Raw genomic sequence first — 56661 nt, 5'->3', positions numbered from 1 at the left:
CGGCGAGGTTGCCCGCCGACGCAACGATGCGCGCGTGATGCTGGAGGTCGGCAAGACGGCGCTGGCGCGCGGGCTCGCGCTCGACCACTACGCCTTCCCCACCATCGGCATCCCCGAGCACAAGCAGGTCGCGCCACCGATCGAGACCAGCGTGATCTATTCGGTGGCGCGCACCGAAAGCTCGTTCGACCAGCGCGATAAGTCCCATGCCAACGCGGTCGGGCTGATGCAGGTGACGCCGGAAGCGGGCCGCGATACCGCCAAGCGCTTCGGCCTGACCTATGACTGGAGCAAGATGGTCTCCGATCCCGTCTACAACACGCAAATGGGAGCGGCCGAGCTCAGTGCGCTCTTTTCGGAATACCGCGGCAACCAGATCATGACCTTCGCCGGCTACAATGCCGGGCGTGGCCGCGTGCGCGAATGGGTGCAGACGCGCGGCGATCCCAGGGACCCCAATGTCGATCCGGTCGACTGGGTCGAGCGTATCCCGCTGTCGGAGACCCGCAACTACGTCCAGCGCGTGATGGAGAACGTTCTGGTCTACCGCACAAGATTCGAAGACAGCGGCATGGTCGCCGGCAAGAGCGACCAGCGCGTCGTCACGCAGGAGGCCGGCGCAACGGCACCAGTGGCGGCCGCAGCGCCCGCTCCCTAGGCGACGTCGCCGGGGCTGGACACGGCGCCTGCCAGGTTGCGTCGCTGCGGCTTCCACGCGAGCGCCGTCGCGTAGCTAGGTGTCACCTCCTTCCATCGTGATCGGATCGCGACCGTCCGAATATGCGCTGGTCAGGATTCTTGCGAAGGCGAAGGCGTGGATCGTGCAGTTCCAGCAGAAGACGGCACCCAGGACCGTAAACATCTCGACCGCGTTGCGAGCGGCGACCTCGACGTTCCCGGAGGCCAGCTCGTTGCGCCCAGGCACCGACCATTGCGTCAGCAGCGTCACCAGTTCGCCGCGCCGGTAGCAATCGTAGTCACAGTAGAGGCGCTGCGTCCGCACATGCCGGACATAGCCGGACCGGATCGATCGCGAGCAGGTGCTGCACGTGTCCGCGCACAACGGGGGCTCGTGATTGACCACCATGAATTTCACGAAGCTGCCCTCATGCGATCTTTCGCAAGCGTCTCGCAGAACAGCGCGTAGCACTGATGATCGCAGTAAGGCAGACGGGTCGCGATCTCGCGGAGATAGCTGTCGCTGATCGGCTCGCAGCACTGCATGCACCAGGCCTGCCGGAACGGGGTCCGGTCGTTCACCAGCACGAACGCGAATCTCATGTGGCACCTCCCAACGCGAAGCAGTAAACGCTATCCAGCGGCGACAGTGCGGGCGGCGGAGCGCAAAGATGGTTTCGGCCGTCCGGGTTATCCCTGTTTCGCTCCACCTTTTGCGGTGGAATCAGAATGTATCTCCCGTCCTCCCGGCGCCGGGCATAGATCTGGTCGTCGATGTATTTGATATCGGTCGGATAGCAGTCAGCACTGTTGCAACAGCTGACGCCCGGATTATCCGGCATGTGCCAGGTCGAATAGAATTTCTCATGCAGCGCCTGGTCCTGGGGTGGGTGCCGGCGATGTACGGCATCGTGTCCCGCCTCCTGTGCCCGGACCGTCGCAGTGAAGCCAAGGAGAACCATCGAGCACAACAGCTTGCATGAACGGTTCAACGAACGTGCTCCCGGATCAGCCCCTCGGACGATATCAGCTCTCTAATTCGGCCTCACGCGGCCTGAACCCGGAACAACCATCGGTGATCGCGCTCGCGGCGCGTGCGGAAGCGATCGACACACTTCTTGGAGCAGAGCGCGGTGCGCCAGGAATAGTAGCGGATCAGACCAAACTTGCCGCCGCACACCGCACAGCCATTGTCTGAAGAGCAACATTCGGACTCGGATCGGCCACGCTCAGGAAGCACCGATGTCACGCACATTGTCGTCTTCCTCCCTTGCTCGCGCTTTGCCAGTTCGTTTCCTTCGGTTCTCGTGCGCTCGCTGCAATACGCCCGATGGTCATGAAGCTATTCCCCAGGGCACGAGACGCTCAATTGTACGGAGGTAAATGACCGATATGACTAGGAATGGAGGAGCTATACCTAGGTTTGTCCGTACTCGCCCGGGGCTCCCCCGCGGGCTGATGTGCAACGAGACGGCGCACGATGCTCCGGCCGCACGGTCACCGTGAAAATCTTGCCGGCATGGCGTACGCGATGCGTCGCCCTGGACAGGGTGGCAGCGGTCAAGTCACAGGCGAACGTGATAACTGCCCATCCGACTTTGGCGGGAATTGCTCGTCCCACTGCAACGTGCTCTACTCGTATTTACGCAGAGAACGCCGGGAGCGTCTGCGATGAAGCCTGGCCGAGCAGCGACATTCGGGAAGTCAGCCGCGCAATTCCTCGCCGGCTGCGTAAGGCCAACCGCACCCCCTAAGCCGCGCAGCGAGCCCGATGGTGACGACCTGCTCGAGACGGTCAAGCAGTGGCAGCAAGTCTTCGAGCATACTCCGGTCATGTACTTCATGGTCGATCCAGCCGGAACCGTGATCAACGTGAACACGTTCGGCGCCGCGCAACTGGGCTATGCCGCCGCGGAGCTGATCGGCCGATCGGTGCTGGATGTCTTCTTCGAGGAGGATCGCGACCTCGTCCGCGCGTGTGTCACGCTGTGCCTTGAGACCGTCGATCAATCCCACACCTGGGAGATCCGGAAGATACGCAAGGACGGCTCGGTGCTATGGGTGCGCGAGAATGCCAAGACCATGCTGCGGGCGGATGGCGGACCAATCGTCCTGATCGCCTGCGAGAACATCACCGAGCGCAAGGAAGCCGAGAATGCGCTGCGACAGAGCGAGGCCTATCTCGCCCAAGCGCAGGAATTGAGCCACACCGGCAGTTTCGGATGGAAGGCCGCAACCCGCGAGATCACCTGGTCCAAGGAGACCTACCGCATCTTCCAGTGTGACGAGGGAACCAAGCCGAAGATCCCGTTCATGCTCCAGCGGATCCATCCGGACGACCGGCTCGCGGTGCAACAGACAACGGCTCGGGCCGCGCGAGAGGGAAAGGATTACGACCACGAATACCGGCTCGTGATGCCCGAGGGTTCCATCAAGTACGTCCGGGCGGTCGCCCGCGCGATGCGGGATTCGAACGGGTGCGTGGAGTTCGTGGGATCGGTAACCGACATCACGGCGACCAAAGAGGCAGAGCGCAGACTGCGCGCGAGCGAGCAACGCTTCCGCGACTATGCCGAGACCGCCTCCGACTGGTTCTGGGAAACAGGGCCAGACCATCGAGTCACCCAGATATCGGAACACTCCGATACCATGACCGCTCCCGCCGGCCTGATCGGACTCACGCGTTGGGATATCGCTCCTGACGCCGATCTCGAACCGGAGAAATGGCAACAACACCGGGCGGCGCTCGACGCCCACGTCCCCTTCCGTGACCTGGTGTATCGCAGCAAGGATCGCAGCGGGCAGACGATCTACGTCCGGACCAGTGGCAAGCCGTTCTTCGACGCCGAAGGCGCTTTTCTGGGCTATCGTGGCGTCTGCACTGACGTAACCGCGGCCATCCGGGCCAATCAGGCCGAAGATGCACTGCGCAAGGCCCAGGCCGAGCTCGCCCATGTGACGCGTGTCACGACCCTGGGTGAGCTGACCGCTTCCATTGCCCACGAAATCAATCAGCCGCTCGCCGCTGTAATCGCAAACGCCGACGCCTGCCTCGCCTGGCTGCAGCGCAGTCCGCCCGACCTCCAAGCGGCCGGCCGCTCCGTCGAGTGGATCATCGAGGATGGCACGCGTGCCAGCGACGTGATCCGTCGCGTTCGAGCGCTCGCCAAGCGATCCGACATCGACATGGCTCCGCTCGACGCCAATGTCGTCGTACGGGAGTCGGTGGCGCTGGTTCAGCGTGAGATGGCCAGCCACGCCGTGTCGGTGCGAATGGAGCTGTCGTCGGCACTGCCGAAAATATTCGGCGATCGAATCCAATTGCAACAGGTCCTGATCAACCTGATCATGAACGGGATCGAGGCCATGGAAGACGTCCATGATCGCCCGCGCGCGCTGGCGATCCGTTCAGCGGCGAACGGCGATGACGCGGTGCTGGTGAGCGTTTCCGACAGCGGAGTCGGCATCAGTGAACAGGCGATAGACCGCCTGTTCACCCCGTTCTTCACCACGAAGTCCACCGGCATGGGCATGGGGCTGTCGATCTGTCGATCCATCATCGAGGCGCATGGTGGACGGCTTTTCGTCGCACCCAACCAGGAGCACGGCGCGACTTTTCAGATCACCTTGCCTCTCCATCGCGAGGAAACGTCGTGACCGAGCGCGGGGAACCTCCGCCACCGCAGGAGGAGGACGGCGATCAGCCAATTGTCTTCATCGTCGACGACGACGCGTCCATGCGCCGTGCGCTCACCAATTTATTCGAGTCGGTTGGCCTTAAGGTCGAAGCATTCGGCTCGGCACCGCAACTCCTCCACGCCAAGCCGCCGGAAGCCCCCAGTTGCCTCGTGCTCGACATCCGCCTTCCCGGCGCCAGCGGCCTCGACCTTCAATCCGATCTTGCCAAGGCGAATATCCACACGCCTATCATCTTCATCACCGGTTACGGTGATATTCCCATGACGGTTCGGGCCATGAAGAGCGGCGCGATCGACTTCTTGACCAAGCCGGTCCGCGACCAGGACATCCTGGATGCAGTCCAGGCCGCGATCGAGAGAGACCGCAAGCGCCGTGACCTCAACAGGACGGTCTCGACCGTGAGATCCCGCTTCGAGTCACTCTCTCCGCGGGAGCGAGACGTATTGTCACTGGTGACGGCCGGCCTGATGAACAAGCAAGTGGCCGCCCAGCTCGGATTGGCGGAAATTACCGTCAAGATCTATCGCGGCCAGATCATGCGGAAAATGGGCGCGAAGTCGCTGGCCGATCTGGTGAGAATGAGCGAGGCCCTCGGGATAGGGTCCAACAAGCCCGACGCACAAACCTAAGTATGAGTTTCCAATCGCAACCGGCAGGTCCACCTTATCGGATTATGTGTAGCCGTGGCGACGGCGAGCGTGATGCCGGGTGAGGAGCGGACGTCTTGTCAGCGGCTTCGGTCATTTCGGTGCTTGACGACGACCCTTACGTGCGGGTCGCTATCAACAATCTCCTGGAATCGCGCGGGTACGTCGTCCACACATTCGCCTCAGCCGAGGAGTTTTTGAGGTCGTCCGATTCGAATGGCACCTCGTGTGTGATCGCCGACGTGCAGATGCCGCTGATGACCGGAATCGATCTGTTGATGCAGATGCGTGCGCATGGTTCGGCGGCGCCGTTCATCTTCATCACAGCCTTCCCGGACGAGAGCGTACGGGTGCGTGCCCTCAAAGCCGGGGCAATCTGTTTTCTCGGCAAGCCGTTCGCCGCCTCGGATCTGATGCAGTGCCTGGACCGTGCCCTGGCGGCAGGTCACGAAACCTCGCAGTGAGCGCCGGCGTCAATCCACCTTGATGTTCGCCGCCTTGATCATCGGCCACCATTTGGCGATCTCGGCCTTCTGGCGGGTGCCGAGCGCTTCGGGCGTGAGCTGATCCTTGGGAGGCATCTCCAGGCCCTGGCTTTCGAGCTGCTTCCTCACTCCGGGATCGTTCAGCGCTTCAACGGCGGCCGCATTGAGCTTGGTCACGATCTCCTTCGGCGTGCCCTTCGGAACCCACATGCCAGACCACAGCGTCATGTTGAAGCCTTTCAGGCCCGCCTCCTCCGCGGTCGGAATGTCGGGCGCCGAGCGCAGGCGCTTGTCGTCGGTGATGGCATAGGCGCGGATGGTGCCGGCGCGGACCTGGTTGATGGAGTTGGAGGTCTGATCGACGATGAGGTCGATCTGGCCGGCGATGAGATCGTTCAGTGCGGGCGCGGTGCCGCGATACGGCACGTATTGCAGCTTGATGCCGGAGACGTTCTCGAGATAGACGCCCGCGATATGGCTGCCGGAGCCCGCGCCGGCGGTGCCTGCGGTCGGCGGCGACGGCCGCGACTTCAGCCAGTCCAACAGCTCCTTCAGCGAGGTCGCAGGTACCGCGTTCTTGCTGACGACGATCATCGGATTGCTCGGCAACAGCACCACAGGCTCGAGGTCGGCGACGAGATCGTATTTGAGCTTGTAGACGGCACCGTTGGCGACGTGGGTGCCGAGGTGGCCGAACGAGATGGTGTAGCCGTCCGGCGGCGATTGCACGGCGCGAGCGACGCCGATCGAACCGCCCGCGCCGGTGACGTTCTCGATCACCACGGGCTGCCCCAACGTCACCCGCATCCGATCAGCGAGGACTCGCGCCATCGCATCCGACGGTCCGCCGGCGGCGAAAGGCACGATGACGGTGATGGGACGTGAGGGATAGTCGTCGGCGCGCGCGGCGCCGGTCACAGCGAGAATAGCAATCAGCGCAGCCCAAGCGGCCTTCTTCATTGTCTTCTCCCCAGCGATGTCGTTGTTTTTTTGGCCTCTGCCCGCGTACGGGAAGAGGGATCGTTTGTAGCGCAGTGCCGCGCTAAAGCGCGATGCGATCAGGATGAAACGTCATCGCGCTTTAGATTGTTGTTTAGCATGATCTTTTCGGAAAACCGCTGCGCACTTTTCCGGATCATGCTTTAGAACTGCGCGTAGTCAATCGGCTTGTGGCGGTCGAGGGTGCGGGTGACCGGCGGCAGCGGGTACTTCAGGCCGGTCGCGCAGTTGAACAGCATCACGCGGTCGGTCTTGCTGACGCGGCCGTCGGCGAGGCTCTGCTTGTAGGCGGCGTAGGTGGCGGCGCCCTCGGGGCACAACAGCAGCCCCTCCTCGCGCGCAACCTCGTTCAGCGCCGACGAGATCTTGTCGTCGTCGACGGCGATCGCAAAACCCTTGCTCTCCCGCACCGCGCGCAGGATCAGGAAATCGCCGATCGCCTGCGGCACACGGATGCCCGAGGCAATGGTGTGGGCGTCCTCCCAGCGCGTGGCGTGCTCGGTCCCGGCTTCGTAGGCGCGCACCATCGGCGCGCAGCCCGATGCCTGCACCGCAACCATGCGCGGGCGCTTGCTTCCGATAAACCCGATCTTCTCCAGCTCGTCGAAAGCCTTCCACATGCCGATCAGGCCGGTGCCGCCACCGGTCGGATAGAAGATCACGTCGGGCACGTCCCAGCCGAGCTGCTCGGCGAGCTCGAGGCCCATCGTCTTCTTGCCTTCGATGCGGTACGGCTCCTTCAGCGTCGAGGTGTCGAACCAGCCGACCTTCGCCTTTCCCTCGCCGACGATCTTGCCGCAATCATCGATATAGCCGTTGACGCGGTAGACGGTCGCGCCCTGCAGCTCGATCTCGCTGACATTCACCTCGGGCGTGTCGGCGGGACAGAAGATCGTGGTCTTGATGCCGCAGGACGTGGCATAAGCCGCCAGCGCCGCGCCGGCATTGCCGTTGGTCGGCATCGCCATATGCTTGATGCCGAGCGCCTTGCCCATCGACACCGCCATCACGAGCCCGCGTGCCTTGAACGAGCCGGTCGGCAGCCGCCCCTCGTCCTTGACGATGATCTCGCCGCCGCCGAGCTTCTTGCCGAGCTTAGGGAGCCTGATCAGGGGCGTCGTCACCTCGCCAAGCGAGACGATGTCCTTGCATTTGCGCACCGGCAGCAGCTCGCGATAGCGCCACATGTCGCCGGGGCGCTGGGCCAACGCATCCTTCGTCAGCGCCTTCTTCACGCCGGCGAGGTCGTAGCGGACAAGAAGCGGCTTGCCGGCCTTGGAGAGGTTGTGGACCTGGTCGGCGGCGTAATGATCGCCCTCCATCGCGCATTCGAGATGCGTGACGAAGGTCGGACGTTCGATGGTGAGATTGTCGTTGTCGTGCATGGCTCGCTTCTTTCTTCTTCCTTGTTGCCAGTTTCTTGGCCTCCGTCATTGCCGGGCTTGACCCGGCAATCCATCCCTTGAAGAGCGCTTCGCTGGATGGATGCGCGGGTCAAGCCCGCGCATGACGAGCGGTCAAATATTCAACACCCGTCCATACGCATCCAGCACGGCTTCCTTCATCATCTCCGACAGCGTCGGATGCGGGAAGACCGTGTGCATGAGCTCTTCTTCCGTGGTCTCCAGGTTCATGGCGACGACGTAGCCCTGGATCAGCTCGGTGACCTCCGCGCCGACCATGTGGGCGCCGAGAAGCTGACCGGTCTTTTTGTCGAAGATCACCTTGACCAGGCCCTGGTCCTCGCCGAGCGCGATGGCCTTGCCGTTGCCGACGAAGGGGAAACGGCCGACGCGGATCTCGCGGCCGTTCTCTTTCGCCTTGGCTTCGGTGAGGCCCACGGACGCCACCTGCGGATGACAATAGGTGCAGCCCGGGATCATGTTCTTGTCCATGGGGTGCGGGTTGAGGCCCTTGATGGCCTCGACGCAGATCACGCCTTCATGCTCGGCCTTGTGCGCGAGCATCGGAGGGCCGGCGACGTCGCCGATGGCATAGATGCCGGGGATATTGGTCTTGCCGTAGCCGTCGACGACGACGATGCCGCGGTCGGTCTTCACACCGAGCTTTTCGAGGCCGAGATTCTCGATGTTGCCGACGACGCCGACGGCCGAGATCACGCGCTCGAACTCGGTAGTCACGGGCTTGCCCTTGCCGTCGTCGATGGTGGCGACGACACTGTCGGCCTTCTTCTCCAGCTTGGTCACCTTGGTCGAGGTCATGATCTTGATGCCCTGCTTCTCAAGCCGCTTGCGCGCAAGGCCGGCAATCTCGGCGTCCTCGACGGGGAGGATCTGCGGCAGCACCTCGACCACGGTAACGTCGGAGCCCATGGTGTGGAAGAAGGAGGCGAACTCGATGCCGATCGCCCCGGAGCCGACCACCAGCAGCGACTTTGGCATCCGCTCGGGCACCATCGCTTCGAAATAGGTCCAGACCAGCTTCTTGTCGGGTTCGAGCCCGGGCAGCACGCGCGGCCGCGCACCGGTCGCGACGATGATGTGCTTGGCCTGGTAGGTGCCCTCGCCCAGCGCCCCCTTGGGGGCCTCCACGTCGGACTTCTTCACGGTGACCTTGCCGGGCGCGTCGATCGAGGCCGCGCCCCAGATCACGCTGACCTTGTTCTTCTTCATCAGGAAGCCGACGCCAGTATTCAATTGCTTCGCGACGCCGCGCGAGCGCTGCACCACGGCCTGCGGATCGAACGAGACCTTCTCGGCCGACAGGCCGTAATCCTTGGCATTCTGCATGTAGTGATAGATCTCGGCCGAACGCAGCAGCGCCTTGGTCGGGATGCAGCCCCAGTTCAGGCAGATGCCGCCGAGATAGGATTTTTCGACGATTGCCGTCTTGAATCCGAGCTGCGCGGCGCGGATCGCAGTGACATAGCCGCCGGGGCCGGAGCCGATGATGATGACGTCGAAAGATGTGTCGGCCATAGCGGCTCCCGTTCAACTCAAGAGGCGCCGCGGGCGCGGCGCTTGACCAAAAGAGACCTCACCAGCCATTCGAGCACCACCACCACGACCATCACGGCCAGTGCGATGAGCACGATCGGCTGGGCGATGTTCCGCGCCAGTTGCTCGCCGGCAAAGAACGCAGAACGAAGAAAATCGAGCCCGATCGGGTTGAGCGCGACGACGGCGCCGAGCAGCAGCGATATCCATGGCCAGCGGGTCCGGACATGCAAGGTTGCCCCCTCTGCCGCCGCGTCAGACCATCATCATCACGGGGTTTTCGATCAGCTGCTTGAAGGCGCCGATCAGCTCGGCGCCGAGCGCGCCGTCGATGGCGCGGTGATCGCAGGACAGGGTCACGCTCATCATGTGCGCGATCTCGATCTTGCCGTCGCGCACGACGGGGCGCTCCTCGCTGGTGCCGACCGCGAGAATCGTCGCATGCGGCGGGTTGATCACGGCGGTGAAGTGGCTGATGCCGTACATGCCGAGGTTGGAGACGGCCGTGGTACCGCCCTGGTACTCCTCAGGCTTGAGCTTGCGCGAGCGGGCGCGCGCGGCAAAATCCTTCATCTCGTTGGAGATGGTGGAGAGCGTCTTGGTCTCCGCCTTGCGGATGATCGGCGTGATCAGGCCGCCGGGCATCGCGACGGCAACGCCGACGTCGGAATGGTGATGCTTGACCATGCCGCTTTCGGTCCAGCTGACGTTGCAGTTCGGGATCCTCTGCAGCGCCACCGCCATCGCCTTGATGACGAAGTCGTTGACCGAGATCTTGTAGAGCGGCTTCTTCTCCTTGTCCTTGGGAGCCGCCGCATTGATCTCCTCGCGCGCGGCGAGCAGCTTGCCGATATCGCAGTCGATTGTCAGGTAGAAGTGCGGAACGTTCTGGATCGATGCGGTCAGGCGCTGCGCAATGGTGCGGCGCATGCCGTCATGCGGGACGATGTCGTAGGAGCCGGGCTCGAACAGCGACAGGATCTGCTTGTCCGACATCGTCGGCGCGATCGCAGGCGCGCCTGACGGTGCCGCGGCGGGCGCTTTCATACCCTTGCCGGACTTGGCCTGCTCGACGTCGCGCGCGACCACGCGGCCATGCGGTCCGGTGCCGGTGACCATGCCGACATCGATGCCTGCTTCCTTGGCGAGACGCCGCGCCAGCGGCGATGAGAACACACGGCCCCCATGACCATTGGCCTGCGCGGCCGGAGTAGCGGGCTGCGGCGCGGGTGCAGCCGCGGGCGGCGGCGCGGCCTTGGGCGCGGCGGGCGTGGGCGCGGGCGCCGGGGCAGCAGCGGGAGCCTCGGCAGCCTTCGGCGGCGCGGCCGAAGCGCTGGGCTTGGCGCTGCCTGCGGCCTTCACGTCCTCGCCTTCGCCGGCCAGCACCGCAATGACGTCGTTGACCGGGACATCCTGCGTGCCCTCGGGCACCAGGATCTTGGCGATCGTGCCCTCGTCGATCGCCTCGACCTCCATGGTCGCCTTGTCGGTTTCGATCTCGGCGATGACGTCGCCGGAATTGACCTTGTCACCTTCCTTCTTCAGCCACTTGGCGAGGTTGCCCTTCTCCATCGTCGGCGAGAGAGCGGGCATCAGGATGTTGATGGGCATGCTGACCTCAAGAAGAACTTTGCAAAACGTCGTCTTTCGACAGCGAAGACGAACGGACCAGGTTTAGTTGCCGATGTCGCCCTGCCACAGGCGCTCATTGGCAGGAATGGAACGCCAATTCTTCATCATCGTGATGGAGCGGTCGTCGGCAAGGTCGATCCAGGGAATGCCGAACTTGTCGAGGATGTCCTTGGAGCCGGGGAAGGTGACGGATTCCCCGATCACCACCAGCTTGACCTTGAACAGCGCGAGCGCGCCCGCGCACATCGAGCATGGCGACAGCGTCGTGTACATGACCGTGTCGTGGAACGAGATCGCGCCGGCTTCGCGCAGGCAGGTCATTTCGCCGTGCAGGATCGGATTGTTCTCCTGCACGCGGTTGTTGTGGCCGCGGGCGATGATCTTGTTGTCACGCGTCAGCACGGCGCCGATCGGCAGACCGCCCTGCGCGATGGAGGTTTCCGCCTCGCGGATCGCTTCCAGCATGAAATCGTAATGATGGGATTCGATCGCCATGGTCAGTGCCCCTTCTTCGATCGAATCTCGGTGGTCCCAAGATCGGTAGGCCGCGCCAACTCTGCCTCGAACATGTCCACCACGCGCGCGAGAGCTTCCTCTTCGGTATAGCCAGCTTCTCGTGCATAGGTCCGAGAGATGTGACGTGCGAGGTCGACCAAGAGCAGCCCCCAGGTATCCGGTTCATCAAAGGCGCGCTGGAACGACATCGATAGCCCGCCCTCCAAGACGAAGACACGCAGAATCTCCGTCGCGTCTTCGCGGTCGATCACATCGGGCGGCAGTGGCTGCTCCTTGGGGCCCGCCATGGTCTACCTGTAGCAGACGGCTTTGGCGGCCTCGACGACTTCTGCCGCCGAGGGCAGCGCGAGCTTCTCCAGGTTCGCTGCATAGGGCATCGGGACGTCCTTGCCGGAGACGCGCGCGACCGGCGCATCCAGATAGTCGAAGGCGTTCTCCATGATCCGCGCGGCGATCTCGGCGCCGACGCCGCTCTGGGCCCAGCCCTCTTCCACCGTCACGGCGCGGCCGGTCTTCTTGACTGAGTTGATGATGGTCTCGGTGTCCATCGGGCGCAGCGTGCGCAGGTCGATCACCTCGGCCTCGATGCCGTCCTTGGCGAGCTCGTCGGCGGCCTTGAGCGCATAGGTCATGCCGTTCGACCAGGAGATGATGGTGACGTGGCTGCCGGAGCGCACGATGCGCGCCTTGCCGATCGGGATGATGAAATCATCCAGCTTGGGCACTTCGCCGGTGTGACCGTAGAGTACCTCGTTCTCGAGGAAGATCACCGGATTTGGATCGCGGATCGCGGCCTTGAGCAGGCCCTTGGCGTCGGCTGCCGAATACGGCGCGACCACCTTCAGGCCCGGAATGTGCGAGTACCAGGACGAGTAATCCTGGCTGTGCTGGGCGGCGACGCGCGCAGCGGCGCCGTTGGGCCCGCGGAACACGATCGAGCAGCCCATCTGGCCGCCGGACATGTAGAGCGTCTTGGCCGCGGAGTTGATGATCTGGTCGATCGCCTGCATGGCGAAGTTGAAGGTCATGAACTCGACGATCGGCTTCAGGCCGGTCATCGCGGCGCCGACGCCGACGCCGGCAAAGCCGTGCTCTGTGATCGGGGTATCGATGACGCGCTTGGCGCCGAACTCCTGCAGCAGGCCCTGGGTCACCTTGTAGGCGCCCTGATATTCGGCGACCTCTTCACCCATTACGAACACATCGGCGTCGCGGCGCATCTCTTCGGCCATGGCATCGCGCAGCGCTTCGCGGATGGTCTGCGTCACCATCTCGGTACCGGCGGGCACTTCCGGATCCGGCTCGGCAACGGCCTGCGGGGCGGCAGGCGCGGCCTTCGGCTGCGGCGCCTCGGCCTTGGCGGCGGCAGGCGGCGCCGACTCGGCAGCTTTCTCCTGCTTGGCCGGCGCGGACGCCTTGCCGAGATCAGCGGCGCTCTCGCCATCCGCGAGAATGGTGGCGATCGGCGTGTTCACCGCAACGTCGGCGGTGCCCTCGGGGATCAGGATCTTGCCGAGCGTGCCTTCGTCGGTCGCCTCGACCTCCATGGTCGCCTTGTCGGTCTCGATCTCGGCGATGACGTCGCCGGACTTGATCGTCTCGCCCTCTTTCTTCAGCCATTTGGCGAGGTTGCCCTTCTCCATCGTGGGCGACAGCGCGGGCATCAGCACTTGAATTGGCATATTGGCTCCAAAAGAAAGCTTGCGCGCGTTCAGCGGTAAACGTCGGTCCAGAGCTCGGCGGCATCCGGCTCGGGATCGTGCTGGGCGAAATCGGCGGCGGCGTTGACGATGTCGCGCACTTCGGCATCGATCGCCTTCAGATCCTGCTCGCTGACCTTCGCCGCCAGGAGGCGGTTGCGCACCTGCTCGATCGGATCCTGGTCGTGGCGGACCTTCTCGACCTCCTCGCGCGTGCGATATTTTGCAGGGTCGGACATCGAATGACCGCGATAGCGATAGGTCTGCATCTCCAGAATGAAAGGCCCCTTGCCGGCGCGGCACCAGGCCGCCGCCTCCTCGCCCGCCGCCTTCACGGCGCGGACGTCCATGCCGTCGACCTGCTTGCCGGGGATGTTGAAGGAGACGCCGCGCCTGGAAAAATCCTGCTGTGCCGAGGCGCGCGAGACCGATGTGCCCATGGCGTAGCGGTTGTTCTCGATAACGTAGATCACCGGCAGCTTCCAGAGCTCCGCCATGTTGAAGCTCTCATAGACCTGGCCCTGGTTGGCCGCGCCGTCGCCGAAATAGGTGACGCTGACATTGTCGTTGCTGCGATAGTGATTGGCAAAGGCAAGACCGGTGCCGAGCGAGACCTGGGCGCCGACGATGCCGTGGCCGCCATAGAAGTGCTTCTCCTTGCTGAACATGTGCATGGAGCCGCCCTTGCCCTTGGAGTAGCCGCCGCGGCGGCCCGTGAGCTCGGCCATGACGCCGTTGGCATCCATGCCGGTGGCAAGCATGTGGCCGTGATCGCGATAGCCGGTAATGACCTGGTCGCCCTGCTTCAGCGCCATCTGCATGCCGACCACCACGGCCTCCTGGCCGATATAGAGGTGGCAGAAGCCGCCGATCGCGCCCATGCCGTAGAGTTGGCCTGCCTTTTCCTCGAACCTGCGGATCAGGAGCATGTCGCGGAGCGCCTTGAGCTCCTGCTCCCTGGTGAATTCCGGAGGCGAACCGCCGTCGGTCTTATCCTGTGGAGGGCTTGCGGCGGCTTTCTTGGGGGCGGCCATGGGAATTCCGGGTCAGAGAAAACTTTCGCCCTCTCTAACCCAAGTCAATCGCGTGCGAAAGCACCGCGGCGGCATGGCACGACTTTCATTATGCCGCACTGCAACGTGATCGAAATATTGCAAAATCTTTGGCGCCGATCGGGCAACAAATCTATGTGCGCATGGGCGCGCGCGAATTCGTGAGCGGGCCAAGCACGGTTGGGCCACGCGGCTGCCGGCCTTCAGAGCGGACGACGCCGAAATGGCGCCGTCCGCTCCGCCTGTTCAATCAGAAGAAGCCCAGCTTCTTCGGGCTATAGCTGACCAGGAGGTTCTTGGTCTGCTGATAGTGATCGAGCATCATCTTGTGGGTCTCGCGCCCGACGCCGGACTGCTTGTAGCCGCCGAAGGCCGCATGCGCGGGATAGGCATGGTAGCAGTTGGTCCAGACCCGGCCGGCCTGGATCTCCCGGCCGAAGCGGTAGCAGCGGTTGGCGTCGCGACTCCAGACGCCGGCACCCAACCCGTAGAGCGTGTCGTTGGCGATCGCGAGCGCTTCCTCGTCGGTCCTGAAGGTCGTGACCGAGACGACGGGGCCGAAAATCTCCTCCTGGAAGATTCGCATCTTGTTGTGGCCCTCGAACACGGTCGGCTGGACGTAGAAGCCGCCGGCGAGATCGCCCGCGAGTTCGGCGCGGCCGCCGCCGGCCAGCACCTTGGCGCCCTCCTCCTTGCCGATGTCGATGTAGGAGAGGATCTTGGACAGCTGCTCGCTGGATGCCTGCGCGCCGATCATGGTCGTGGGATCGCGCGGATCGCCCTGCTTGATCGCGGCGACGCGCTTCAGCGCCCGCTCCATGAAGCGGTCATAGATATCCGCGTGGACCAGCGCCCGGCTCGGACAGGTGCACACCTCGCCCTGGTTCAGCGCGAACATGACGAAACCTTCGATCGCCTTGTCGAAGAAGTCGTCGTCCTCGGCGATGACGTCCTTGAAGAAGATGTTCGGCGACTTGCCGCCGAGCTCAAGCGTGACCGGAATGAGGTTCTGGCTGGCGTACTGCATGATCAGCCGGCCCGTCGACGTCTCGCCGGTGAAGGCGATCTTGGCGATGCGCGGGCTGGATGCCAGCGGCTTGCCGGCCTCGAGGCCAAAGCCGTTGACGATGTTGAGGACACCGGGCGGCAGGACATCCGCGATGATCTCGGCCCAGACCATGATCGAGGCTGGCGTCTGCTCGGCGGGCTTGAGCACGACGCAATTGCCGGCGGCAAGCGCCGGGGCGAGCTTCCAGCAGGCCATCAGCAGCGGGAAGTTCCAGGGGATGATCTGGCCAACCACGCCGAGCGGCTCGTGGAAATGATAGGCGATGGTGTCGTGGTCGATCTCGCCGATCGAGCCTTCCTGGGCGCGCACCACGCCGGCGAAATAGCGGAAGTGATCGATCGCGAGCGGCAGGTCGGCGGCGCGGGTCTCGCGGATCGGCTTGCCGTTGTCCCAGGTCTCGGCAATCGCAAGGCGCTCGAGATTCTCCTCCATGCGGTCGGCAATCCGGTTCAGGATCGCGGCACGCTCGGCGACGCTGGTGCGGCCCCAGGCGGCCTTGGCGGCATGCGCCGCGTCGAGCGCCGCCTCGACGTCCTGCGCGTCGGATCGCGCGATCTTGCAGACGATCTGGCCGGTCACCGGCGAGGCATTGTCGAAATATTTGCCGGAGATCGGCGCCACGAACTTGCCGCCGATGAAATTGTCGTAGCGTTCGGCAAAGGGAACTTTGGTGACGCTGAGGAATTCCACCTTGTTCATTGATCACTCCCGATGTTTGCTGCTTGCTTGTCGTCGTGTGTTCACGACTTGCGCCGACGATGATGCGGGAGGCGTTTTCTGTCAGCCCGGGCGGAAGCGATGGTCGGGCGGATCTGTCGCAGTTCTGCGACAGTCATATGGCTGCACCGGCACACTCAACCTCATCCGGAAGGAGCGCGCTCCTGCGCGGTCTCGAAGGATGGCTGCAGATGCGGCGGGGCCTGCATGGTTCGAGACGAACCGCTTCGCGGTCTCCTCACCATGAGGAGATAGAGCTCAGTGGTTCAGCTCGAACCGCTTCAGCTTCCGGTGCAGCGTGGCGCGGCTGACGCCGAGGGCCTTGGCGGCGGCGGAGACATTGCCGCCGGCGCGGAGCAGCGCGCGCTGCAATACCGCGCGCTGGCCGCCAGCAAGATGATCTCGTGCGGTATCTCCGCCGAGAAGGTCGCCGGCAGGCACCGGCTGCAAGGCCCGGCCGGGCGCGATTCCGAGCGCCACCCGGGCGGAGCGGGTCGCGCCGATCACGAGATCGTCCGCATCCACTGCAACGAGGCCGCTGCAACTTCCGTCCGCAGCTTGCGTCAGCACGATGCGGGCGTCGGCAAAAGCCTTTCGAAACAGGTCGGCCTCGATACGCTTGGCCGCCTCGCCCGTCGCGAGTGCGATCAGGCTGGCGAAGGCGTCGGTGCGGTCGGCGCGGCAGGAGGAGACGTCGAGCACGCCTGCGAGCGCCGCCTCATGATCGTAGATCGGAACGGCGGTGCAGCTCAGAAGCGTATTGCGGGCAAAGAAATGCTGGTCGCGATCGATCGTCAGCGGACGCTGCTCGACCAGGCAGGTACCGATGCCATTGGTGCCCTCGTGCTCCTCGCTCCAGAGCGCACCGGTCCAAAGGCCCCAGGACTGAAACGTCGCGTCGTCCGCCACCGTGCCACGGCGATCGACCGGCACGCCGTCGCCGTCGGCGAGCAGCACGCAGCAACCCGCGGCGCCGACGGCCTGATACAGCCGGTCCATCGCGCCTTGCGCCGCGGCCAGAAGCGGCGCGACACGCTCGCGCGCCTGGTGCAGCTCTGCTTCGGTCAGCCGCATCGGCGCGGTATGGCCGCCGGGATCGAGATGATGCAATCGGGAAGAGCGACGCCACGAGGCCACGAGCGCGGACCGAGCCGCCTGGCCTGACGCGATGGCGGCCTCGACGCGGGCCGCGTGATGCCGGGGCATTGACCCATTCATCACTGTTTCCTCCGGATGGCAGTCTATATGCTGCCGGTGCTGCCCGGTTGATCTGCGTCAACCAGGGACGACACAAGCGCCCGTTGCGGCGCGGCCGTCAAGGCGGCCGTCCGGCTCCACGCCTACGACTTTCGCTGGAATTGAGGCACGCATGCCGGTCTCGGCAGCGACTTTCGGTACCGCTTTCGAAAGCTGCGGATGCGCTACTTCGCCGGGATCATCCGAACGAGGTCGCGCGGATTGACATAGTCGAGCTGGAAGCGCGCCCGCTCGTCCAGCATGTCGGGGTCGATCTTCTCGGACCGCAGCAGCGACACCCGCTGTTCGCTCCGGGCACGCTCACGCTTGAGCTGGGCCAGCTCGCTGGTCAGCGCGATGATCTCCTGGTCGAGCTCCTGGCGCGCGGTGAGGCCGTATTTGCCGGTATAGGCGTTGACGCCGAAATAGCCGACGATGGCCGCCGCCATCGCATAGAGGGCAAGACCGGTCAGGATCGATTTCAGGCGCGCGCGCGAGACCATCTTGGGAAGATGGGACAGGTTGGTTAAGGGAGTGCTAATTTCAAGCCATCGCATATCAAACCTTCATGATCGGGAGCGGGTCCGATTGTGACGCAGTAAGAACTAGCTCAGGCAGCTCTTGCGATATTCTGCGGGCGTGATGTTCAGGTGTCTGCGGAAGATCCGGTTGAGATGGCTCTGATCGGAAAATCCGCTCAAGAGCGCAATCTCCTTCAGAGCGAGCCGATCCTTGCGCAGGTGTTGGCACGCGCGCTGCACCTTGCGGCTCAGCACATAGGCATGCGGCCGCATGCCGTAGTGCGCCTGGAATTTGCGCGCAAACTGCACCGGCGTGCAGTTGCAGATATTGGCGAGTTCCTCGAGCGTGATGTTCCTCGATATGTTCTGCTCGACATAATCCTCGATCAGCCGCGCGTGGGCTGGCCTGAAGCGCCCCTGCGCACAGGGCATCTTGAATTGCACGGAGGCATATCTTCGCAGGAGGTGCACGCTCGCCTGAAGTGCCAGCGCATCATAGCAGAGCCGCCCGCCCGGAGCTCCTTCGGACACCTCCTGCACCATGCGGTCGCCGATCCAGGTCAGCACCGGATCCTCGATCCTGAGCAGGTCGTGAAGCTCGATGCCTTCCGGATCGCGGTCGAACGCTTCGCTCGCAGTCTTCGCCATCAAGGTCGGGGAAATGTAGAAATGGCTGACCTCGATGTCGTGGCTCCAGCGCCAGTTCGAAGGCTCCGCGCGCGTTAGCAGTGTTGTGACGCCGCGGCCGACATGATCCTGCTTCCAGTGGCCGGTCACACGGCGATTCATCGACGTTGTGCCTTCGCGGTACACGACGATCAGGAAGTTCTCGTTTGGTGGGACCCAGATGTCGGATGGCGCATAGCGGAAGACGCGCAGCCGAAAGTCGGATTTGCCCACCGCCGCACTGTCCAGCATCAGCTGGCCGGGCGCGTAGCGTGGCAGCTCCTCGACCGTGATGAATTGGCCCATCGCACGAGCCTCCTCCTTGGGATTTTGTGGCGCGGTTGCTTCCGCTTCTCATTGGCCGAACGGCAGGAGGGAGCATAAGCCGGTTTTGCAGTTTGCCAAGCGAACTGTGTTGAGGTCCGGCGCCGGGCTCCGTTCAAAGGATTGTCGATTCCGTTCAAGCCGCAAAGCTCGGCCGCCGCGTAGCCTTGCTCGCGTTCCATGCAGAGCAGGAGAAGCGGCGGAACAGCCGCGGGCCAAGCGAGCCCATCCATCGCGCTGCCGGGAACGAGAATGCCGCGATGCACCAGCGCCCGATGATCTCGCGGACGGGGGACGGTCGCGTGCGCCCTGGAAACGTGAGGAGGCACCAATATGGAAACCGCAGGCAAGACCAATGGAAGCAACGGCGCGCATGCGACCGCCAGGCTCGATGCGCTCGTGGTGGGAGCCGGCGTTGCCGGGCTCTATCAACTCTATCGTTTGCGCGAGCAGGGATTGAGTGTCAGGGCGATCGACGCAGCGTCCGGCGTCGGCGGCACCTGGTACTGGAATCGCTATCCCGGCGCGCGCTTCGACTCGGAAGCCTACATCTACCAGTACCTGTTCTCCGAGGAGCTCTACAAGGGATGGAGCTGGAGCGAGAAATTTCCGGGCCAGCCGGAAATCGAGCGTTGGCTCAACTACGTTGCCGACCGTCTCGATCTCCGCAAGGACATTCAGTTCAGCACGACGGTCAAAAGCGCCCATTTCAACGAAGCAACGCAGCGCTGGCTGATCACGACCGACAAGGGCGATGTGATCGACACCCAGTTCCTGGTCACCTGCTGCGGCATGCTCTCGGCGCCCTATGTGTCGTTTCCGGGCCAGGAAACTTTCAAGGGGCGTCTATTCCACACAGCGCGCTGGCCGAAGCAGCCGATCGACCTCGCGGGCAAGCGGGTCGGCGTCATCGGCAACGGCGCAACCGGCATCCAGGTCATCCAGACGATCGCGGGCGAGGTCAGCCATCTCAAGGTCTTCATCCGCACGCCGCAGTACATCATCCCGATGAAGAATCCCAAGTTCAGTGCGGCGGATGCGCAAGCCTACAAGTCCAAGTTCGAGCACTTCACGCAGCGATTGCCGCACACCTTCACAGGCTTCGAGTATGATTTCGAGCATGCGTGGGCCGGCTTGTCGCCCGAGAAACGCCGCGAGGTGATCGAGGATTGCTGGAATGACGGCTCGCTGAAGCTATGGATCTCATCCTTCGCCGAGCTGTTCTTCGAGGAGGCGGTCAACGCCGAAATCTCGGAGTTCGTCCGCGAGAAGATGCGTGAGCGGCTCAAGGATCCGAAGCTGTGCGACCTCCTGATCCCCGCAGATTATGGTTTCGGGACGCACCGGGTGCCGCTCGAGCAGAACTTCCTCGAGGCCTTCCATCAGCCCAATGTCGAGATCGTCAGCGTCAAGAACAATCCGATCGAACGGGTGACGCCAACGGGCATCCAGACCGTCGACGGCACGGTCCATGAGCTCGATATCATCATCCTCGCAACCGGCTTCGACGCCGGCACTGGCGCCCTGACGCGCATCGACATCAGGGGACGCGGCGGACGATCGCTCAGAGAGGAGTGGGCCAGGGACATCCGCACGACGATGGGCCTGCAGGTTCACGGCTATCCCAACCTGTTCACGACCGCCGTGCCGCTGGCGCCTTCGGCTGCACTGTGCAACATGACGACATGCCTGCAGCAGCAGGTCGAATGGATCGACGACTGCATCAGGTACATGCGGGCCAAGGACCTGAAGGTGATCGAGCCGACCAAGGACGCGGAAGACGGCTGGGTGGCGCACCACGACGAGATCGCCAACGCGACGCTGATCGCGAAGACCAATTCCTGGTACCTGGGCTCGAACGTCGAAGGCAAGCCGCGCCGCGTTCTCTCCTACTGCGGCGGCGTCGGTGCCTATCGCCAGAAATGCGACGAGGTCGCGGCGAGTGGTTACCAGGGCTTCGCCGTGAACTGAGCGCGCGAAACGCGTCGACCAGATAATTCCAATCCAGACGGGAGGACGATCATGATCATGAATTTTGGCGCGACGGCAGACGCCGTTCTCGACGGCGTCGTTACCTCGACGCCGCGCGTGCCGGGCGTCGTCGCGATGGTGACGAACCGCCACCGCAACATCTACGAGGGCGCGGCCGGCAAGCGCCGTCTCGATTCCGCCTCCGACATGACGACCGACAGCATCTTCGCCATCTTCTCCACGACGAAGGCAATCACCGGTACGGCGGTCCTGCAACTCGTCGAGGAAGGCAAGCTCGATCTCGACGCGCCCGCAAAGCGCTATGCGCCCGAGATTGGCAAGCTCCAGGTGATCGATGGCTTTGACGAGAAGGGCGAGCCGATCCTGCGTCCGCCAAAACGCGATATCACCACCCGCATGCTGATGACTCACACCGCGGGACTGAGCTACGATTTCATCAACCGCACCTACAATCGGCTGGCCGAGGAAAAGGGTCAGCCAAGCGTGATCACCGCGACCAAAGCCTGCCTGATGACTCCGCTGCTGTTCGATCCGGGCGAGCGCTGGGACTATGGGACCAACATCGATTGGTGCGGCCAGATCGTCGAAGCCATCGCGGAGCAACGGCTCGGCGACGTCTTCAAGGCTCGCATCTTCGAACCGCTCGGGATCAAGGACATGACCTTCGAACTGACCGAGCCGATGCGGCAAAAGCTGGCCGGCATCCATGCGCGAGGTGCCGACGGCTCGCTGACGCCGATGGATTTCGAACTGCCGGCCAAGCCCGAAGTTCAAATGGGCGGTCACGGGCTCTACGGCACCGTCGGCGACTACATGCGGTTTATCCGCATGTGGTTGAATGACGGCGTGGGCGAGCACGGCCGCGTGCTGAAGGCCGAAACCGTGCGCATGGCGGAAAAGAACCATCTCGGCGATAAGAAGGTGACGCCGATCACCGGCGTCATTCCGTCGCTGTGCAATGACGCGGAGTTCTTCCCGGGCCAGTCCAAGTCGTGGGGGCTGACCTTCATGATCAACGACGAGGAAGCCCCGACGGGACGTCCCGCCGGCGCGCTTGGCTGGGCCGGCCTCGCCAACCTGTTCTACTGGATCGACCGGCAGAACGGGGTCGGTGGGTTCTGGGCCACCCAGATTCTCCCGTTCGGTGATCCAACGTCGTTCATCGGTTACATGAACTTCGAGACGGCGTTCTACCAGAGCCTCAGGCAGCGCATGGCGAGCTAGATCCTGCGCTCTGGGGGGGCCGCGCGATAGGCCGATCATTGATCGGCCTATTCCTTCGGGATGCAGGCCTGCTGTATGGCCGCGCGTCGTTCGGCCTCAGCCCTGGTTTTTCGCTACATGCGCAGCGAACGCATCAATGTACTGCTGCAGCACCGTCTTGAGCGAATCCTTGGTCAAATTGCCGGCCGCGTCGAAGGCATCGCCGACACCGTTGAGGTAGATTTCCGGCTGCTGCAGCAGCGGCCCCGAAATGCCCGGCAGGATGTTCTGCAGATGCTTGGCCGCCGCAATGCCGCCGAGCGGTCCCGGCGAATTCGAGATGATGCCGACCGGCTTGCCGAGGAACGAGCTCTTGCCGTAGGGGCGCGAGGCAACGTCGATGGCGTTCTTGAGGACGCCGGGGATCGAGCGGTTGTACTCGGGCGTCACGAACAGCACCCCGTTCGACTTCTGCAGCTTCTCGCGGAAAGCAAGCCAGTCCGCGGGCGGCGCGCCCTCGAAGTCCTGGTTGAAGAACGAGATGCCTGCCGGCGTGACGACCTCAAGCTTGAGCGATCCAGGCGCCAGCTTGGCGAGCGCATTGGCGATCTTGAGCGAGAAGCTGTCCTTGCGCAGACTGCCGGCGATCGTGACGATGTTGTAGGCCATGGAATGTCCTCGAGGGCTTGAGCGGGAGTGCCGGGATGGCACTTAAGCCAACCGGACCGATGGATGCAAGTGCATGAATTGGTCCGATTTGGAAACGCTGCGTTTCGCGAATGCAGCCCAAACAAATCGGGCCGCCAAGCGGCGGCCCGATCGTTCGCGCAAACGTCGCGTGCAGATCAGATCGTCGGATTCCACGCCGACGGGATCAGGCGATATTTGGCGCCGTCCTTCTCGACATGGCCGACCGATGGGAAGGAGAAGTGAAAGCCGATCACGGTCGCCTTCTCCGCTGCCGCCATGTCGTAGAACTTGTGGCGCGTCGCCTGTGCCATCGCGGCGTCGTTGTCGAACACCACGTGCCAGTCCGGATTGCGCAGGAAGAACTCCGGAATGTTGGTGACGTCGGACTGGATCAGCACCTTGGCGTCGCCCGAGGCGACTGCGAAGGAGGTGTGCCCGGGCGTGTGGCCGGGCGTTGCGATGGAGGTGATGCCGGGCGCGACCTCCTTGCCCCACTCGTACTTGGTCACCTTGGATTCGAGGCCGGCGAAGGTTTTCTTCACGTTGGCGAAGTAGTTCTTCATCATCGGATTGGACTCGGCCTTGACCGTGTTGTCCGCGCTGGTCCAGAACTCCCAGTCCTTGCCGGGCACCATGATCTCCGCGTTGGGGAATGCGAGCGCACCGTCGGCGAGGCGGATGCCGTTGGTGTGATCGGGATGCAGATGCGAGAGCAGCACGATGTCGATGTTCTTCGGATCGACGCCGGCGGCCTGCAGGTTCTGCAGCGTACGGCCGACCGCGCCCTTGCTCGGCTCGAGATTGGCGACGCCGTTGCCGGTATCGATCAGCACGAGCTTGGAGCCGGTGTTGATGAGTTGCGGATTGAACGGCACGGTGACCATGCCTTTCGGCATGTAGGCCGCCTCGCCCGCGGCCAGCGCCTCGTCCTTCGGTATGTTGACGACGAACTTGTCCGGCATCGGGAAGGTGCGCGCGCCGTCGTTGATCGAGGTGCACTCGAAGCTGCCGACCTTGTAGCGATAGAAGCCCGGCGCCTGCGTCCCAGCCGGCGGCACTGAGGCATTGGCAACAGTCGGCCCGAAGCCGGTTACGGCAGCCGCACCGAGGGCGGCAGCACCTGTGAGCAAATGACGGCGATTGAGATCAGTCATGGAGAGGTCCCCTTCTGAGCGCCCGCGGTTTTTCCGCCCGCAATGGCGGCGGAATAATCTCCCGCTTCGCTCAGAAGGCAAGACCCTCCTCCGGTGACGTGCCGTCGCACATCGCGATTATTTATTTGGGTTGATGAGGAATTTTTCGCCGGTGGCGCGTTTGGCGTACACCGCGATGTTGGCGGGATCGAGCGCCTCGGCGAGCGACACCACCCTGGTGTAGTGGCTGGCGAAGGTGGTCTTCAGCTCGGATGCCACGCGCTGGCGCAGGCGGCCGATCTCGGCCGGGCCGATCTTCTGGAGGAACGGCGTCAGCAGCCAGCCGCCGACGCCCCAGCTCAGGCCGAACGAGCGGTTCAGCTCCGTCGGACGCGTGTCGAGGCTGCCATAGATGTAGACCTGCTTGTACACGTTGGAGCCGTAGCGGCTGTACTCCTTCGCGGTCTTGTTGGCCGCGATTTCCATGGCTGTCAGGATCTGGCTCGCCAGCTTGCCGCCGCCGATCGCGTCGAAGGCGATGGTGGCGCCGGTTTCGACCAGCGCGTTGGTGAGGTCGTCCATGAAATCAGGCGCGCTGGAATCGACGACGTATTTGGCGCCGATCTTGTGCAGGATGTCGGCCTGCTCCTTGCTGCGGACGATGTTGACGAGGCCGATGCCGTCCTTGATGCAGATCTTGTTGAGCATCTGGCCGAGATTGGAGGCGGCGGCCGTGTGCACGAGCGCCTTGTGGTTCTCCCGCCGCATCGTCTCGGTCATGCCGAGCGCCGTCAGCGGATTGACGAACCAGGAGGCGCCGTCCGCGACCGTGGTGTCCGCCGGCAGCTCCATGACGTCGCGGACCTTGAGCACGCGGTACTGCGTGTACATCGCGCCGCCGATCATCGACACCGTCTTGCCCATCAGCGCCTTCGCCGCGTCCGACGATCCGGTCCTGATCACCGTGCCGGCGCCCTCGTTGCCGACCGGCAACGACTGATCGAACCTTGCCGTCATCATCCGCATCGCAGCTTCCGGCATCGTCGCCGTGATGACCGGCATCTCCTTGGTACCGGAAGCCTTGGCGGCCGACATGTCGGCCGGCCCGATCAGGAGCCCGAGGTCGGAGGGGTTGATCGGCGAGGCTTCGACGCGGACCACGACCTCATCGTCGGCCGGTTCGGGCGTCGGGATATTGACGAGAGACAATTCCAGCTCGCCGCTCTTCTTCAGCAGCGAACGCAGTTGCAGGCCGGTCTTGCCCTCGCTCATGTCGATCCTCCCCTGTCCGTCTTTTCGCGGGTCCCGGCGCCAGCTTATGCCAGCGCCTTCAGTGCCGCCTTGCCGCCATAGAGCGCCTGCTTGCCGAGCTGCTGCTCGATACGCAGGAGCTGGTTGTATTTGGCGGTGCGATCGGAACGTGCAAGGGAGCCGGTCTTGATTTGACCGCAATTGGTGGCGACCGCGAGGTCGGCGATGGTGGAATCCTCGGTCTCGCCGGAGCGGTGCGACATGACAGAGGTGTAGCCGGCCTTGTGCGCCATCTCGACGGCGGCAAGGGTCTCGGTCAGCGTGCCGATCTGGTTGACCTTGATCAGGATGGAGTTGGCGCGGCCGGTCTTGATACCGTCGGCGAGGCGCTTGACGTTGGTGACGAAGAGGTCGTCGCCGACCAACTGGCACCTCTTGCCGATCAGGTCGGTGAGCTCCTTCCAGCCGTCCATGTCGTCTTCCGACATGCCGTCCTCGATGGTCACGATGGGATAGCGCGAGACGAGGTCCGCAAGGTACTTGGCCTGCTCGGAGATCGAGCGGGTCTTGCCCTCGCCTTCATAGACGTATTTGCCGTCCTTGAAGAACTCGGTCGAGGCGCAGTCGAGCCCGAGCACGATGTCGGTGCCCGCCTTGAAGCCGGCCTTGCCGATCGCGTTCATGACGAAGTCGAGCGCGGCGTCGGCCGACGGCAGGTTCGGCGCGAAGCCGCCCTCGTCGCCGACATTGGTGTTGTGGCCGGCCTTCTTGAGCTCCGACTTCAGTGTGTGGAACACCTCGGCGCCGTAGCGCAGGCCCTCGGCAAAGCTCGACGCGCCGACGGGGAGGATCATGAACTCCTGGAAGTCGATCGGGTTGTCGGCGTGCACGCCGCCATTGATGATGTTCATCATCGGCACCGGCAGCAGGCGCGCGGAGGTGCCGCCGACGTAACGGTAGAGCGGCATGTCGAGCGAGTTCGCGGCGGCCTTGGCGCAGGCCAGCGAGACGCCGAGAATGGCGTTGGCGCCCAGCCGGCTCTTGTTCGGCGTGCCGTCGAGGTCGATCATGATCTGGTCGATCTGGGCCTGCTGCTCGACATCGAGGCCGCTCAGGGCCTCGAAGATCTCGCCGTTGACGGCGCCGACCGCCTTGGTCACGCCCTTGCCGAGATAGCGGGCCTTGTCGCCGTCGCGCAGTTCCACGGCCTCGTGGGCGCCGGTGGAGGCGCCCGACGGCACCGCGGCGCGGCCGAGCGCGCCGTCCTCCAGCACGACATCGACCTCGACGGTGGGATTGCCCCGGCTATCGAGGATTTCGCGGCCGATGATGTCGATGATGGCGGTCATGATGTCCACTTCCGTTCGTTAGAGCTGATCGGTGCCGCGGGTCTTACACGGGCCGCAAGCAAATGTGAACGCTTGGAAGAGCCGCTTCGACTGACGCATGAAGCGCCTCGGATTATGTTCGACCGTATCTGGTCCGCGTGCCCAACCTCAATCTGAAACAGTCGGGGTAACGCCATGAATCGCCGCCAGTTTCTTGCTTCGAGCGCCGCGCTGCTCATCGCCCGCCCAGGGTTTGCGCAGGAAGCCCCGTTCCGGACAAAATACTATCCCATCAGCCCGGGCATCGGCCTGCATGATCTCACGCCCGCACCTGATGGCGCGGTTTGGTTCACGGCGCAGGGTAAGGGCCTGCTCGGCAGGCTCGATCCCCGGGATGGCAGTTTCAGGACGGTCAGCCTCGGCCAGGGCGCAGCGCCGCATGGCGTGACCATCGGCCCCGATGGAGCGCCCTGGATCACCGAAGGCGGCCAGAACGCGATCGCGCGGGTCGACCCCGCCGATCTCAAGGTCACGCTGTTCCGCCTGCCGGAAAAGTTCGCCTACGCCAATCTCAACACCGGCGTGTTCGACAAGGAAGGCACCTACTGGTTCACCGGCCAGTCCGGCTATTACGGCCGGCTCGCGCCGAAGACCGGCGAGATGAATATGTTCAAGGCGCCGAAGGGCGTCGGTCCCTACGGCATCACGGTCACGCCCAAAGGCGAGGTCTGGTACGCCTCACTCGCCGGCAGCCACATCGCGAGGATCGACCTCGCAAGCGGCAATGCGACCGTGGTCGAGCCGCCGACGCCGAACCAGGGTTCGCGGCGCGTCTGGTCGGATTCGAAAGGGCGGATCTGGGTCAGCGAGTGGAACAGCGGCCACGTCTCGGTGCACGATCCCGCCAATGGCTCCTGGAAGACGTGGAAGCTGCCGGGCGAACGCCCCCGCGCCTACGCCGTCTACGTCGACGACAAGGACAAGGTCTGGCTCACGGACTTTTCGGCCAACGCCATCGTGCGTTTCGATCCCGCCACTGAGAAGTTCAACGTCCTCGCCAGCGACAAGGCCAACGCCAATGTGCGCCAGCTCGACGGCCGTCCGGGCGAGCTGTGGGGCTGCGAGTCCGGCAACGACCGGATCGTCATGATCCAGACGATCGCGGGCGGTTGACGGCAGCGGCATTTGCGTCCATCCCGGCACCCGAAACAGGATGTGACGACGATGGCGAAGAAATCCCTCCAGCTCGGCCGGGCGGTCGAGTGGCCGCACGCGCCGGAAGAAGCCCAGCTCGACCGCGTGCCCAATCCGCAAAAGGGCACCGACTATCTGGTGCGCTTCACCGTGCCGGAGTTCACCTCGCTCTGCCCGGTCACGGGCCAGCCTGACTTCGCCCATCTGATGATCGACTACGCGCCGGGCGCGTGGCTGCTGGAGTCCAAATCGCTCAAGCTCTACATCGCGAGCTTCCGCAATCACGGCGCCTTCCACGAGGACTGCACCGTGATGATCGGCAAGCGTATCGCCAGCGAGATCAAGCCGAAATGGCTGCGCATCGGAGGCTACTGGTATCCGCGCGGCGGCATCCCGATCGACGTGTTCTGGCAGACCGGCCGCGTACCGAAGGGCCTGTGGGTGCCCGAGCAAGGCGTCGCGCCATATCGCGGGCGCGGGTAGTCTCTCTGAGGCGCCTCGTGTCGAAACAAAGGCGGCCCTTGGGCCGACCGGCGACCTATCTCACTCATGATTCGTCTGGTCGCGGTCACGCGATGCATGTATGGAGGCAAAGCCTGCGACCTCACCCGTTGGCTCCTCGCATGTCCGCCTCAATGCTTGGAGGTGCGCGTTCGTTGAAGCGCGACCGATAGGCCTGAAGATTCTCCATCACACGTTGCACATAGATGCGCGTCTCAGTGAAAGGGATACGTTCGACCCAGTCGACTACATCGACGGTCGGATCGCGAGGATCGCCGTAGCGCGCGATCCATTGCTTGACGCGCCCGCGCCCGGCATTGTAGCCGACGAGGGCAAGGACGTGGTTCCCATCATATGTCCTGAGAAGATCAGCGAGTTCGGCCGATCCGAGTTGCACGTTGTAGGCTGCATCGGTTCGCAGCCTTCCGGGATCGAATGCGATACCCAGCCGGCGGGCGATCGTGCGGCCTGCCGCGGGCGTCACCTGCATCAGTCCCGAAGCCTTTGCCGCAGATTGTGCGCGCCTGTCGAAAGCGCTTTCCGCCCGCGCCACTGCGTAGACGAGACTTGCAGCCGCGTTCGGGCCGACGGGGACATAGTTGGGCAGGCCGAAATTGGGAAACGCATACCGCTCGAGCGCAAGGCCACGCGCCAGTGCGCTCTTGCCGACTGCAAGCGTGGCGCGTGCATCCCGCCTCCTGGCGACGGTTTCGGCCAAGAACGCCAGCAGGCCAATATCGGCGGAACGGCCGACGTCGGCGACGAACGGGATCACCAGATCGTTGTTGCCTGTCGCGTAGAGTAGTTCGACTGCGCGAACGAGATCGTTTTGAGACAATTTTGCGCGCTCTCTCGGACCAAGGCCTGGCGGTCGAGGCAACGAAATTGCGCGGCGACCCAACCGGGCGCCGGCCAATTGGCCGTAATAGGCGGCGGTGCGTCTCGACGCGGCGGCATAGTAGCCCTGCGCCTTCTCGCTATGCCCGCTCGCCTCTGCAGCACGTCCGAGCCAGTACGCCGCACGCGCGAGCGAGGTCGGATGGGTCGTCATCCCCGAGATGCGGGCGAAGTGCTGCGCGGCCACGTCGGGGTCGTTCAGAAATCGTAGCGCGATCCAACCCGCCGTGAACGATTGATCGACGCGGAGGCTCTCCCTGGAAGGGGAAGCGGCATCGCGAGCAATTCGGTAGGCAATCTGCGCCTTGCCGTCGTCGAGCAGTCGGCGCACCAGGATGCGGCGCTCGACCCACCAAGTATCCGCATGATCGGCAACGGATATGCGACGGTCGGCCGAAAGCAGCAGTTGTGCAGCCTCTGCAATGCGGTCGTTGCGACGAAGCCACTGGACGCGGGTGAAAAGCAAGGCAGGATCAGCACCTGCAATCGCCGATGCCGCATCGAGTAAGGCACCGCTGGTCTTGGCGTTTCGGATTAGGGCTGCCCTCGCCTTCACAATTGTGCGGTCGGCGGAGGTGAGGCGGTTCGCCGCACGCACGGCTCCGGTGATGTCGTCCGCGTAAAGACGCGAGTCCATCCGGGCCCTGTGATCGACGGCGGTGAGGAGGTGCCCGAACCGCGTTAGTATCTGCGTCTCATACTGAGCGGAGAAACTGCCTTTATGCCAGGCAGCCCGGACGTATTTTCGGGCTTCGGCTTGATTACCGCGCTCCGACAAGGCTCGTGCAAGCGCAAGTTGGCCCAACGGCCCCAACGGTTTCCGCTGAGAGAAGAACGTCAGGACGGTTCGGGGCTCGCGCCGCTCGAACCAGAGCCGGGCCTCCGCACGTCTTCGAAAAAGATCGAGGCTCGGCCACGACGGATTGGCGCGCATGAATGAGGCGTAACGCTCAAAATCGATGGCATCGTAATTGGAACGCAGGATGACCCACTCCGCAAGCTTTCGGCTTGCCCGATCGCTAATTCGCTCGCTGCGTTCGATCGCCATCGCCACCCTCCCGTGACGGGCAAGACGAATTGTCTCTTTCAAGCTGTCGAGACCTGTAGCAGACGGCGCATCCGCCGTCGGATGAGCGGGACGAGACCTCGGCCTAGGATGCTGCGAAGTCGGCGCAACGGTCCGGGAACGCGTCGCCGCTTTCGTCGATGAGAGAAGCCGGCTGATTGCATCGGGAGCCTCGGCATGCGCCTTCGGAACGCCAATAGCGGCCGAGCCGGCAACCAGCAGCGCCACGCTCGCAAGGAACGAGATTCGGATGAAGCCAACGCAATGCATCTGATGCATGAAGCTCTGCTTGAATTGTGAGGAGCCGGGAGAGATCGAACTCAATATCGAACGGCGGCAAAAGCTTGGCGAGCCTGCAAGGATGGTTAACTACAGCACGCGAAGTGCCCGATGCCTTTCGATCCCATGGTGTCCTTTGTTCTCTACCGTACAGAACTCGATCACAATTGGCTCGCGCCCGGTGTATCCAATGTTTCGCGCAAGCGGGTGCTCGGGAGTCATCTCTACCATCGGAATCCTTGCGGCATTATCGGTAGAAGGACCGGCACGTGAACGCGTCGAGACGATCAAGAATTTCCAAATGGAGGATGTGCGATCAGCGGCTGCTGCGAAGCTTGATCAGGGCCGAAGCACTTCTCGTATCGATCTTGCTTGGAGGCTTGCTCGGCTCGGCGTCCGGCTCCGAGCTTGGCGACCGGAGCGGCCTTCCGATACCCCGCTTCGTCTCAGTCAAGAGCAAGCCGGCCAACGTCCGTGCGGGACCCGGCGTCGACTATCCCCTGCGATGGACGTTTGTTCGCCGGAATCTGCCCGTGGAGATACTCGCGGAGTTCGGCAATTGGCGACGCATCCGCGACGCCGATGGCGAAGAAGGCTGGATTTTAGCCGCATTGCTGTCCAGTCGGAGGACCGCGTTGGTTGCTCCCTGGTCAGCAGCCAAGCCGGTGCGGCTTCGGAAGCATTCCAGATCGAACGCCGCGGTCAACGCCGTCGTCGAGCCGCGTGTTCTCGTCAGGGTGGATACGTGCGCTGGTAGGTGGTGCTACGTTCGAGCAGAGACTTTCTCGGGTTACGTTCTGCAATCCAGACTGTGGGGCGTATATCCCGGTGAAGTGTTTTGAAGAGCGGGAAAGATCATGCGGCAGATCCGCGCGGCGCAACTCCGCACGAGCACACCGTTCATCTCACATTCACTCGCGAACGTAACACTGGCGACGGGGGCGCTTGCAAGGATACTTCATGAAGAAACTCTCTCGTTGTCTCGCTGTGGCCGTTCTGCTCACTGTCGGAGCCTTTTCCGCTCCCGCCAACGCCGCTCCGGCGAATCCGATCGCTCCGGCCGCAGCCTCCGACCTGATGCAGGTCCAGCATCGCCATCACTCTCACCATCGCCATTGGTATCATCCTCGGAAAGTTTGCAAGCTTCGCACCGTTGTGAAACGTGGCTATCACGGCCGACGAGTCGTGACGCGGGTGCGCGTCTGTCGGTAGTTGCGCGATCTCAGTGGGCTGCTGCGCGAACAGCGGCCCACTCGTACGGCGGACAGTTCAGGAGAGCGGAAGCGCGCGTATGCGTTTGATCTTCCGTCGGTGCGAAAACGTACCAACAAACGCAGATGGCGTTCGCGTCAATTGGTCACGTCCGTGAACGATGAACGCGCGCTATTTGAAGCATCACGAGGATAACGAGGATAACTCTTGGGATCTCTCTCCGCTATCGCGCATCCGCCGGCGCGCGCTGCTTGAGCAGCTGCGCGCAGACGAGGCCCAGCACCACCATGATCGCGGCGCTCACTAGCAGCGTCGGCATCTTGCCGGCGTGCTGGAGCCCGAAGCCATAGGCGAGCGGCCCCACGGTCTGCCCCATGAAGAAGAAGAACGAATGCAGCGACAGCGCGGTGGCACGCGCCTCGACCGAAAGCTCGCTGGCAAAGACCTGGAGACAGCCATGGGCGATGTAGAAGCCCCATCCCATGACGACGAGGTTCAGCGCCTGAACCTCCCAGCGCGGGCCGAAGGCCACGGCGACGAGCTGCGAGGCCACCAGCGTCATGCCCGCGATCATCATGCCCTTCACGCCCAGCCAAGGCAGGAGGCGCGACACCGTCAGCGTGTAGAACAGGCCGCCGACCGCAAAGCCGGCGATGACGATGCCGGCGATCGACAGCGAGGTCTGGCCGAGCTCGAACAGGAACGAGGCGATGTAGGGAAACAGCCCGAGCACGCAGCAGCCTTCGATGAACACCGCCGAGTAGCAGACATAGGCGTTCGGGTTGGTGAAGATGGTGCGATAGCCGGCCTTCAGCGCCGACAGGCTCGTCTTCGGCGGATGCTTGACCCTGGCGCCACGGAAGCCGGCCGCAACGGCGATCGAGGCGACGATCACGAGCGCGCCGAGCACCGCCAGCACGCCACGCCAGCCGAGGAAATCGCCGATCAGGCCGGAAGCCGAGGCGCCGAGCAGATTGCCGGTCATGGCGCCGGCGAGCGTGCGGCTGATCGCGACCTGGCGTTTGTCGGGCCCGACGAGATCGCTGGTGAGGCTCAGCGCCACCGGAAACACGCCGCCGGAGCCGATGCCGGCGAGGATGCGGGTCGCGAACAAAACCGAGAACGAGGACGAGAGCGCGCCGAGGATGTTGGCAAGGCCGAGCAGCGCGAGGCAGCCGATCATCAGCCGCGTCTTGCCGAACAGATCGGCGGCGGCGCCGATGATCGGCTGGATGATCGAGAAGGTAAAAGCGAACACCGCGGCAAAGCCCGCGGCGGTGGCGATGCTGACGCCAAAATCCTCGGCGACGTGCGGCAGCACCGGATCGAGCGCGCGCGCCGAGAGCGCAGCGGCGAAGCTCGCGCCTGATATGACGTAGAGCGCTGTCGGCAAGCCGTGATCGTGCGGCCGCGCCTCGCCTTCCTGCATCAGCGCGGTTTCTTTGCGAGCGCGTCGAATGCCATCAGCCTGGCGATCAGCGCCTCGAATTCGCGTAGCGGCACCATGTTCGGTCCGTCCGAGGGCGCGCGGTCGGGATCAGGATGTGTCTCGATGAACACGCCGGCAACACCGACCGCAACGGCCGCGCGTGCGAGCACCGGCACGAATTCGCGTTCGCCGCCCGAGGAGGTCCCCTTCCCGCCGGGCTGCTGCACGGAATGGGTGGCGTCGAAGATCACGGGCGCGCCGGTGGTACGCGCCAGGATCGGCAGCGCGCGCATGTCGGAGACCAGCGTGTTGTAGCCGAAGGAGACGCCGCGCTCGGTGACGAGCACGTTGGGATTGTCGGCGCCGGTGATCTTGCTCACGACATTGGCCATGTCCCAGGGTGCCAGGAACTGGCCCTTCTTGACGTTGACGACCTTGCCGGTTGCGGCCGCAGCGAGAAGGAGATCGGTCTGGCGGCACAGGAAGGCGGGGATCTGCAAGATGTCCACGGCCTGCGCCACCTCGGCGCATTGCGTGGCCTCGTGCACGTCGGTCAGCACCGGCAGGCCGAGCGCGGATCGGATCTCCGCGAAGATCGGCAGCGACTGGGCGAGGCCCAGCCCGCGCGCCGCCGATGCACTGGTGCGGTTGGCCTTGTCGAAGGAGGTCTTGTAGACGAGGCCGATGTTCAGCCGCGCGGCGATCTCCTTCAGCGCGGAGGCGACCTCCAGCGCATGCTGGCGGCTCTCGAGCTGGCACGGTCCGGCAATGACCGAGATCGGCAGATCATTGCCGAACTTGACCGTGCCAATGGTGACGACCGGCGCCGCTGACTTCGAAGAGCTCAAGACAAATCCCTCGTTTCGGCGCGACCATAGCCCCCACGAAGGTCGGATCAACCCTATTCGGTCCGGGCGGCCCGAATATCAGGGTTGCGCCGGGGCCGCCGGCGCCGCCCTTGCATCGGCAGGTTCCTACTTCACGGCCGAGAAGGCAGTCGGCGTCAGGAGCTGGCTGACGATATTGCCGACGATCTGGCCGTCGGCTTCACTCTCGGCGCGCGCTTTCATCCAGTCCGGATCGGTCATGAACTTGCCCCACTTCGTCTCGCGCTCGGCAAGCGACTCCCAGGCCAGGAAATAGGTCAGCTCCTGGTTCGATTCGCCGATCAGCGTCGTGAAGAACCCGGCCTGCTTGATGCCGTGCTTCTCCCAAAGCTTCAGCGTGACGGTCTCGAACCGCCTCAAGAGCGCCGGCAGGCGGCCGGGCACGCAGCGATAGACGCGCATTTCGTAGATCATTCATGTTCCTCCCTGAACAGGTCCGGCGGTTATAGCGGCTGGCCCCGACGGTGTCTTGAGCCCGGCCCGGCCGCCCCTGTGGCGTTCTGCGCATGGCTTGAGCTTCCGGCGCTGCATCAGACTCCCGCAATGCTGCCGCAATGATCGGGCCGCTAGAAAGGCTCAGTTGCGGTTCGGGTGCCTGCTACATGCGGATTTTGCTCGTCGAGGATGAAGCGGAGATGGCCGGCGCGCTGGCCTCGGCGCTGAAGCGCTACGACATGGTGGTGGACCATGCCCCGACGCTCGCCGAGGCGGAGGAGGCCATTTCCGCCGACGTCCATGCCGCCGTCCTGCTCGACCGCCAGCTTCCCGACGGCGATGGCCTTGCCCTGATCCCAAAGCTCCGCGCGCGCGCCGACGGCGTACCGATCATCGTCCTGACTGCGCGCGGGGAGCTCGCCGACCGCATCGCCGGGCTCGACGGCGGCGCCGACGACTATCTGGCAAAACCGTTTGCAGTCGAGGAACTGCTGGCGCGGCTGCGCGCAGTGCTGCGGCGGCCCGCCGGCCTCTCCCCCGAAATCATCCGCGCGGGCCGCCTCGCCTTCGATGTCGGCCATCGCGAGGCCAGCATCGACGGCCAGCCGTTCGAGCTGCCGCGCCGCGAGCTCCTGGTGCTGGAAGCCTTGGTTCGTCGCATGGGCCGAACCGTGCTGCGCTCGGCGCTGGAAGAGGCGGTCTACAATTTCGACGACGAGATCCAGTCGAACGCGCTCGACACGCACGTCTCGAGGCTGCGGCGAAAGCTCGCGGAAGCCGATGCGGGTATCGAGATCCACGGCATTCGCGGCGTCGGCTATCTGCTCAAGAAGTTGCCATGAGCGAACACGACGATCCCTATTGCTTGCGCTCGCGGCTGAGCTGGCGCCTGCTCTCGCTTCAGGCCGCGATCCTGGTCGCGCTGGTTGCAATCGTCCTCGCCGGCCTTTGCGCCTCCGGCTTCGTGCTGGCCGAGAGGGACGAGGACCGCGTCATCGATGTCGTCCAGCGCGCGCTCACGCGCGACGCGCAAGGCGGATTGGCTTTGCGGCCGACGGCCGAGCTGAAACAGTTGCGGAGTGAGACGCCAGACCTCTGGTTCCTGGTGCGCGACCGGCTGGGGCGTTCGCTCAGCGAAGGCTCCGTGCCGGCCGAATTCGCTACGATCGGCGGTGGTCTCGACCAAATCAGCCAGGCGCGGCTCGGCTGGCAGCTGCTCGAGGACGATCCGCGCAAGCCGGCGGCGCGGCTGAAGCGGGTCGACGCCGACGCCGGCAATGTGCAGATCATCACCGCAACGCAAGGACGTCTCACCGGCGCCAAGGCGCTGTTCACGACCTCACTCGCGTTCCTCGGCATTGCCCTGCCCGGCCTGCTGCTGATGGGAACGGCGACGTTCATCGCAACGCCGATGATCGTGCGGAGCACGTTCAGGGGGCTCGATTCTGCAGCGGACGAGGCACGGCGCATCGATATTCATCAGCGCGGCGCGCGGCTTCCGGTGGAGCGGATCCCGCTGGAGGTGCTGCCGCTCGTGACCGCAATCAACGACGCGCTGGCGCGGCTCGACCAGGGCTATACCCGCCAGAGGCGGTTTGTCGCGGATGCGGCGCACGAGCTTCGCACACCGATCGCCATTCTGAACACGCGGCTGGAATCGCTTGCCCCAGGACCGGACAAGACCCGCCTGCTGGAAGATTCCGCACGGCTGGCGACGCTCGCCGACCAGCTGCTCGATATCCAGCGGCTCGACCGTTGCTGCCATCCCTTCACCAGCGTCAATCTCGCCGCCGTTGCGCAAAGCGTCGCCGCCGACCTCGCGCCGCTGACGATTGCCGCCGGCTACGAGCTGGCGCTTGATGCGCCGGCGACACCGGTCGAGACGACAGGCGATGCGGCAGCCCTGGAGCGCGCATTGACCAATCTCGTGCAGAATGCGATCCAGCACGGCCCACGCCGCGGCGCGATCGGGATTCGCGTCAGCAGGCCCGCGACTATCGAGGTCACGGATGAAGGCCGCGGAATTCCTGCCGATCAGCGCGAACAGATCTTCGAGCCGTTCTATCGGCTGACGCCGCTCGATCGCGGCGCCGGCCTCGGCCTCAACATGGTGCGCGAGATCGTGCAACTGCATGGCGGCCAGGTCTCCGTAGCGGACGGGCCGGAGGGCGGAGCCTGTTTTCGGATGACGCTGCCGCCGGTCCGACTAAGTTGATTCAATCCGCGTTCGCCGCTGAAGCGCAATGCAGTCGCAATGCACCTCCGCAACATTGCATCCGTCTCACCTCTGATCTTTCGAGGTGCAAACCAAGATGCCGGAGTGCGCATGCCCAACGATTTCCTTTCCTTCTTCCTGTCCTGGATGTCGTCCCCGCGTCGGATCGGCGCAGTCGCGCCGTCGGGTGCGGCGCTCGCCGATCTCATCACGCGCGAGATCAGCGCATCGACTGGGCCGATTCTCGAGCTCGGGCCCGGCACCGGCGCATTCACCTACAAGCTGCTCAAACGCGGCGTCCGGCCGCAGGATCTCACGCTGATCGAATACGGCTCCGACTTCATGAAGCTCCTGCAAGTGCGCTTTCCCGGGGCGCGCGTGCTGTGGATGGACGCAGGCCGGCTTACGACCGAGCCCCTCTATGACGGCGCCCCCGTCGGCGCGGTCGTGAGCGGCCTGCCGCTGCTCAACATGTCGCGGCGCAAGATCATCTCGATCCTCAGCGGCGCGTTCAGTTATGTCCGTCCCGGTGGCGCCTTCTACCAGTTCACCTATGGCATGAGCTGCCCGGTGCCGCGGCCCCTGCTCGACCGGCTGGGCCTGCGCGCAAAGCTCGTTGATCGCGCCTTGCTGAACGTGCCGCCTGCCGCCGTCTACAGGCTGACGCGGCGGCCACAGATGAAGTTGATAACGGGATCGCTTGCGCCTCAACCATCAGCGCGGGTCGCGCCGGCGCCGATGCATCACGCGCGCGACCACTCCGCCGCGCGCTGAGCGGTTAGACCAGCCGCGACTGCACCATCGCCGCCTGAATGAACGAGGCGAACAGCGGATGCGGCTCGAACGGCCGCGACTTCAGCTCGGGGTGAAACTGGACGCCGATGAACCAGGGGTGATCCTCGTACTCGACGATCTCAGGCAGCACGCCGTCGGGCGAGAGCCCCGAGAATTTCAAGCCGTGCTGCTCGAGGCGATCCTTGTAGGCGGTGTTGACCTCGTAGCGATGGCGGTGGCGCTCGGAGATCTCGGTGGCGCCGCCATAAACCTCAGAGACGCGGCTGCCGCGGTTGAGCGCGGCGGGATAGGCGCCAAGGCGCATCGTGCCGCCGAGGTCGCCGGCCTGCGAGCGCTTCTCGAGCTCGTTGCCGCGCAGCCATTCCGTCATCAAGCCGACCAGCGGCTCCTTGGTCGGGCCGAACTCGGTGGAGTTGGCGTCCTCGATACCGACCAGGTTTCGCGCCGCCTCGATCACCGCCATCTGCATGCCGAAGCAGATGCCGAAATAGGGAACGTCGCGCTCGCGTGCGAACTGCGCCGCCTTGATCTTTCCTTCCGCGCCACGCTGGCCGAAACCGCCGGGCACCAGGATGCCGTTGACGTGCTCGAGGAACGGCGCCGGATCTTCCTTTTCGAAGATCTCGCTCTCGATCCAGTCGAGATTGACCTTCACCTTGTTGGCGATGCCGCCATGCGAGAGCGCCTCGATCAGCGACTTATACGCATCCTTCATGCCGGTGTACTTGCCGACGATGGCGATGGTGACGTTGCCTTCGGGGTTGCGGATGCGCTCGTTGATCTCCTGCCAGCTGCGCAGCTCCGGCGGAATGCGCGAGGCGATGCCGAAGGCGGCGAGCACTTCGTCGTCGAGGCCCGCGTTGTGATAGGCCTCGGGCACGGCGTAGATGTTGTCGACGTCGCGCGCCTCGATCACGGCGCTTTCGCGCACGTTGCAGAACAGCCCGAGCTTGCGCCGCTCCTCCTTCGGGATCTCGCGGTCGGTGCGGCAGAGCAGGATGTCCGGCTGGATGCCGATCGAGCGCAGCTCCTTCACCGAGTGCTGCGTCGGCTTGGTCTTGAGCTCGCCGGCGCTCGGGATATAGGGCAGCAGCGTGAGGTGGATATAGACCGCGTGATCGCGCGGCAGCTCGTTCTTGAGCTGGCGGATCGCCTCGAAGAACGGGAGCCCCTCGATGTCGCCGACGGTGCCGCCGATCTCGACCAGCACGAAGTCGTAATCGTCATTGCCGTCGAGGACGAATTCCTTGATGGCGTTGGTGACGTGCGGAACCACCTGGATGGTCGCGCCGAGATAGTCGCCGCGACGCTCCTTGGAGATGATGTCCTGGTAGATGCGCCCCGTCGTGATGTTGTCGGCCTTGGTCGCCGGCCGGCCGGTGAAGCGCTCGTAGTGACCGAGATCGAGATCGGTCTCCGCGCCGTCATCGGTCACGAACACTTCGCCGTGCTGGTACGGCGACATCGTTCCGGGATCGAGGTTGAGATAGGGGTCGAGCTTGCGGAGGCGGACCTTGTAGCCCCGGGCCTGCAGCAGGGCACCGAGTGCCGCTGAAGCCAAACCCTTGCCGAGCGAAGAAACCACGCCGCCGGTGATGAATATGTACCGCGCCATGGGACTTAACCTCTAATCCCCTAAATTCGATTCGCCAAAGCGATTCGTATTCCGCCCCAAAAGATTTCGCGGGCCTGTGGGTGAGCCAGAACTAAGAGTGGTGACAGTGCCTTGATGGGGATTGTTGATGCAGGACGGTAGCAGCCGGCCTGCATGGCCCCCCTGCTTTATTGCGAGCGCGGCACCTGCGGACCTGACGGCGCCTGGTTCTGCTGCTGCTCGTCGGCCTTCTTCAGCGAATCCAGGATGCCGCCCGAGGTCGGCGGCGCGATCGGCGATCCGCCGGCCGGCTGGGTCTGCGACGCAGGCGTGCCAATGATCGATGACGGCTTGCGGTCGTAGCCGGCGTACCAGGACAGGAACAGACTGGTGAGAAAGAAACCGACGGCCAGGATCGCGGTGGTCCGCGTCAGAAGGTTCGCAGTGCCGCGGCTCGACATGAAGCCGGCGCCCCCGCCCATACCGAGCCCGCCGCCTTCCGACTTCTGGAGCAGGACGGTGCCGATCATGACGGCGACGATCATGAGGTGGATGACGATGACAACGGTCTGCATAATATCCTTCCGTCACAAGCGGACGGCGCCTGACGGCGGCCGATCGCGCTTCGCGGTTTTCCTGAAGTTGCGCGGTGTTACACGATCGGGAGGGGTATTGCCACCCCCGATCGGATCCGAACCCAACGGTTTGAACGAGCCGGGTAGCGCTTAGTTAGGACAGCCGTTGGCGATCGCAAGGAAATCGGCCGCTTTCAGGCTAGCGCCGCCGACCAGCGCGCCGTTGACGTTTTTCACCGCCATCAGTTCGGCCGCATTCGAGGGCTTGACCGATCCGCCGTAGAGGATGCGCATTCCGGCACCTTCGGCCTTGAACCGGGAGATCAGGAATTCCCGGATAAAGCCATGAATTTGCTCGACATCCTTGGCGGTCGGCGTCAGCCCGGTGCCGATCGCCCAGACCGGCTCGTAGGCCACGACCAGATTGGCTGCAGTGGAGCCGTCTGGCAGTGAACCGTCGAGCTGGCTGCGCAGGACGTCCAGGGTTTGGCCGCCATCGCGCTGGCCTTGCGTCTCGCCGATACAGACGATCGCCGTCGCCCCGGCGCGCCAGGCGGCTTCGGCCTTCTGTCGGACCAGAGCATCGCCCTCGCCGTGGTCGGCGCGGCGCTCGGAATGGCCGACGATGATGGCGGTTGCGCCCGCATCCACCAGCATTTCGGCGGCGACGTCGCCGGTATGGGCGCCGGAGGCCTTGGGATGGCAGTCCTGGGCCCCCACCGCGACCGTCTTGCCGCGCGCCTTGTCGGCGAAGGCGGCGACCAGGGTCGCCGGCGGGCAAACCAGCAGGTCGGCCTTGCCAGCTACGTCTGCCGCACCGTTGAGCATGGCGTCGAATTCGGCAGCCTGGGCTTTCAGCCCGTTCATTTTCCAGTTGCCGGCAATCAGCGGTCGGATGGCGTCGGTCATGTCAGGATCCAGCGAAATGAGGTTTGTGGATGCGCTAGCAGAGCTGTCGCGGCAGTTCCAGATTCTTGTTTTGACGCGTTTTCTCGAAGCGAACCGGGTCCACTTCGCTGGAAAACGCTTTGGGGCCTTTAACCGCAGTCTCGAGCGGCCGCGTGACGCGAGGTTGCGGGGGGAAAGCCGCCACTTTATGATGAACTATCAATTTGGTGACGCGCTTTTGCGGAATCTGCATTAAGACGCGCGCTCCGTTCCCCTCCTGACCAAACAAGTTGGACCAAATGCTTCGAGGAATGCGCAAGGCCTCATCAAACTGGCTCGGCAAGACCATCATGGCCATTGTGATGGGCGTGTTGATCATCAGTTTCGGCGTTTGGGGCATCGCCGACATCTTCAAGGGCTTCGGGCAGTCCACGGTGGCCAAGGTCGGCAGCACGGAGATTTCGCTCAACGAGTTCCGCCAGATCTACACCGACCGCCTGCAGCAAATCAGCCGCCAGTTCGGCCGGCCGTTGACGCCCGACCAGGCCCGCGCCTTCGGCCTCGATCGACAGGTGCTGCAGCAGACCATCGCGGAAGCTGCGCTCGACGAAGAGGCGCGCCGGCTCGGGCTCGGCCAGTCCGACGAGCAGATCCGCCAGGTCATCATGAACGATCCCAACTTCAAGGGCGTCGGCGGCAATTTCGATGCGAACCGCTTCCAGGCCGTGATCCGCAATTTCGGCTATACCGAGCAGCGCTACGTCGCCGAGCAACGCAAGGTGTCGCTGCGCCGCCAGATCACCGGCACGATCGGCGCCGGCCTTGAGCCGCCGAAGGCCATGATCGACATGCTGACGCGCTACCAGAACGAGCAGCGCGCCATTGAATTCGTCAAGCTCGACGCCGCGCAGGCGGGCACCATCGACGCGCCCTCGCCCGAAGCCCTCGCCACCTATTTCGAGGATCACAAGGTCCAGTTCCGCGCGCCCGAATACCGCAAGATCGCCTTCGTCGTGATCTCGCCGGAAGACATCGGCAAATGGACCGAGGTCTCCGACGAGGACGCCAAGAAGGTGTTCGAGCAGCGCAAGGACCGGCTCGGCACGCCGGAGAAGCGACAAATCCAGCAGATCGTGTTTCCGAACGTCGCCGAAGCGCAAGCCGCACGCGAGCGTCTCGTCGGCGGGCTGTCGTTCGAAGACCTCGGCAAGGAGCGTGGGCTGAGCGCCTCCGACATCGACCTCGGGCTCGTGACAAAGTCTTCGCTCACTCCCGCGGTCGGCGACGCCGCCTTCGCACTTCCCGTCGGTGAGATCAGCCAGCCGATCCAGGGCGCTCTCGGCACCTCCATTGTCAGGGTCGACAAGATCGAGCCGGGCAAAGAGGCGGACTACGCCAGCGTTGCCGGCGAAATCAAACGCGAGATCGCCACCGAACGGGCCCGCGTCAAGGTCGCAGATCTCCGCGACAAGATGGAAGACGAGCGCGGCGGCGGCTCCAGCGTGATCGACGCGGCGCAGAAGCTCGGCCTCACCGCCGTGACCATCGACGCCGTCGACCGTTCCGGCCGCGCCCCGAACGGCCAGCCGGTCGCCAGCATCCCACAGGGTCTCGACGTGGTGTCGCAAGCCTTCAACACCGACGTCGGCGTCGACAACGATTCGATCTCGTTCAAAGGCGGCTATGTCTGGTATGACGTGCTCGCCATCACGCCCTCGCGCGACCGCAATCTCGACGAGGTCCGCGACCAGGTCGAGGCGCGCTGGCGCCAGGACCAGATCGCGGCCAGGCTGAAGGCCAAGGCGACGGAGATGGTGCAGAAGCTCGAAGCAGGCGGCAAGCTCGCTGACGAGGCCGCCGCTGTTGGCGCCAAGGTCGAGACCGCGACCGGCTTCAAGCGCGACGACTCCCCCGCCGGCGTGCCCGCCACCGTCGTGTCGGCCGCCTTCCGCACCGCCAAGGGCGGCGTCGGACAGACGGCCGTGAGCGGCGGCAGCGAGGTCATCGTCTTCCGCGTCACCGACATCGTCGACCCCGCGGTCGATGTCGCCTCCGACGCGGTCAAGAAGCTGAAGGAGAGCCTCGACCGGGCCCTGACCGAGGAGCAGGTCGCCTCCTACGTCAACAAGCTCGAGACCGACATCGGGACCACCATCAATCAGGCCGCCTTCGCGCAGGTGACCGGCGCGAACCAGTGAGTTGAAAGCACGCGATGGACGACCTGAAATCGATCATTGGAAAAGTGGCGACCGGCGCCAGCCTGTCGCGTGACGAAGCCGCTTCCGCCTTCGACGCCATGATGTCGGGCGAGGCCACGCCGTCGCAGATGGGTGGCCTGTTGATGGCGCTCCGCGTGCGCGGTGAAACCGTGGACGAGATCACGGGCGCCGTTTCCGCCATGCGCTCCAAGATGCTGACCGTGACGGCGCCGGCCGAAGCCGTCGACATCGTCGGCACCGGCGGCGACGGCTCCGGCTCGGTCAACGTCTCGACCTGCGCCTCCTTCATCGTCTCGGGCGCCGGCGTGCCGGTCGCCAAGCACGGCAACCGCGCGCTGTCGTCGCGCTCGGGCGCCGCCGACGTGCTGGCCTCGCTCGGGGTGAAGATCGACCTGAAGCCGGAGCAGGTCGGACGCTGCGTGCGCGAATGCGGCATCGGCTTCATGTTCGCTCCCGCCCACCACCCCGCGATGAAGAACGTCGGCCCGACCCGGGTCGAGCTTGCGACGCGCACGATCTTCAACCTGCTCGGCCCCCTGTCCAATCCGGCCGGCGTGAAGCGGCAGATGGTCGGCGTGTTCTCCAGGCAATGGGTGCAGCCGCTGGCGCAGGTGCTGAAGAACCTCGGCTCGGAATCCGCCTGGGTCGTGCACGGCTCCGATGGCCTCGACGAGATCACTCTCACCGGACCGACCTTCGTCTCCGCTCTCCACAATGGCGAAATCCGGAATTTCGAGGTGACGCCCGAGGAGGCCGGACTGTCGCGTTGCGAGGCCGGTGCGCTCAAGGGCGGCGACGCCGATGCCAATGCGATCGCACTGCAAAGCGTGCTCGACGGCAAGCCGAGCCCCTATCGCGACGTCGCGCTGATCAACGCCGCGGCCGCGCTGGTCGTGGCCGGCCGCGCCAAGGACCTCAAGGAGGGCGTCGCGATCGGCGCCCGCTCGATCGACAGCGGCGCGGCCAACGCGAAGCTGAAGCACCTGGTCGCAGTCTCCAACAGCTGAACCGCGCATGCCCGACATCCTGACCAAGATCGAGACCTATAAGCGCGAGGAGATCGCGGCAGCGAAGCGGACGCGTCCGGTCTCCGCCGTGGAGGCCCAAGCCAGGGCCGCATCCGCGCCCCGTGGTTTCCTCCGCGCGATCAAGAGCAAGGTTGCCAACGGCGACTACGCGCTGATCGCCGAGATCAAGAAGGCCTCGCCCTCCAAGGGTCTCATCCGCGCCGATTTCGACCCGCCGGCACTCGCAAGAGCCTATGAGGCGGGCGGCGCGGCTTGTCTGTCGGTGCTGACCGACACGCCTTCATTCCAGGGTCATCTCGACTTCATGGTGGCGGCGCGTGCGGCGACCTCGCTGCCGGTGCTGCGCAAGGATTTCATGTTCGACACGTATCAGGTGGTCGAGGCGCGCGCGCACGGCGCCGACTGCATCCTGATCATCATGGCGGCGCTCGATGATGCCGCCGCGAAGGATATCGAAGACGCCGCCCTCGCCTTTGGCATGGACGTGCTGATCGAGATCCATGACCGCGCCGAACTCGAGCGGGCGCTGAAGCTGCGGTCGCCGATGATCGGCGTCAACAACCGCAACCTGCGCACCTTCGAGACCACGCTTGCGACCAGCGAGGCGCTGGCGCCGCTGATCCCTCGGGACCGGCTGATGGTCGGCGAGAGCGGCATCTTCACGCCAGAAGATCTTGCCCGGCTCGAGCGCGTCGGCATAGCGACGTTCCTCGTCGGTGAAAGCCTGATGCGGCAGGCCGACGTCGCTGCGGCGACGCGCGCGCTGCTCGCGCGCAGCACGAAGGGCACGCGCTGACATGGCGCGCAAGCCAGCCAAGACGAAGCCAGCCAAAGCCAAGGCCGGCCCTGCCCTCACCCATATCGGCGCCTCCGGCGAGGCGCGGATGGTCGACGTCTCGGACAAGCCCGCGACCGAGCGGCTTGCTGTCGCGGAAGGCCGCGTCGTCATGACCAGGGCGACGCTCGACCTGATCGTATCCGGCAACGCCAAGAAAGGCGACGTGCTCGGCACCGCGCGCATCGCCGGCATCATGGCCGCCAAGCGCACATCGGAGCTGATCCCGCTCTGCCATCCGCTCGCGCTTTCGAAGGTGACGGTCGATATCGAGCCTGACGTGAAATTGCCGGGCTGCCTCGTTCGGGCCAGCGTGAAGGTGACGGGCCCGACCGGCGTCGAGATGGAGGCCCTCACGGCCGTCTCGGTCACCTGCCTCACCATCTACGACATGATCAAGGCGGTCGAGCGCGGCGTGCGCATCGAAGACATCCACCTGGTCGAGAAGCTCGGCGGCAAATCCGGCCACTACCGTGCCTGAAACCGCTTGCTTCGGCGAACCACCTCTCGCGCGGCGCACATCGATTGCTTTTGAGCGCGGCCTTTCATGTTGCGTTAACCGCGCTTCCTAACTTTGCCTCCACACCGTTCCCGTAAACCAACGGATGTTTCCAGGGCCAAGAATTGATCCTGACGTGTGCCCGGCAATGACCCAGCATGATGACGAAATTCGGCAGTCGCCTCTTTGACCAAGCCTTCGTGCGCGGCGGACCGATCCGCTGGCTGGTGGTGGGCGGCACGCTGCTGATCGCGGCCATCGCCATCGGCTCTGTCCTGATGGCGCAGAATTTCCGCGAGCGGGCGCTGCGCAACTCGGGCCGCGAGCTGGAAAACACCGTGCTGCTGCTCGCTCATCATTTCGATCAGCAGTTGCAGGATTTCGCGGTCATCCAGAAGGATTTCGTCGACCACGTCCGCTCGAGCGGAATCACGACCGGGGAAGACTATCGCAAGCGCCTTTCGGGCGAGGACGTCCACCGGCTGCTGCGGTCGAAGATCGAGGCGCTGCCCTACATCGGCGGCGTCAACGTCACCGATGCCGAAGGCAATCTGATCAATTCGTCGACGACATGGCCGGCTCCCAAGGTGAACGTGGCCGATCGCGCCTACTTCCGCACCTTCAAATACGACCCTTTTTCGCCCGATGTCCTGATCGAGCCGCTGCATAGCCGCGTCTCGGGCGCATGGACCATCCTGGTGGCGCGGAAGATCGTCGGGCCGAGCGGCGAGTTCCTCGGCGTCGTCGGACGCGGGATCGAACCGGCCAACTTTGAAAAATTCTTCGCCTCCGTCGTGCTCGGAGACGGCGCGACGATCTCGATGCTGCATCGCGACGGCACGCTGCTCGCCCGTTATCCCCATTCCAGCGAACTGATGGGACGTAATTTCAAGACCGGTTCGTTCGCCCATCAGAGGATTTTCAGCCTCGATCACTTCGCCGGCCGTTTTACGAGCCCCGTCGACGGCGAGGACCGGCTGATCTCCGCGCGTGCCCTGCCGCACTTCCCGATCCTGATGATGGCCAGCACGACGCGGGCGGCGGCCCTGGCGGACTGGCGCGAGCAGATCGGCATCCTGATCTCGGTCGCCGCCTCTTCCGCGCTCGCCATCGCAGGCGTGCTGATCGCGATCGTGCGCAAGCTGCTGAAGCAGCACCGCCTTTCGCGCGAACGGCTGACTCTGGAGAAGCAGCGGCTCGACCGCGCCGTCAACAACATGACGCAGGGCCTCCTGCTGTTCGACGCCGAGCAGCGGCTCGTGGTCTGCAACCAGCGCTACATCGAGATGTACGGGTTGTCGGCCGAGATCGTGAAGCCCGGTTCCAGCTTCCACGACATCATCGCCCATCGGAGGGCAACCGGCTCGTTCACCGGCGACGTCGACGCTTACGTCGCGCTCGTGCTGAAGGACATCCATGTCCGCAATTCCATGGTGGTCGATACTTCCGACGGCCGCTCGATCCACATCCTCAACGAGCCGCTCGCAGATGGTGGCTGGGTCGCGACCCATGAGGACATCACGGAGCGCCGTCGCATCGAGGAGCGCATCACCCACCTCGCCCATTACGACGCGCTGACGGACCTGCCCAACCGCACCATGTTCCACGAGCATCTGCGCGACACGCTGGCCGCGGTCCGCGACGGCGAACAGATCGCGGTGCATTACATCGACATCGACGAGTTCAAGGGCGTCAACGACGCGCTCGGCCATCTCGTCGGCGACGAGCTGTTGAAATCGGTAGCCGCGAGCCTCCAGCGCTGTGCAGGCCCGGCGGACTTCGTGGCGCGACTCGGCGGCGACGAATTCGCCATCGTGCAGAGCGCGGTGATGTCGCCGGACCAGGTCGACGAACTCGTCGCGCGGGTCTTCGAGGCCATCCGCACGCCGTTCGACTGCATGGGCCATCATCTCACCACCGACGCCAGCATCGGCATTGCGCTTGCGCCGGAACACGGAACGGTGCTGGACCAGATCCTCAAGAACGCGGACATGGCGATGTACGCGGCGAAGTCCGCCGGACGCCGGACCTACCGCTTCTTCGAGCCGGAGATGGACACCAGGGTCCGCGAGCGCCGTCAGCTCGAGAGCGACCTGCGCCACGCCATCGCCCAAGGCGGGTTCGAAGGCGGGCTCGAGGTTCATTACCAGCCCTGCCTCGGCCTGAAGGATGACCGCATCACCGGCTGCGAGGCATTGGTGCGCTGGCGTCATCCCGAGCGCGGCATGGTCTCGCCGGCCGAATTCATCCCGATCGCCGAGGACACCGGCCTCATCAACGAGATCGGCGAATGGGTGCTGGCGACCGCGTGCCGGGACGCGGCCACCTGGCCCGACGACATCCGCCTCGCCGTCAACGTCTCGCCGGTGCAGTTCAAGAGCGGCACGCTGGCGCTGAAGATCATGGCGGTGCTCGCCGCCTCGAACCTGCCCGCGAGCCGGCTCGAGCTCGAGATCACCGAAGCAGTCCTGATCCGCGACGACGACGCCGCGCTCGCGATCCTGCACCAGCTCCGCGCCATCGGCGTGCGCATCGCGCTCGACGATTTCGGCACCGGCTACTCATCCCTGAGCTATCTGCACCGTTTCCCCTTCGACAAGATCAAGATCGACCGCTGCTTCGTCGACGACATCGCCCGCCCCGACGGTTCCGCCAGCATCGTTCAGGCCGTCGTCAACCTGGCGACCTCCCGCCGCATGACCACCACAGCCGAGGGCGTCGAGACCGAGGAGCAGCGGCGCCTGCTGCGCACCCTCGGCTGCTCCGAGATGCAGGGCTATCTGTTCAGCGCCGCCAAGCCCGCCGACAAGATGCTGGAGCTGTTCGCGCTGCATCGCAGCCGGCTCGCCCGGCGCGAAGGCAGCGAGGGCCGCCGCCGCGAGGCGGGTTAGATCTTCCGCCGCGGATGGAGACTCCGAGGATGCCCGCAAAAAGAACTGCCCGGAAGTGGTCATCCACTCCCGGGCGATCCGTATCTGGAGGTCGTCAGATCTAGTTCGGAACCGCAGCCTTCGACGCCGGTTTCGAAGCGACGGCATCATTCGCGGTGACGCCATGCAGAAAGTCGAACGCTGCGTGCAGGGCCTTGTCGTCCTTCTCTTCCGGCGGGACGTAGGACTGCGATCCGGTCTGCTCGGTGCCGTCGGCAGCCGACAGATGGCCCCGCATCTGGGATTCCGCCATGGTGTCCATCCGGCCCTTCAGCTCGGGCGGCACGTCCTGCAGGATCTCGATGTCGGGAGCGATGCCCTGGGCCTGGATCGAGCGGCCCGACGGCGTGTAGTAGCGCGCCGTGGTCAGCGCCAGCGCGCCGTTGCCGGAGCCGAGCGGAATGATGGTCTGCACCGAGCCCTTGCCGAACGAGCGCGTGCCGATCAGTGTCGCGCGCTTGTGGTCGTGCAGCGCGCCGGCCACGATCTCCGAGGCCGAGGCCGATCCGCCGTTGATCAGGACCACGAGCGGCTTGCCCTTGGTGAGATCGCCACCATGCGCGGTGAAACGCTGAGTCTCTTCCGGATTGCGGCCGCGGGTCGAGACGACCTCGCCCCGCTGCAGGAAGGCGCTCGACACCGACACGGCCTGATCGAGCAGTCCGCCCGGATTGTTGCGCAGATCCATCACGTAACCTGCGAGCTTCTCCGCCGGGACCTGCTTGGAGATCGACGCGATCGCCTTCTTCAGTCCGTCGGTGGTCTGCTCGTTGAAGGAGGTGACGCGGATATAGCCGATGTCGCCGTTCTCGACGTGGAAGCGCACCGGGCGCACATGGATGATTTCGCGCGTGATCGAAACGTCGAGCGGGGCGTCCGCGCCCTTGCGCACGATGGTGAGCTTGGTCTTGGTGTCGACCGGGCCCTTCATCTTGTTGACGGCCTGCTCGAGCGTCATGCCCTGCACCGCCTCGCCGTCGATCTTGCTGATGAGATCGCCGGACATGATGCCGGCCTTCGAGGCCGGCGTGTCGTCGATCGGCGAGACCACCTTGACGAGGCCATCCTCCATGGTGACTTCGATGCCGAGCCCGCCGAACTCGCCGGAGGTGGTCTCCTGCATCTCGGTCCAGGCCTTGGCGTTCATGTAGCGCGAGTGCGGATCGAGCGAGGTCACCATGCCGGTGATCGCGCCCTCGATCAGCTTGGCGTTGTCGGGCTTCTCGACATAGCTGGCCTTGACCCGCTCGAACACCGCGCCGAACAAATTGAGCTGGGAATAGGCATCGTCCGCGGTCGCTGCTGCACGCGCCGCCCATACTCCGCTGTGCGGGCCGGCTACCAGAAGAGTCAGACACGCTCCGGTGAGCGCGCCGAGGGGGAACAGCAGGGTTTTCCGCATGGATCACGTAGCCTTTTGCTTGGCGGTTCTCTTCGGGTTGGGAGCGCCATGCACAGCAAATGGCGATCCAGCCCACTTCTCACAATACCATTCCGGTTTCTTCAAGGCCGGGATGCCACGCTGGCGGGTATACGAAGAAATCCCTTCGCCTTGGCCTAAACTTTTGGCAACGTTCCGAAACTGTTTCGCGCGAAGCGGAAACCGGTCGGGCCGCCCACGCCTCGCAGCTATGCGATTTTAGGATGGTTTTGGAGGGCCGGACGCGATAGGCGATGACGATAAGACTTCAAATTCTCGGGAGGACAACAATGAACGAAGCGCCCCGCATCCGGACTGAAAGGAACGTCGAACTCGGCGCCAGCAACGAGCCGTTCCAGAACCTGCACGAGTTCATCCGGAAAGCGCGCGCCAACCTGAACCAGAACGCCTGGGACTACATCGTCGGCGCGGCCGAGACCGAGACCACGATGCGCCGCAACCGCATGGCGCTGGACGAGATTGCCTTCCGCCCGCGCGTGCTGCGCGATGTCCGCAAGGTCGACGGAGGGGTCGATCAATTCGGCCGCAGGATGCGCCTGCCGGTGGTGCTCGCCCCGGTCGGCGCCCTCGAGATCTTCGATCCGGATGGCGCGGCAAGCGTGGCACGCGCCGCCGGCACTTTCGGTGCGGCGCACATGCTGAGCTCGGTGTCCGAGCCAGGACTGGAGAAGACCGCCGAAGCCGCGCCCGACGCGCTGCGCCTCTATCAGCTTTATGTCCGCGGCGACGATGCCTTCGTCGCCGATGTCGTCAGCCGGGCCGAGAAGAACGCCTATGCCGCCTTCTGCCTGACCGTCGACACCGCCCATTACAGCCGTCGTGAACGCGACATCGCCAAGCGCTACGTTCGCGAGAGTCGTCTGCGCGCCACCGGCGGCGATTTCCAGAAGGGCCTGGAGTGGCGGACCGTGAAGATGATCAAGGACAAGTTCAAAATACCGCTGATCCTCAAGGGCATTGCCACGGCAGAAGACGCGCTGATCGCGCTCGATCACGGCGTCGAGTGGATTTACGTCTCCAACCATGGCGGCCGCCAGCTCGACCACGGTCGCGGCGCCATGCATGTGCTGCCCGAGATTGTCGATGCCGTGAAGGGCCGCGCCAAGATCATGGTCGACGGCGGCATCTGTCGCGGCACCGACATCGTCAAGGCAATCGCGGCGGGCGCGGATCTCGTCGGCATCGGGCGGCTGCAATGCTGGGCGCTGGCAGCGGCGGGCGAAGCCGGTGTCACCCGGATGCTGGAACTGCTCGAGGACGAGGTGCTGCGCTGCCTTGGCCTCCTGGGCGCCACCTCATTCGCCGAGATCGACAAATCCTGCCTGCATCCGGCAACCGCCACCAACGCCCCCAGCGTGTTCAGCGCGTTCCCCCTCTTCGACCACGAGCCCTATCGCTACTGACTTGCCGATACTGAAGTGAAAAGGACGCAATGACATCGCTTTCTCCCGGCAGCGCGGATGCGCTTCTGTTCGACCTCGGGCGCGTCGTGCTCGACATCGACTTCTCCAAGGCGATCGCCTGCTGGGCGGGACATGCCTGCTGCGAGCCCGAGGCCATCGTCGCGCGCTATGTGCGTGACGAGGCCTACCGCCTGCACGAGATGGGCAAGATCAGCGACGAGGATTATTTCGCCTCGCTGCGCGCGTCGCTCGGGATCGGCATCTCGGACGCGCAGTTCCTGGAAGGCTGGAACGCGATCTTCGCAGGCGAGATGCCCGACATCGCCGAGCTGTTGCCGCGTGCGGCGAAGCAGATGCCGCTCTATGCGTTCTCCAACACCAATCGGCCGCATGTGGACTATTTCTCGAAGGAATACGCCGGCGTGCTCGGCCATTTCCGCGAGCTGTATCTGTCGTCCAGCATCGGCCTGCGCAAACCGGATGCAGAGGCGTTCGACCACGTCGTCGCCGCGATCGGCGTGCCGGCCGGTCGTATCGTGTTCTTCGACGACCTCGCGGAGAACATCGAGGGCGCGCGGGCGCGAGGTTTGAACGCCGTGCACGTGACGTCGCCCGGCGACGTGGGGAACGCGTTGAGGGCGCTTGGCATTTGAATGCCAGGCAGTCGCCGCGACAGGTCACGTCTGGGCCAAATTTGCAGGAGAGGAGGAACCGGAGCCGCTCTGTGCATTTTTGTACGGAGTTCCGGGAACGGAATACCACCCTTCGGACTCATGAGTCGGTTGGGATTTCTACATCGGACGGATCGACGTGCTGGGCAAAACCTATCTCACCAAGCAGGCCTCTCTCCTGCTCGAATTCGCCAGAACTACCTCGGATTCTGACCTTTCCGCCAAGCTGATCAGCAAGGCCGCCGACCTGAAATCTCTGGCTGATCCGATACCCGACAAGGATCAAGGTCCCAAAGCTCCCGACGTCGCCATGGGCGTCAGTCCGGATGATCCGACCGGGAGTTGAGCGATGCTGGCCGTGGCACTCGTCCTCCTCGTGCCCGCCATGGCCATCCTCATGCTGGTCTGTCTCGCCTTCCGGATCATGCCCCGGCGGATTTGAGTCACCTCAGACGTCCGAGTGCTCGCGTTCCTGCGCGGGATGCTGGATTGTGAGAATGACGATTTCGCCAGCTTCTTCGTCCAGCCGGTAATAAGCCAGATAAGGGTACCGCCGCGTCACCAGCTTGCGTACGCCCTCGACCTTCTGTGGTCTCCCAAGCCGCGGAAAGCGAACGAGATTTTGAAGCGATTCAAGGATCGCAGCACGCACGCGCAACGCGGCTCGCGGGCTGCGCTCTCTTACAGTCGGCAATGCTAATCAGATCTTGGGATGCGCGTGGTGTGAATCTGAGCTTCATCCCTCGAAGCGGCGGAACGCGGCTTCGACCTCGGTATCAGACGCAAACTGCCGGAGGTTCGCTTGTGCGAGCCCCTCAAGGACTGCCGGAAGATGGTCGGGATCGATTTCCTCGGGCTCCCCTGCGTTGCCGGTCAGAGCCAACATCGCGCGCGCGATCTCATCCTGGCTATCCGCAGGAAGCTGCCGCACGGCGTGGAGCGCCTTTTCGAGCAATTTTGTCATCAGTATAAGTTAAGGCGACCTTGCGCCGAAAGGAAGTGCGTCTTCGACTGAGCGCCCCTTTTGCGTCAGCTCCTCCGCTCGGCTAGAACCATGCCGACCCAGTCCCGATTTGTTGCGGAGTTCGCCCGTGGCCCTCATGCCGGTTTCTGACGCGCTTGCCGCGGTGCTGGCGGATGCAGAGCCGCTGCCTGAAGAGATGGTTTCCCTCGATGAGGCCTACCATCGCGTGCTTGCGCGCGACGTCGCGGCGCGGCGCACGCAGCCACCGCAGGCCATGTCGGCGATGGACGGCTATGCCGTGCGGGCGGCCGATGCGGCAACGGTCAATTCCAGGCTCGCGGTGGTCGGCGAGGTCGCGGCCGGTCGCCCGTTCGCGGGAAGGGTCGGCCCCGGCGAAGCCGTGCGGATCTTCACCGGCGGCGTCGTTCCCGACGGCGCCGATGCGGTCGTGATCCAGGAGGACACTGTCGCGGAAGGCAAGCTCGTCACGATCAAGGAAGCCGCGATTCCCGGGCGGCACATCCGCCCCGCCGGTGTCGACTTCCGCGAGGGAGACGTGCTGCTCCGCAAGGGAAGCCGTCTCACCGAGCGCGATCTCGCGCTGGCTGCCGGGATGAATCACCCGCATCTCGCCGTCCGCCGCCGTCCGAGGGTCGCAATCCTCGCCACCGGCGACGAGCTGGTGATGCCCGGCACCACGCCCGGACACGGCCAGATCGTCTATTCCAATGGCTATGCCCTGCACGCGCTCGCCCGCAGCGAGGGCGCCGAGACCATCGACCTCGGCGTCGCCGCGGATACGCTGGAGGCCACTTCCGCCGGCATCCGTCTCGCCCGGGAGAGCGGCGCCGACATCCTGATCACGACCGGTGGTGCCTCGGTCGGCGACCACGATCTGGTCCAGCAGGCGCTCAAGGACGAAGGCATCTCGATGTCGTTCTGGAAGATCGCGATTCGGCCGGGCAAGCCGATGATGCACGGACGGCTCGGCGCAATGCGCGTGATCGGCCTGCCCGGCAATCCCGTGTCGTCCTACGTATGCGCCTTCCTGTTCATGGTGCCGTTGATTCGCGCCCTGTCGGGCCGATCAGTGATTCATCATCGCCGCGAGCGCGCCGTGCTGGGCCGCGATCTCAGTGCCAATGACCAGCGCGAGGATTATCTGCGTGCGCGCCTGGAACAGCATGACGACGGCACGCTCGTCGCTCTTCCCGTCAGCCATCAGGACTCCTCTCTGCTTGCGAATCTCGCTGCGGCAGAGGTACTTCTAGTGCGCGCACCGTTCGCGCCGAGGGCCGAGGCCGGCACGCCTTGCGAGGTGCTGCGCCTGCCCGCCTGAGCTGCATGGCCACACGCATCGCGCGAGCTTCGCTCTATTCACCGTAAATTAAGCAGTTGCGGAACACATATCGAACATATAGTGTCCGTTCATGATTTGTTTCGAGGATGTAGCGGCTTATCGCTGACTTTCTCGTCTCGGACTTGAACGACATCAACCGGGGGATTTTGGTCGAGATGTTGACGCGCAAACAATACGAGCTTCTGCGATTCATCAGCGAACGTCTGAAGGAAAGCGGCGTGCCGCCGTCCTTCGACGAGATGAAGGATGCGCTCGACCTGCGCTCGAAGTCAGGCATCCACCGCCTGATCACTGCGCTCGAGGAGCGCGGCTTCATCCGCCGCCTGCCCAACCGCGCCCGCGCCATCGAGGTGATCAAGCTGCCCGAGCTGCAGGCCGCCGCCGGCAGTCGCCGCGGCTTCACGCCGAGCGTCATCGAAGGCAATCTCGGCAAGGTGCGCGCGACCTCCAGCCCGCCTGTGGACGAGGGCGAGCGTCCCGTCGCGGTGCCCGTGATGGGCCGCATCGCGGCCGGCACGCCGATCGAGGCGTTGCAGACGCGCAGCCACACCATCAGCGTGCCGCCCGACATGCTCGGCTCGGGCGAGCACTACGCGCTCGAAGTACGCGGCGATTCGATGGTCGAGGCCGGCATCCTCGACGGCGACATGGCGCTGATCCAGCGCAACGAGAGTGCCGATACCGGCGACATCGTGGTGGCGCTGATCGACGACGAGGAGGCCACGCTCAAGCGCTTCCGCCGCCGCGGCGCCTCTATCGCGCTCGAGCCCGCCAATGCCGCCTACGAGGTCCGCATTCTTCCGCCGAACCGCGTGAAGATTCAGGGCAAGCTGATCGGGCTTTACCGCAAGTACTGAGCGGACGTTCGATATCTATCGGAGCGGATCACTGTCCGCTTCGGCTGGATGGTTTTTCCGGTTCTGCTCAGACTGTCCGGCACCCTCTTTCGCCGTCACGCCTCGACACGCCGCACGACGCAGCATCGCTTCGCAGCCTGAGAGTGCGAGGACATGTGATGCGCCAGATCGTTTCATGGACGATATTGCGGCGCCGATCGCAGCATCGGCGACGTAAGCCGTTGCCATACAATCGCACCGCCATTCGGCAAGCGAGCGAGCGTCGGCGCCCGCGAGGCGCTGACACGCGCCTTCCGAATACACAGGTGTCGGTTTTGTTCCTATCGAATCCGGGAAAGATAATGTGATCGTGGCATGCGGCGCCCAGCCGCAGATTTGCCTACAACGAAGCAGAGCGTTGCGTGCTTCCACCCTGATAGAGGCCTGCGCCTCCAAAAGAGGTGCGGGTTGCTATCTTCGCATGAGGAGCACCCAATGTGTGACTACAGCCTGCATGCTGTCGCGACGCGCCCCGCCGAAGTCGGCGAGACGATCGTCACGACAACCTTCCGTGGCACCTCGACGCGCGGCTTCGCCTCCGAAGCCGATCTCTCCGTCGCTGTCTGCTTGCTGCCGGGAACGGAGCTCGCTTTCGCCGACAACGTCCGTTACGACAATCGCTGGATCTGGACGCGCACCGTGAACTCCCGCGTCGGCAAGTTCGGCAAGATCGACCCGCACATTCCCGACCGCCATCATGACGCGATCGAATTCCCCGACGGAAAATACGTGCTGGTGACACAGCTCGTCGAAGGCCAGCGCGCGACCGTGCTGCAGCTGCCGGTGACCCAGCCGGTTGGCGAACGCGAGCACAAGCCGCAGACCGTCGCCGACACGCGGTCCACGATCACGCGCCTGCCGATCGGCTGACGTCGTCGCCCCCGGCCGATGGTCGTGGGCCTGGAATGAAATGCCATCGCCGGCCGAGGCCGGCGAGATGGTATGGTTTGCGTCCTGCGAAATCCCGTCGGATCGACCTTCCCCGCATCGCTCCTCAATCGTCCGCCTGCAAGTCCGTCTCCGATGGCGTTGCGTCCCGGTTGCGGGCCACGGCCGTCTTCGGCGCAAGGCTGCCGTCGAAATCCCCCTCGCCGGCGCCGGCCGGCAGCCAGGGGCGGCTTGTGCCTCTCGCCCTCACCGCCCGAACCGAGAAGCCGTCACCGCTCTGCGTCAGAGCCAGCGCGCCCTGACTGGCGAGCCGTGGCCTGTCGACCACCATCGCCGCGCAATCGGGCGGCGTGGGCCGCGCCGTCACCACCAGCGCGGCGCGCCTGCAATCATCAGCCAGAGCGTCGATGCGCAACGCCAACGCGACAAGCCGTCCATCCGCGAGCGGCGTCACGCAGCCGGACTCGTCGCACGACACACCGTCGGCCAGCGAGGCGCTGCCGGCATCGCGCGGATCGGCATCGGCGGCCAACCACTCCCTCAGCAGGAAGCCATCCTTGCTGGCGCGGATCACATGCAGCCGCCCGTCCCGGCCCCGCACGGCGACGCTCGCGCCATCCCCGGCAATCAGGATGTCGGGCTGCCGCACCGACATCGCCCAGAGGATCGCGGCAAGCAGCACCAGGGCACCGGACCAGCGCAGGGGCGTGCGCAACAGCCCCATCACGATGATCCCGAGGCTCGCCGCGATCAGCGGCGCGATCCCGAATGCGGGAATGCGGCCGACTGCGCCGGGCAGTGCCGCCACCCAGCGCGAGACCGCAACCATCCACTCGATGCCGATCCCCATCAGCCACCAGAACGCGCCGTCGAGCCCGAAGGGCGCCGCGAGCAATCCCAGCAGCCCCGCCGGCATCACCATCGCCGAGACCACCGGCATCGCGCCGAGATTGGCGAGCACGCCGTATGGCGTCACGCGGTGGAAGTGGAAGGCGGCATAGGGCGTGGTCGCAAGCCCCGCGATCAACGAGGCCAGGAACAGCATCGCGATCTCGCGGCCGCCCC

General features: G+C 64.5%; 54 protein-coding genes (2 of these 54 running past the window's edge). 24 read left to right on the top strand and 30 right to left on the bottom strand.

Going from position 1 to position 56661, the window contains the following annotated elements:
• Positions 1-658: the end of a lytic transglycosylase domain-containing protein gene (locus EDE08_RS07285; protein WP_131868260.1), read on the top strand. Its footprint begins 1529 nt before the window's first position; the window shows 658 of its 2187 coding nt (coding positions 1530-2187); its start codon lies beyond the left edge, outside the window; the stop codon is at positions 656-658.
• A gap of 75 nt (positions 659-733) precedes the next feature.
• On the opposite strand, the gene EDE08_RS07280 is transcribed toward EDE08_RS07285, so the two are convergent.
• A complete protein-coding gene (locus EDE08_RS07280) occupies positions 734-1096 on the bottom strand; it encodes a hypothetical protein (protein ID WP_131868259.1) in 363 nt (120 codons plus the stop codon).
• On the bottom strand, positions 1093-1281 hold the full coding sequence (locus tag EDE08_RS07275; RefSeq protein WP_131868258.1) for a hypothetical protein: 189 nt from the start codon (positions 1279-1281) through the stop codon (positions 1093-1095). The genes EDE08_RS07280 and EDE08_RS07275 overlap by 4 nt, the downstream gene beginning before the upstream one ends.
• Before the next feature lie 1068 nt (positions 1282-2349).
• Here EDE08_RS07275 and EDE08_RS07260 point away from each other — a divergent pair.
• The 3 genes from EDE08_RS07260 (at position 2350) to EDE08_RS07250 (ending at position 5488) form a co-directional block, all read left to right on the top strand.
• The gene (locus tag EDE08_RS07260; protein WP_131868256.1) at positions 2350-4335 is read left to right on the top strand and encodes a PAS domain S-box protein; all 1986 of its coding nucleotides are present in this window, start codon (positions 2350-2352) and stop codon (positions 4333-4335) included.
• Positions 4332-5006 carry a response regulator transcription factor gene (locus EDE08_RS07255; RefSeq protein WP_131868255.1) on the top strand — a complete coding sequence of 225 codons (675 nt, stop codon included), beginning with the start codon at positions 4332-4334 and terminating at the stop codon, positions 5004-5006. Before EDE08_RS07260 ends, EDE08_RS07255 begins: the two co-directional genes overlap by 4 nt.
• Positions 5007-5101: 95 nt before the next feature.
• Positions 5102-5488: a response regulator transcription factor gene (locus EDE08_RS07250; protein ID WP_131868254.1), complete on the top strand. Its 387-nt coding sequence runs from the start codon at positions 5102-5104 to the stop codon at positions 5486-5488.
• A 9-nt stretch (positions 5489-5497) separates the two neighbouring features.
• Here the strand turns inward: EDE08_RS07250 and EDE08_RS07245 are convergent, their stop codons facing one another.
• The 13 genes from EDE08_RS07245 to EDE08_RS07185 all read right to left on the bottom strand — a co-directional run bounded on the left by EDE08_RS07245 (position 5498) and on the right by EDE08_RS07185 (position 18880).
• Positions 5498-6469: a tripartite tricarboxylate transporter substrate binding protein BugD gene (locus EDE08_RS07245; RefSeq protein WP_131868253.1), complete on the bottom strand. Its 972-nt coding sequence runs from the start codon at positions 6467-6469 to the stop codon at positions 5498-5500.
• 182 nt (positions 6470-6651) lie between these two features.
• Positions 6652-7893, bottom strand: coding sequence for a threonine synthase (locus EDE08_RS07240; protein WP_131868252.1), 1242 nt, complete (start codon positions 7891-7893; stop codon positions 6652-6654).
• A 132-nt stretch (positions 7894-8025) separates the two neighbouring features.
• Positions 8026-9447 (bottom strand): dihydrolipoyl dehydrogenase, encoded by a 1422-nt coding sequence (gene lpdA, locus EDE08_RS07235; protein ID WP_131868251.1) that lies wholly within the window; start codon positions 9445-9447, stop codon positions 8026-8028.
• 17 nt (positions 9448-9464) lie between these two features.
• On the bottom strand, positions 9465-9698 hold the full coding sequence (locus EDE08_RS07230; RefSeq protein WP_131868250.1) for a hypothetical protein: 234 nt from the start codon (positions 9696-9698) through the stop codon (positions 9465-9467).
• A 22-nt stretch (positions 9699-9720) separates the two neighbouring features.
• A complete protein-coding gene (locus tag EDE08_RS07225; RefSeq protein WP_131868249.1) occupies positions 9721-11076 on the bottom strand; it encodes a pyruvate dehydrogenase complex dihydrolipoamide acetyltransferase in 1356 nt (451 codons plus the stop codon).
• A gap of 63 nt (positions 11077-11139) precedes the next feature.
• A complete protein-coding gene (locus EDE08_RS07220) occupies positions 11140-11592 on the bottom strand; it encodes a nucleoside deaminase (RefSeq protein ID WP_131868248.1) in 453 nt (150 codons plus the stop codon).
• Positions 11593-11594: 2 nt separating this feature from the next.
• Complete coding sequence (locus tag EDE08_RS07215) at positions 11595-11900, bottom strand: DUF5076 domain-containing protein (protein WP_131868247.1); 306 nt, start codon at positions 11898-11900, stop codon at positions 11595-11597.
• 3 nt (positions 11901-11903) lie between these two features.
• Complete coding sequence (locus EDE08_RS07210; protein WP_131868246.1) at positions 11904-13295, bottom strand: pyruvate dehydrogenase complex E1 component subunit beta; 1392 nt, start codon at positions 13293-13295, stop codon at positions 11904-11906.
• A 29-nt stretch (positions 13296-13324) separates the two neighbouring features.
• Positions 13325-14347: a pyruvate dehydrogenase (acetyl-transferring) E1 component subunit alpha gene (gene pdhA, locus EDE08_RS07205; protein ID WP_061881821.1), complete on the bottom strand. Its 1023-nt coding sequence runs from the start codon at positions 14345-14347 to the stop codon at positions 13325-13327.
• Positions 14348-14615: 268 nt separating this feature from the next.
• Positions 14616-16133 carry an aldehyde dehydrogenase gene (gene adh / locus EDE08_RS07200; protein ID WP_131868245.1) on the bottom strand — a complete coding sequence of 506 codons (1518 nt, stop codon included), beginning with the start codon at positions 16131-16133 and terminating at the stop codon, positions 14616-14618.
• Positions 16134-16409: 276 nt separating this feature from the next.
• A complete protein-coding gene (locus EDE08_RS07195) occupies positions 16410-17369 on the bottom strand; it encodes a GAF domain-containing protein (RefSeq protein ID WP_165935732.1) in 960 nt (319 codons plus the stop codon).
• Between the two features lie 203 nt (positions 17370-17572).
• The gene (locus EDE08_RS07190; RefSeq protein WP_131868336.1) at positions 17573-17890 is read right to left on the bottom strand and encodes an FtsB family cell division protein; all 318 of its coding nucleotides are present in this window, start codon (positions 17888-17890) and stop codon (positions 17573-17575) included.
• Positions 17891-17992: 102 nt separating this feature from the next.
• Positions 17993-18880: a helix-turn-helix domain-containing protein gene (locus EDE08_RS07185; protein WP_131868243.1), complete on the bottom strand. Its 888-nt coding sequence runs from the start codon at positions 18878-18880 to the stop codon at positions 17993-17995.
• A gap of 351 nt (positions 18881-19231) precedes the next feature.
• On the opposite strand from EDE08_RS07185, the gene EDE08_RS07180 reads away from it, so the two are divergent.
• Complete coding sequence (locus EDE08_RS07180; protein ID WP_131868242.1) at positions 19232-20869, top strand: flavin-containing monooxygenase; 1638 nt, start codon at positions 19232-19234, stop codon at positions 20867-20869.
• A gap of 51 nt (positions 20870-20920) precedes the next feature.
• A complete protein-coding gene (gene acmB, locus EDE08_RS07175) occupies positions 20921-22114 on the top strand; it encodes a methyl acetate hydrolase AcmB (RefSeq protein WP_131868241.1) in 1194 nt (397 codons plus the stop codon).
• Between the two features lie 96 nt (positions 22115-22210).
• Here the strand turns inward: acmB and EDE08_RS07170 are convergent, their stop codons facing one another.
• The 4 genes from EDE08_RS07170 to eno form a co-directional block, all read right to left on the bottom strand.
• The gene (locus tag EDE08_RS07170; RefSeq protein ID WP_131868240.1) at positions 22211-22762 is read right to left on the bottom strand and encodes an NADPH-dependent FMN reductase; all 552 of its coding nucleotides are present in this window, start codon (positions 22760-22762) and stop codon (positions 22211-22213) included.
• A gap of 176 nt (positions 22763-22938) precedes the next feature.
• Positions 22939-23937 carry an MBL fold metallo-hydrolase gene (locus EDE08_RS07165; RefSeq protein WP_131868239.1) on the bottom strand — a complete coding sequence of 333 codons (999 nt, stop codon included), beginning with the start codon at positions 23935-23937 and terminating at the stop codon, positions 22939-22941.
• Positions 23938-24054: 117 nt separating this feature from the next.
• On the bottom strand, positions 24055-25188 hold the full coding sequence (locus EDE08_RS07160) for a zinc-binding dehydrogenase (protein WP_131868238.1): 1134 nt from the start codon (positions 25186-25188) through the stop codon (positions 24055-24057).
• Between the two features lie 44 nt (positions 25189-25232).
• Positions 25233-26516: a phosphopyruvate hydratase gene (gene eno / locus EDE08_RS07155; RefSeq protein WP_131868237.1), complete on the bottom strand. Its 1284-nt coding sequence runs from the start codon at positions 26514-26516 to the stop codon at positions 25233-25235.
• 174 nt (positions 26517-26690) lie between these two features.
• Between eno and EDE08_RS07150 the strand changes: the two genes are divergently transcribed.
• Complete coding sequence (locus EDE08_RS07150; RefSeq protein WP_131868236.1) at positions 26691-27668, top strand: Vgb family protein; 978 nt, start codon at positions 26691-26693, stop codon at positions 27666-27668.
• Between the two features lie 51 nt (positions 27669-27719).
• A complete protein-coding gene (queF, locus tag EDE08_RS07145; protein WP_165935733.1) occupies positions 27720-28172 on the top strand; it encodes a preQ(1) synthase in 453 nt (150 codons plus the stop codon).
• Positions 28173-28293: 121 nt separating this feature from the next.
• Here the strand turns inward: queF and EDE08_RS07140 are convergent, their stop codons facing one another.
• Positions 28294-30135, bottom strand: a complete 1842-nt coding sequence (locus EDE08_RS07140; protein ID WP_245524717.1) for a lytic transglycosylase domain-containing protein — start codon at positions 30133-30135, stop codon at positions 28294-28296.
• Between the two features lie 605 nt (positions 30136-30740).
• Between EDE08_RS07140 and EDE08_RS07135 the strand changes: the two genes are divergently transcribed.
• A complete protein-coding gene (locus EDE08_RS07135; RefSeq protein ID WP_131868335.1) occupies positions 30741-31274 on the top strand; it encodes an SH3 domain-containing protein in 534 nt (177 codons plus the stop codon).
• A 593-nt stretch (positions 31275-31867) separates the two neighbouring features.
• Here the strand turns inward: EDE08_RS07135 and EDE08_RS07125 are convergent.
• The 3 genes from EDE08_RS07125 to EDE08_RS07115 form a co-directional block, all read right to left on the bottom strand.
• Positions 31868-33073, bottom strand: coding sequence for an MFS transporter (locus tag EDE08_RS07125; protein WP_131868233.1), 1206 nt, complete (start codon positions 33071-33073; stop codon positions 31868-31870).
• Positions 33073-33921 carry a 3-deoxy-8-phosphooctulonate synthase gene (kdsA, locus tag EDE08_RS07120; RefSeq protein WP_131868232.1) on the bottom strand — a complete coding sequence of 283 codons (849 nt, stop codon included), beginning with the start codon at positions 33919-33921 and terminating at the stop codon, positions 33073-33075. The genes EDE08_RS07125 and kdsA overlap by 1 nt, the downstream gene beginning before the upstream one ends.
• A 126-nt stretch (positions 33922-34047) precedes the next feature.
• Positions 34048-34374 carry an NIPSNAP family protein gene (locus EDE08_RS07115; protein WP_061881836.1) on the bottom strand — a complete coding sequence of 109 codons (327 nt, stop codon included), beginning with the start codon at positions 34372-34374 and terminating at the stop codon, positions 34048-34050.
• Between the two features lie 188 nt (positions 34375-34562).
• Here EDE08_RS07115 and EDE08_RS07110 point away from each other — a divergent pair, with 188 nt between their 5' ends.
• The 3 genes from EDE08_RS07110 to EDE08_RS07100 all read left to right on the top strand — a co-directional run bounded on the left by EDE08_RS07110 (position 34563) and on the right by EDE08_RS07100 (position 37384).
• Positions 34563-35237, top strand: a complete 675-nt coding sequence (locus EDE08_RS07110) for a response regulator (RefSeq protein WP_061881837.1) — start codon at positions 34563-34565, stop codon at positions 35235-35237.
• Positions 35234-36610, top strand: coding sequence for a sensor histidine kinase (locus EDE08_RS07105; protein WP_131868231.1), 1377 nt, complete (start codon positions 35234-35236; stop codon positions 36608-36610). Before EDE08_RS07110 ends, EDE08_RS07105 begins: the two co-directional genes overlap by 4 nt.
• Positions 36611-36721: 111 nt before the next feature.
• Positions 36722-37384 carry a class I SAM-dependent methyltransferase gene (locus tag EDE08_RS07100; RefSeq protein WP_165935734.1) on the top strand — a complete coding sequence of 221 codons (663 nt, stop codon included), beginning with the start codon at positions 36722-36724 and terminating at the stop codon, positions 37382-37384.
• A gap of 4 nt (positions 37385-37388) precedes the next feature.
• On the opposite strand, the gene pyrG is transcribed toward EDE08_RS07100, so the two are convergent.
• From pyrG to tpiA, 3 genes are all read right to left on the bottom strand, one after another.
• Positions 37389-39020: a CTP synthase gene (pyrG, locus tag EDE08_RS07095; protein WP_131868229.1), complete on the bottom strand. Its 1632-nt coding sequence runs from the start codon at positions 39018-39020 to the stop codon at positions 37389-37391.
• Between the two features lie 167 nt (positions 39021-39187).
• Positions 39188-39574, bottom strand: coding sequence for a preprotein translocase subunit SecG (gene secG, locus EDE08_RS07090; protein WP_061881423.1), 387 nt, complete (start codon positions 39572-39574; stop codon positions 39188-39190).
• 150 nt (positions 39575-39724) lie between these two features.
• Positions 39725-40483, bottom strand: a complete 759-nt coding sequence (gene tpiA / locus EDE08_RS07085) for a triose-phosphate isomerase (RefSeq protein WP_131868228.1) — start codon at positions 40481-40483, stop codon at positions 39725-39727.
• A 16-nt stretch (positions 40484-40499) separates the two neighbouring features.
• Between tpiA and EDE08_RS07080 the strand changes: the two genes are divergently transcribed.
• The 6 genes from EDE08_RS07080 to EDE08_RS07055 all read left to right on the top strand — a co-directional run bounded on the left by EDE08_RS07080 (position 40500) and on the right by EDE08_RS07055 (position 47934).
• Complete coding sequence (locus EDE08_RS07080) at positions 40500-40718, top strand: hypothetical protein (RefSeq protein ID WP_131868227.1); 219 nt, start codon at positions 40500-40502, stop codon at positions 40716-40718.
• A gap of 43 nt (positions 40719-40761) precedes the next feature.
• Positions 40762-42660 (top strand): SurA N-terminal domain-containing protein, encoded by a 1899-nt coding sequence (locus EDE08_RS07075; RefSeq protein ID WP_131868226.1) that lies wholly within the window; start codon positions 40762-40764, stop codon positions 42658-42660.
• 14 nt (positions 42661-42674) lie between these two features.
• Entirely contained in the window at positions 42675-43688 is a 1014-nt protein-coding gene (gene trpD, locus EDE08_RS07070; RefSeq protein WP_131868225.1) for an anthranilate phosphoribosyltransferase, read from the top strand.
• Positions 43689-43695: 7 nt separating this feature from the next.
• Positions 43696-44505 (top strand): indole-3-glycerol phosphate synthase TrpC, encoded by an 810-nt coding sequence (gene trpC / locus EDE08_RS07065; protein WP_131868224.1) that lies wholly within the window; start codon positions 43696-43698, stop codon positions 44503-44505.
• A 1-nt stretch (position 44506) separates the two neighbouring features.
• A complete protein-coding gene (moaC, locus tag EDE08_RS07060) occupies positions 44507-45025 on the top strand; it encodes a cyclic pyranopterin monophosphate synthase MoaC (RefSeq protein ID WP_131868223.1) in 519 nt (172 codons plus the stop codon).
• Positions 45026-45201: 176 nt separating this feature from the next.
• The gene (locus tag EDE08_RS07055; RefSeq protein ID WP_131868222.1) at positions 45202-47934 is read left to right on the top strand and encodes a bifunctional diguanylate cyclase/phosphodiesterase; all 2733 of its coding nucleotides are present in this window, start codon (positions 45202-45204) and stop codon (positions 47932-47934) included.
• Positions 47935-48034: 100 nt separating this feature from the next.
• On the opposite strand, the gene EDE08_RS07050 is transcribed toward EDE08_RS07055, so the two are convergent.
• Positions 48035-49375 (bottom strand): S41 family peptidase, encoded by a 1341-nt coding sequence (locus EDE08_RS07050; RefSeq protein ID WP_131868221.1) that lies wholly within the window; start codon positions 49373-49375, stop codon positions 48035-48037.
• A 308-nt stretch (positions 49376-49683) separates the two neighbouring features.
• Here EDE08_RS07050 and EDE08_RS07045 point away from each other — a divergent pair, with 308 nt between their 5' ends.
• The 3 genes from EDE08_RS07045 to EDE08_RS07035 all read left to right on the top strand — a co-directional run bounded on the left by EDE08_RS07045 (position 49684) and on the right by EDE08_RS07035 (position 51834).
• Positions 49684-50817, top strand: a complete 1134-nt coding sequence (locus EDE08_RS07045) for an alpha-hydroxy acid oxidase (protein WP_131868220.1) — start codon at positions 49684-49686, stop codon at positions 50815-50817.
• Between the two features lie 29 nt (positions 50818-50846).
• Positions 50847-51470: an HAD-IA family hydrolase gene (locus tag EDE08_RS07040; RefSeq protein ID WP_131868219.1), complete on the top strand. Its 624-nt coding sequence runs from the start codon at positions 50847-50849 to the stop codon at positions 51468-51470.
• Positions 51471-51627: 157 nt separating this feature from the next.
• Entirely contained in the window at positions 51628-51834 is a 207-nt protein-coding gene (locus tag EDE08_RS07035) for a hypothetical protein (RefSeq protein ID WP_131868218.1), read from the top strand.
• A gap of 102 nt (positions 51835-51936) precedes the next feature.
• On the opposite strand, the gene EDE08_RS07030 is transcribed toward EDE08_RS07035, so the two are convergent.
• Both EDE08_RS07030 and EDE08_RS07025 read right to left on the bottom strand, forming a co-directional pair.
• Positions 51937-52140: a type II toxin-antitoxin system RelE/ParE family toxin gene (locus EDE08_RS07030; RefSeq protein ID WP_245524716.1), complete on the bottom strand. Its 204-nt coding sequence runs from the start codon at positions 52138-52140 to the stop codon at positions 51937-51939.
• 84 nt (positions 52141-52224) lie between these two features.
• On the bottom strand, positions 52225-52452 hold the full coding sequence (locus tag EDE08_RS07025) for a hypothetical protein (RefSeq protein WP_131868217.1): 228 nt from the start codon (positions 52450-52452) through the stop codon (positions 52225-52227).
• A gap of 127 nt (positions 52453-52579) precedes the next feature.
• Between EDE08_RS07025 and EDE08_RS07020 the strand changes: the two genes are divergently transcribed.
• The 3 genes from EDE08_RS07020 to EDE08_RS38240 all read left to right on the top strand — a co-directional run bounded on the left by EDE08_RS07020 (position 52580) and on the right by EDE08_RS38240 (position 55578).
• On the top strand, positions 52580-53791 hold the full coding sequence (locus EDE08_RS07020) for a molybdopterin molybdotransferase MoeA (RefSeq protein WP_131868216.1): 1212 nt from the start codon (positions 52580-52582) through the stop codon (positions 53789-53791).
• A 176-nt stretch (positions 53792-53967) separates the two neighbouring features.
• Complete coding sequence (lexA, locus tag EDE08_RS07015; RefSeq protein WP_028177622.1) at positions 53968-54669, top strand: transcriptional repressor LexA; 702 nt, start codon at positions 53968-53970, stop codon at positions 54667-54669.
• 474 nt (positions 54670-55143) lie between these two features.
• A complete protein-coding gene (locus EDE08_RS38240) occupies positions 55144-55578 on the top strand; it encodes a hypothetical protein (protein ID WP_165935735.1) in 435 nt (144 codons plus the stop codon).
• 124 nt (positions 55579-55702) lie between these two features.
• Here EDE08_RS38240 and EDE08_RS07005 read toward each other — a convergent pair whose 3' ends face one another.
• Positions 55703-56661, bottom strand: the 3' end of a protein-coding gene (locus EDE08_RS07005) for a ComEC/Rec2 family competence protein (RefSeq protein WP_131868215.1). The gene runs 1321 nt beyond the window's last position; only the last 959 of its 2280 coding nucleotides appear in the window; its start codon lies beyond the right edge, outside the window — the gene reads right to left on this strand; it ends in the stop codon at positions 55703-55705.

The organism is Bradyrhizobium sp. R2.2-H (assembly GCF_004346455.1).
Classification (GTDB): domain Bacteria; phylum Pseudomonadota; class Alphaproteobacteria; order Rhizobiales; family Xanthobacteraceae; genus Bradyrhizobium; species Bradyrhizobium diversitatis.
Note: the sequence above shows the minus strand (reverse complement) of the source record. Positions and strands in the feature narration are given on the sequence as shown.

Excerpts from the sequence above, each read along its gene's own strand:
- EDE08_RS07190 (WP_131868336.1), bottom strand. The coding sequence starts at position 17,890 with ATGGTCTCGCGCGCGCGCCTGAAATCGATCCTGACCGGTCTTGCCCTC.
- EDE08_RS07240 (WP_131868252.1), bottom strand. The coding sequence starts at position 7,893 with ATGCACGACAACGACAATCTCACCATCGAACGTCCGACCTTCGTCACG.
- EDE08_RS07105 (WP_131868231.1), top strand. The coding sequence starts at position 35,234 with ATGAGCGAACACGACGATCCCTATTGCTTGCGCTCGCGGCTGAGCTGG.
- queF (WP_165935733.1), top strand. The coding sequence starts at position 27,720 with ATGGCGAAGAAATCCCTCCAGCTCGGCCGGGCGGTCGAGTGGCCGCAC.
- EDE08_RS07100 (WP_165935734.1), top strand. The coding sequence starts at position 36,722 with ATGCCCAACGATTTCCTTTCCTTCTTCCTGTCCTGGATGTCGTCCCCG.
- EDE08_RS07110 (WP_061881837.1), top strand. The coding sequence starts at position 34,563 with ATGCGGATTTTGCTCGTCGAGGATGAAGCGGAGATGGCCGGCGCGCTG.
- EDE08_RS07075 (WP_131868226.1), top strand. The coding sequence starts at position 40,762 with ATGCTTCGAGGAATGCGCAAGGCCTCATCAAACTGGCTCGGCAAGACC.
- EDE08_RS07115 (WP_061881836.1), bottom strand. The coding sequence starts at position 34,374 with ATGATCTACGAAATGCGCGTCTATCGCTGCGTGCCCGGCCGCCTGCCG.
- EDE08_RS07045 (WP_131868220.1), top strand. The coding sequence starts at position 49,684 with ATGAACGAAGCGCCCCGCATCCGGACTGAAAGGAACGTCGAACTCGGC.
- EDE08_RS07245 (WP_131868253.1), bottom strand. The coding sequence starts at position 6,469 with ATGAAGAAGGCCGCTTGGGCTGCGCTGATTGCTATTCTCGCTGTGACC.
- EDE08_RS07040 (WP_131868219.1), top strand. The coding sequence starts at position 50,847 with ATGACATCGCTTTCTCCCGGCAGCGCGGATGCGCTTCTGTTCGACCTC.
- EDE08_RS07275 (WP_131868258.1), bottom strand. The coding sequence starts at position 1,281 with ATGAGATTCGCGTTCGTGCTGGTGAACGACCGGACCCCGTTCCGGCAG.
- EDE08_RS38240 (WP_165935735.1), top strand. The coding sequence starts at position 55,144 with ATGTGTGACTACAGCCTGCATGCTGTCGCGACGCGCCCCGCCGAAGTC.
- EDE08_RS07220 (WP_131868248.1), bottom strand. The coding sequence starts at position 11,592 with ATGGCGATCGAATCCCATCATTACGATTTCATGCTGGAAGCGATCCGC.
- EDE08_RS07180 (WP_131868242.1), top strand. The coding sequence starts at position 19,232 with ATGGAAACCGCAGGCAAGACCAATGGAAGCAACGGCGCGCATGCGACC.
- EDE08_RS07055 (WP_131868222.1), top strand. The coding sequence starts at position 45,202 with ATGATGACGAAATTCGGCAGTCGCCTCTTTGACCAAGCCTTCGTGCGC.
- EDE08_RS07185 (WP_131868243.1), bottom strand. The coding sequence starts at position 18,880 with ATGGGCCAATTCATCACGGTCGAGGAGCTGCCACGCTACGCGCCCGGC.
- adh (WP_131868245.1), bottom strand. The coding sequence starts at position 16,133 with ATGAACAAGGTGGAATTCCTCAGCGTCACCAAAGTTCCCTTTGCCGAA.
- EDE08_RS07135 (WP_131868335.1), top strand. The coding sequence starts at position 30,741 with ATGTGCGATCAGCGGCTGCTGCGAAGCTTGATCAGGGCCGAAGCACTT.
- EDE08_RS07195 (WP_165935732.1), bottom strand. The coding sequence starts at position 17,369 with ATGAATGGGTCAATGCCCCGGCATCACGCGGCCCGCGTCGAGGCCGCC.
- EDE08_RS07025 (WP_131868217.1), bottom strand. The coding sequence starts at position 52,452 with ATGACAAAATTGCTCGAAAAGGCGCTCCACGCCGTGCGGCAGCTTCCT.
- EDE08_RS07170 (WP_131868240.1), bottom strand. The coding sequence starts at position 22,762 with ATGGCCTACAACATCGTCACGATCGCCGGCAGTCTGCGCAAGGACAGC.
- EDE08_RS07210 (WP_131868246.1), bottom strand. The coding sequence starts at position 13,295 with ATGCCAATTCAAGTGCTGATGCCCGCGCTGTCGCCCACGATGGAGAAG.
- lexA (WP_028177622.1), top strand. The coding sequence starts at position 53,968 with ATGTTGACGCGCAAACAATACGAGCTTCTGCGATTCATCAGCGAACGT.
- EDE08_RS07165 (WP_131868239.1), bottom strand. The coding sequence starts at position 23,937 with ATGACTGATCTCAATCGCCGTCATTTGCTCACAGGTGCTGCCGCCCTC.
- tpiA (WP_131868228.1), bottom strand. The coding sequence starts at position 40,483 with ATGACCGACGCCATCCGACCGCTGATTGCCGGCAACTGGAAAATGAAC.
- trpC (WP_131868224.1), top strand. The coding sequence starts at position 43,696 with ATGCCCGACATCCTGACCAAGATCGAGACCTATAAGCGCGAGGAGATC.
- EDE08_RS07140 (WP_245524717.1), bottom strand. The coding sequence starts at position 30,135 with ATGGCGATCGAACGCAGCGAGCGAATTAGCGATCGGGCAAGCCGAAAG.
- EDE08_RS07150 (WP_131868236.1), top strand. The coding sequence starts at position 26,691 with ATGAATCGCCGCCAGTTTCTTGCTTCGAGCGCCGCGCTGCTCATCGCC.
- moaC (WP_131868223.1), top strand. The coding sequence starts at position 44,507 with ATGGCGCGCAAGCCAGCCAAGACGAAGCCAGCCAAAGCCAAGGCCGGC.
- EDE08_RS07225 (WP_131868249.1), bottom strand. The coding sequence starts at position 11,076 with ATGCCCATCAACATCCTGATGCCCGCTCTCTCGCCGACGATGGAGAAG.
- EDE08_RS07160 (WP_131868238.1), bottom strand. The coding sequence starts at position 25,188 with ATGAGCGAGGGCAAGACCGGCCTGCAACTGCGTTCGCTGCTGAAGAAG.
- secG (WP_061881423.1), bottom strand. The coding sequence starts at position 39,574 with ATGCAGACCGTTGTCATCGTCATCCACCTCATGATCGTCGCCGTCATG.
- lpdA (WP_131868251.1), bottom strand. The coding sequence starts at position 9,447 with ATGGCCGACACATCTTTCGACGTCATCATCATCGGCTCCGGCCCCGGC.
- pdhA (WP_061881821.1), bottom strand. The coding sequence starts at position 14,347 with ATGGCCGCCCCCAAGAAAGCCGCCGCAAGCCCTCCACAGGATAAGACC.
- eno (WP_131868237.1), bottom strand. The coding sequence starts at position 26,516 with ATGACCGCCATCATCGACATCATCGGCCGCGAAATCCTCGATAGCCGG.
- EDE08_RS07215 (WP_131868247.1), bottom strand. The coding sequence starts at position 11,900 with ATGGCGGGCCCCAAGGAGCAGCCACTGCCGCCCGATGTGATCGACCGC.
- EDE08_RS07080 (WP_131868227.1), top strand. The coding sequence starts at position 40,500 with ATGAGGTTTGTGGATGCGCTAGCAGAGCTGTCGCGGCAGTTCCAGATT.
- EDE08_RS07260 (WP_131868256.1), top strand. The coding sequence starts at position 2,350 with ATGAAGCCTGGCCGAGCAGCGACATTCGGGAAGTCAGCCGCGCAATTC.
- acmB (WP_131868241.1), top strand. The coding sequence starts at position 20,921 with ATGATCATGAATTTTGGCGCGACGGCAGACGCCGTTCTCGACGGCGTC.
- EDE08_RS07050 (WP_131868221.1), bottom strand. The coding sequence starts at position 49,375 with ATGCGGAAAACCCTGCTGTTCCCCCTCGGCGCGCTCACCGGAGCGTGT.
- EDE08_RS07125 (WP_131868233.1), bottom strand. The coding sequence starts at position 33,073 with ATGCAGGAAGGCGAGGCGCGGCCGCACGATCACGGCTTGCCGACAGCG.
- trpD (WP_131868225.1), top strand. The coding sequence starts at position 42,675 with ATGGACGACCTGAAATCGATCATTGGAAAAGTGGCGACCGGCGCCAGC.
- pyrG (WP_131868229.1), bottom strand. The coding sequence starts at position 39,020 with ATGGCGCGGTACATATTCATCACCGGCGGCGTGGTTTCTTCGCTCGGC.